45 protein-coding genes (2 of these 45 running past the window's edge) are annotated in these 57671 nt (G+C 63.5%); 20 read left to right on the forward strand and 25 right to left on the reverse strand.

The features are described 5' to 3' along the window. Together IVB40_RS33910 and IVB40_RS33915 are read right to left on the reverse strand one after the other, a co-directional pair. Window positions 1-580: the 5' portion of a multidrug efflux RND transporter permease subunit gene (locus IVB40_RS33910; protein WP_247817608.1), read on the reverse strand. 2588 nt of this gene lie to the left of the window's left edge; the window shows 580 of its 3168 coding nt (coding positions 1-580); it begins with the start codon at window positions 578-580; its stop codon lies beyond the left edge, outside the window. Further along, window positions 577-1794, reverse strand: a complete 1218-nt coding sequence (locus IVB40_RS33915; protein ID WP_247817609.1) for an efflux RND transporter periplasmic adaptor subunit — start codon at window positions 1792-1794, stop codon at window positions 577-579. The genes IVB40_RS33910 and IVB40_RS33915 overlap by 4 nt, the downstream gene beginning before the upstream one ends. A gap of 445 nt (window positions 1795-2239) precedes the next feature. Here IVB40_RS33915 and IVB40_RS33920 point away from each other — a divergent pair, with 445 nt between their 5' ends. From IVB40_RS33920 to IVB40_RS33950, 7 genes are all read left to right on the forward strand, one after another. Further along, window positions 2240-3394, forward strand: a complete 1155-nt coding sequence (locus IVB40_RS33920) for an iron-containing alcohol dehydrogenase (protein ID WP_247817610.1) — start codon at window positions 2240-2242, stop codon at window positions 3392-3394. 18 nt (window positions 3395-3412) lie between these two features. Further along, window positions 3413-4963 (forward strand): AMP-binding protein, encoded by a 1551-nt coding sequence (locus IVB40_RS33925; protein ID WP_247817611.1) that lies wholly within the window; start codon window positions 3413-3415, stop codon window positions 4961-4963. Window positions 4964-5344: 381 nt separating this feature from the next. Beyond that, on the forward strand, window positions 5345-6943 hold the full coding sequence (locus IVB40_RS33930; RefSeq protein ID WP_247817612.1) for an ABC transporter substrate-binding protein: 1599 nt from the start codon (window positions 5345-5347) through the stop codon (window positions 6941-6943). A 35-nt stretch (window positions 6944-6978) separates the two neighbouring features. Further along, entirely contained in the window at window positions 6979-7926 is a 948-nt protein-coding gene (locus IVB40_RS33935; RefSeq protein ID WP_027565975.1) for an ABC transporter permease, read from the forward strand. Window positions 7927-7935: 9 nt separating this feature from the next. Then, window positions 7936-8829, forward strand: coding sequence for an ABC transporter permease (locus tag IVB40_RS33940; RefSeq protein ID WP_018455966.1), 894 nt, complete (start codon window positions 7936-7938; stop codon window positions 8827-8829). Further along, entirely contained in the window at window positions 8829-9836 is a 1008-nt protein-coding gene (locus IVB40_RS33945) for an ABC transporter ATP-binding protein (RefSeq protein ID WP_247426688.1), read from the forward strand. Before IVB40_RS33940 ends, IVB40_RS33945 begins: the two co-directional genes overlap by 1 nt. Next, window positions 9833-10828 carry a dipeptide ABC transporter ATP-binding protein gene (locus IVB40_RS33950; protein ID WP_247817613.1) on the forward strand — a complete coding sequence of 332 codons (996 nt, stop codon included), beginning with the start codon at window positions 9833-9835 and terminating at the stop codon, window positions 10826-10828. The genes IVB40_RS33945 and IVB40_RS33950 overlap by 4 nt, the downstream gene beginning before the upstream one ends. 105 nt (window positions 10829-10933) lie before the next feature. Here the strand turns inward: IVB40_RS33950 and IVB40_RS33955 are convergent, their stop codons facing one another. From IVB40_RS33955 to IVB40_RS33985, 7 genes are all read right to left on the reverse strand, one after another. Further along, the gene (locus IVB40_RS33955; RefSeq protein ID WP_247817614.1) at window positions 10934-12910 is read right to left on the reverse strand and encodes an acetyl-CoA carboxylase biotin carboxylase subunit; all 1977 of its coding nucleotides are present in this window, start codon (window positions 12908-12910) and stop codon (window positions 10934-10936) included. Then, window positions 12907-14523, reverse strand: a complete 1617-nt coding sequence (locus IVB40_RS33960) for an acyl-CoA carboxylase subunit beta (RefSeq protein WP_247817615.1) — start codon at window positions 14521-14523, stop codon at window positions 12907-12909. Before IVB40_RS33960 ends, IVB40_RS33955 begins: the two co-directional genes overlap by 4 nt. 113 nt (window positions 14524-14636) lie before the next feature. After that, window positions 14637-15503 (reverse strand): 3-keto-5-aminohexanoate cleavage protein, encoded by an 867-nt coding sequence (locus tag IVB40_RS33965; RefSeq protein ID WP_027514515.1) that lies wholly within the window; start codon window positions 15501-15503, stop codon window positions 14637-14639. Between the two features lie 197 nt (window positions 15504-15700). After that, a complete protein-coding gene (locus IVB40_RS33970; RefSeq protein ID WP_027565981.1) occupies window positions 15701-16501 on the reverse strand; it encodes an AraC family transcriptional regulator in 801 nt (266 codons plus the stop codon). Window positions 16502-16682: 181 nt separating this feature from the next. Then, window positions 16683-17339 (reverse strand): glutathione S-transferase family protein, encoded by a 657-nt coding sequence (locus tag IVB40_RS33975; protein WP_247285245.1) that lies wholly within the window; start codon window positions 17337-17339, stop codon window positions 16683-16685. Further along, entirely contained in the window at window positions 17339-18502 is a 1164-nt protein-coding gene (locus IVB40_RS33980; RefSeq protein WP_027565983.1) for an acyl-CoA dehydrogenase family protein, read from the reverse strand. Before IVB40_RS33980 ends, IVB40_RS33975 begins: the two co-directional genes overlap by 1 nt. A gap of 15 nt (window positions 18503-18517) precedes the next feature. Continuing rightward, window positions 18518-19654, reverse strand: a complete 1137-nt coding sequence (locus tag IVB40_RS33985; protein WP_247817616.1) for an acyl-CoA dehydrogenase family protein — start codon at window positions 19652-19654, stop codon at window positions 18518-18520. A 264-nt stretch (window positions 19655-19918) separates the two neighbouring features. On the opposite strand from IVB40_RS33985, the gene IVB40_RS33990 reads away from it, so the two are divergent. Then, window positions 19919-21469: a long-chain fatty acid--CoA ligase gene (locus IVB40_RS33990; protein WP_247817617.1), complete on the forward strand. Its 1551-nt coding sequence runs from the start codon at window positions 19919-19921 to the stop codon at window positions 21467-21469. An 84-nt stretch (window positions 21470-21553) separates the two neighbouring features. Next, complete coding sequence (locus IVB40_RS33995; RefSeq protein ID WP_247817618.1) at window positions 21554-22774, forward strand: ABC transporter substrate-binding protein; 1221 nt, start codon at window positions 21554-21556, stop codon at window positions 22772-22774. A gap of 45 nt (window positions 22775-22819) precedes the next feature. On the opposite strand, the gene IVB40_RS34000 is transcribed toward IVB40_RS33995, so the two are convergent. Both IVB40_RS34000 and IVB40_RS34005 read right to left on the reverse strand, forming a co-directional pair. After that, window positions 22820-24325 carry a hypothetical protein gene (locus tag IVB40_RS34000; protein WP_247817619.1) on the reverse strand — a complete coding sequence of 502 codons (1506 nt, stop codon included), beginning with the start codon at window positions 24323-24325 and terminating at the stop codon, window positions 22820-22822. 48 nt (window positions 24326-24373) lie between these two features. Beyond that, window positions 24374-25144 carry a helix-turn-helix transcriptional regulator gene (locus IVB40_RS34005; protein ID WP_247404667.1) on the reverse strand — a complete coding sequence of 257 codons (771 nt, stop codon included), beginning with the start codon at window positions 25142-25144 and terminating at the stop codon, window positions 24374-24376. A 183-nt stretch (window positions 25145-25327) separates the two neighbouring features. Between IVB40_RS34005 and IVB40_RS34010 the strand changes: the two genes are divergently transcribed. From IVB40_RS34010 to IVB40_RS34030, 5 genes are all read left to right on the forward strand, one after another. After that, window positions 25328-27589, forward strand: coding sequence for a marine proteobacterial sortase target protein (locus tag IVB40_RS34010; protein ID WP_247817620.1), 2262 nt, complete (start codon window positions 25328-25330; stop codon window positions 27587-27589). A 198-nt stretch (window positions 27590-27787) separates the two neighbouring features. Further along, complete coding sequence (locus IVB40_RS34015; protein ID WP_247817621.1) at window positions 27788-28357, forward strand: class GN sortase; 570 nt, start codon at window positions 27788-27790, stop codon at window positions 28355-28357. Between the two features lie 124 nt (window positions 28358-28481). Then, complete coding sequence (locus IVB40_RS34020; protein WP_247817622.1) at window positions 28482-29462, forward strand: glycosyltransferase family 2 protein; 981 nt, start codon at window positions 28482-28484, stop codon at window positions 29460-29462. A 159-nt stretch (window positions 29463-29621) separates the two neighbouring features. Next, window positions 29622-31841 carry an acetate--CoA ligase family protein gene (locus IVB40_RS34025; RefSeq protein ID WP_247817623.1) on the forward strand — a complete coding sequence of 740 codons (2220 nt, stop codon included), beginning with the start codon at window positions 29622-29624 and terminating at the stop codon, window positions 31839-31841. A 151-nt stretch (window positions 31842-31992) separates the two neighbouring features. Further along, on the forward strand, window positions 31993-32823 hold the full coding sequence (locus IVB40_RS34030) for an MlaD family protein (protein WP_247357538.1): 831 nt from the start codon (window positions 31993-31995) through the stop codon (window positions 32821-32823). Between the two features lie 3 nt (window positions 32824-32826). On the opposite strand, the gene IVB40_RS34035 is transcribed toward IVB40_RS34030, so the two are convergent. The 9 genes from IVB40_RS34035 to urtA all read right to left on the reverse strand — a co-directional run bounded on the left by IVB40_RS34035 (window position 32827) and on the right by urtA (window position 44062). Further along, entirely contained in the window at window positions 32827-35958 is a 3132-nt protein-coding gene (locus IVB40_RS34035) for an autotransporter domain-containing protein (protein WP_247817624.1), read from the reverse strand. 301 nt (window positions 35959-36259) lie between these two features. Further along, window positions 36260-37300: an aliphatic amidase gene (locus tag IVB40_RS34040; protein ID WP_247817625.1), complete on the reverse strand. Its 1041-nt coding sequence runs from the start codon at window positions 37298-37300 to the stop codon at window positions 36260-36262. A gap of 39 nt (window positions 37301-37339) precedes the next feature. After that, window positions 37340-37702, reverse strand: coding sequence for a zinc ribbon domain-containing protein (locus IVB40_RS34045; RefSeq protein WP_247817626.1), 363 nt, complete (start codon window positions 37700-37702; stop codon window positions 37340-37342). A gap of 90 nt (window positions 37703-37792) precedes the next feature. Continuing rightward, window positions 37793-39022: a formamidase gene (gene fmdA / locus IVB40_RS34050; RefSeq protein ID WP_247817627.1), complete on the reverse strand. Its 1230-nt coding sequence runs from the start codon at window positions 39020-39022 to the stop codon at window positions 37793-37795. Between the two features lie 27 nt (window positions 39023-39049). Beyond that, window positions 39050-39739 carry an urea ABC transporter ATP-binding subunit UrtE gene (gene urtE, locus IVB40_RS34055; protein WP_247817628.1) on the reverse strand — a complete coding sequence of 230 codons (690 nt, stop codon included), beginning with the start codon at window positions 39737-39739 and terminating at the stop codon, window positions 39050-39052. A gap of 11 nt (window positions 39740-39750) precedes the next feature. Further along, the gene (gene urtD, locus IVB40_RS34060; RefSeq protein WP_027565998.1) at window positions 39751-40506 is read right to left on the reverse strand and encodes an urea ABC transporter ATP-binding protein UrtD; all 756 of its coding nucleotides are present in this window, start codon (window positions 40504-40506) and stop codon (window positions 39751-39753) included. 64 nt (window positions 40507-40570) lie between these two features. After that, window positions 40571-41710 (reverse strand): urea ABC transporter permease subunit UrtC, encoded by a 1140-nt coding sequence (gene urtC, locus IVB40_RS34065; RefSeq protein ID WP_027565999.1) that lies wholly within the window; start codon window positions 41708-41710, stop codon window positions 40571-40573. A gap of 17 nt (window positions 41711-41727) precedes the next feature. Beyond that, the gene (gene urtB / locus IVB40_RS34070; RefSeq protein ID WP_247817629.1) at window positions 41728-42654 is read right to left on the reverse strand and encodes an urea ABC transporter permease subunit UrtB; all 927 of its coding nucleotides are present in this window, start codon (window positions 42652-42654) and stop codon (window positions 41728-41730) included. Between the two features lie 148 nt (window positions 42655-42802). Beyond that, a complete protein-coding gene (gene urtA / locus IVB40_RS34075; RefSeq protein WP_018455941.1) occupies window positions 42803-44062 on the reverse strand; it encodes an urea ABC transporter substrate-binding protein in 1260 nt (419 codons plus the stop codon). Window positions 44063-44235: 173 nt separating this feature from the next. Between urtA and IVB40_RS34080 the strand changes: the two genes are divergently transcribed. Further along, window positions 44236-47607 carry an ATP-binding protein gene (locus tag IVB40_RS34080; RefSeq protein WP_247357533.1) on the forward strand — a complete coding sequence of 1124 codons (3372 nt, stop codon included), beginning with the start codon at window positions 44236-44238 and terminating at the stop codon, window positions 47605-47607. Continuing rightward, entirely contained in the window at window positions 47591-48520 is a 930-nt protein-coding gene (locus tag IVB40_RS34085) for a response regulator transcription factor (protein ID WP_247463879.1), read from the forward strand. Before IVB40_RS34080 ends, IVB40_RS34085 begins: the two co-directional genes overlap by 17 nt. A gap of 119 nt (window positions 48521-48639) precedes the next feature. Here IVB40_RS34085 and IVB40_RS34090 read toward each other — a convergent pair whose 3' ends face one another. Then, a complete protein-coding gene (locus IVB40_RS34090; RefSeq protein ID WP_247817630.1) occupies window positions 48640-50142 on the reverse strand; it encodes an NAD(P)/FAD-dependent oxidoreductase in 1503 nt (500 codons plus the stop codon). 124 nt (window positions 50143-50266) lie between these two features. Next, entirely contained in the window at window positions 50267-51025 is a 759-nt protein-coding gene (locus tag IVB40_RS34095; protein ID WP_247817631.1) for a trypsin-like serine protease, read from the reverse strand. A 105-nt stretch (window positions 51026-51130) separates the two neighbouring features. On the opposite strand from IVB40_RS34095, the gene IVB40_RS34100 reads away from it, so the two are divergent. After that, entirely contained in the window at window positions 51131-51766 is a 636-nt protein-coding gene (locus IVB40_RS34100; RefSeq protein ID WP_027514539.1) for an HAD-IA family hydrolase, read from the forward strand. 120 nt (window positions 51767-51886) lie between these two features. Here the strand turns inward: IVB40_RS34100 and mtnA are convergent, their stop codons facing one another. The 3 genes from mtnA to IVB40_RS34115 all read right to left on the reverse strand — a co-directional run bounded on the left by mtnA (window position 51887) and on the right by IVB40_RS34115 (window position 54287). Beyond that, complete coding sequence (mtnA, locus tag IVB40_RS34105; RefSeq protein WP_247817632.1) at window positions 51887-52996, reverse strand: S-methyl-5-thioribose-1-phosphate isomerase; 1110 nt, start codon at window positions 52994-52996, stop codon at window positions 51887-51889. Window positions 52997-53014: 18 nt separating this feature from the next. Further along, window positions 53015-53890: an S-methyl-5'-thioadenosine phosphorylase gene (locus tag IVB40_RS34110; protein WP_247357528.1), complete on the reverse strand. Its 876-nt coding sequence runs from the start codon at window positions 53888-53890 to the stop codon at window positions 53015-53017. Between the two features lie 124 nt (window positions 53891-54014). After that, entirely contained in the window at window positions 54015-54287 is a 273-nt protein-coding gene (locus IVB40_RS34115; protein WP_027566007.1) for a phosphopantetheine-binding protein, read from the reverse strand. A gap of 357 nt (window positions 54288-54644) precedes the next feature. Here IVB40_RS34115 and IVB40_RS34120 point away from each other — a divergent pair, with 357 nt between their 5' ends. The 3 genes from IVB40_RS34120 to IVB40_RS34130 all read left to right on the forward strand — a co-directional run. Beyond that, a complete protein-coding gene (locus IVB40_RS34120) occupies window positions 54645-55862 on the forward strand; it encodes an acyl-CoA dehydrogenase family protein (RefSeq protein ID WP_247357526.1) in 1218 nt (405 codons plus the stop codon). A gap of 74 nt (window positions 55863-55936) precedes the next feature. Then, the gene (locus tag IVB40_RS34125; RefSeq protein WP_027566009.1) at window positions 55937-56917 is read left to right on the forward strand and encodes an amino acid--[acyl-carrier-protein] ligase; all 981 of its coding nucleotides are present in this window, start codon (window positions 55937-55939) and stop codon (window positions 56915-56917) included. A gap of 37 nt (window positions 56918-56954) precedes the next feature. Beyond that, a protein-coding gene (locus tag IVB40_RS34130; RefSeq protein WP_247817633.1) for an acyl-CoA acyltransferase crosses the window boundary here: on the forward strand, window positions 56955-57671 show its 5' portion. 159 nt of this gene lie beyond the right edge of the window; 717 of the gene's 876 nt are visible here — the first part of the coding sequence; it begins with the start codon at window positions 56955-56957; its stop codon lies off the right edge, out of view.

A 57671-nucleotide genomic window follows, 5' to 3' on the forward strand; every position in this document is an offset into this window, starting at 1 on the left:
CCGGATCGAGCCATAGCCGCATCGAATAATCGCGTGCGCCGAAGATCTGGATGTCGCCGACGCCGTCGATCCGGAGCAGCTGGTCGCGGACCTGGAGCAGCGCGTAGTTGGAGATGTAGAGCTGGTCGAAAGTGTCGTCCGGCGACAGCATGAACACGACCATCAAAATGTCGGGCGAGTTCTTGCGTGTGGTGACGCCGTTGCGCTGAACCTCTTCAGGCAAACGCGGCTGCGCGATCGCGACGCGGTTCTGCACCAGCACCTGGGCCTTGTCGAGATCGGTGCCAAGCTTGAAAGTGACGGTGATGGTGAGCTGGCCGTTCGAGGTCGCCTGGCTGTAGAGATACAGCATGTCCTCGACGCCGTTGATCTCCTGCTCGATGGGAGCTGCAACCGTGTCGGACACGGTCTGCGCGGAGGCACCAGGATATTGCGTGGTGACGACGACGGTCGGCGGCACCACTTGCGGATATTCGGAGACAGGCAGCGTGGTGTACGCGAGCGCGCCGACGATCAGCAGCACGATCGACAGCACCATCGCGAGAATGGGCTGATTGATGGAGAGGCGGCCAAGATTCATGACTTGTCACCGGGCTTGCCACCGGCTGGTGCTGGCGCAGTCTGCGGGGTGACCTTGGCGCCGACACGGGCGCGCTGGATGCCGTTGACGATGACGCGGTCGTCAGCCTTCAGCCCTTCGCGGATCACGCGCAAGCCGTCATCGAGCGGCCCTAGCGTCACGGGACGCGCCTCGACAGTGTCGTCCGGCTTCACCACGAACACGATCTTGCGCGACTGGTCGGTCGCAACCGCGACGTCGGGAATCAGCAGCGCCTCATATGGCGCGCTGCCGATCAGGCGGACGCGACCGAACTGACCCGGCAGGATCGACAGATCGGTGTTCTTGATCACGGCGCGGCTGCGCAGCGTGCCGGTGGAGACATCGAGGCGGTTGTCGAGGAAATTGATGCTGCCTTCACGGGATGGTTTCGTCTCGCCGGCGAGCGTCACCTGCACCGGGTTCGCCGTATCGCGCGAGCTCGGGCGGCGGCCTTCGAACCACAGCTTGCTGTATTTGATGAAGGTCGCCTCATCCATGTCGAAATAGATATAGATCGGGTCGAGCGTCACGATCGAGGTGAGCAGCGTCGACGTTCCGGTATCGCTGCCCTGCACGAGATTGCCAGGGCTGACAAGATGGCGGCTGACGCGGCCGGTCAGCGGCGCCGTCACATGCGTGAATTCGATATTGAGCTTGGCGACTTTGAGTGCACCCTCGGCCTGTGTTTCGGCAGCGTGCGCGGCCTGCAAGGCCTGACGGCGCTGATCGACCACCTGCTCGGAGACGGCGCTGGTCTGCACCAGGCTCAAACCGCGATCGAGCTCCCGCTTTGCAAGCTCCACCTTGGCACGCGCATCGGAAAGCTGCCCCTCCGCCTGCGTGGCCACCGCCTCGAACGGACGTGGGTCGATGACATAGAGCAGATCGCCCTGACGCACGATGGCGCCATCCTGGAATTCGACAGAGTTGACAAACCCGCCGACGCGCGGGCGGACCTGCACCTCCTCCATGGCCTCGAAGCGGCCGGTGAACTCGTCCCAATCGGTGACGGTGCGCTTGACCGGCTGGGCGACGGTCACCGGCGCGGGCGGCGGGGCGGCCGCTTGCGGGGTCGGCTGTCCACAGCCCGCAAGACCGAATGCCGCGGCGAGAAGCCCCGCGATCACGCGAGGTCGAGGCGAAACGAAATCGTGCCTTTTGACAAACTGCTCGCTTCCGTCCGGTCCAGTCATCCCAGGTCCTCGCATAAAAACCGCGGAAATAGCAGGGTACGCCTGTACCCGCGGGCGCCACAAGATGGGTCGCAATGGTGAACTCTTCAAGACCAAAGCGCGCGCAAGGCTCGGCGAGATGCCCTAGCCGGATGATGGGTTGACAGGTTCTTCTTCGCCTCTCCCCGCCTGCGGCGAGAGCTATCGCATCTGACAGAAAAACTTGGGGCATTAACGCTTCCACAGCGTCATGGCCGGGCTTGACCCGGCCATCCACGTCTTGCCCCGTGGCGCAAAGAACGTGGACGCCCGGGCCTTCGCCTCGCAGAAGCGGCTTCGGCCGCGCAGGCGGTACAAGCCGGGCATGACGACCTCTCGGCCAGCGTCTTCGCGCATGACGAATGCCGCCAGCGCGGTTAGACTACCCCCCACAAGAACAAGACGAATTGTCCGGGGAGGGACAGGCGTGCACCAGGGACGTGTCGTTTACGGCGCGATCGAGGAAGTCGTGTTCGGCCACCCCGCGGCCGAAGCCGTGGTCGCGCAGATGGACCGGCTGGGGACGCGCCGCGCCTTCCTGATGGTCTCGGGGACGCTCAACCGCCAGACCGACGAAATCACGAAGATCAAACAGGCCCTGGGCACAAATTGCGCGGGCGTCTTCGATGCCATGCCGGCGCACACCCCGCGGGAGGCGGTGATCGCCGCCACCAATGCGGCGCGCGACGCGGGCGCCGACCTGATCGTCACCGTGGGCGGCGGCTCGATCACCGACGGGGCCAAGGCGGTGCAGCTCTGCCTCGCCAACGGCATCGACGATGTCGACGGCATCGAGCGTATCCGCGTGCACAAGGGCGTCGCGCCCGAGATGAATGCGCCGACCGTGCGTCAGATCAGCGTCCCGACCACGATCGCCGGCGGTGAGTTCAGCTCGATCGCAGGCGTCACCGACCGCACCGCCCATGTGAAACAGATGCTGCGGCATCCGCTCAGCGTTCCGCGGGCGACCATCCTCGATCCCGCCATCACCGTGCACACGCCGGAATGGCTGTTCCTCTCGACCGGCATCCGCGCCATCGATCATTGTGTCGAGGCGATCTGCTCGCGCGAGACGCATCCCTATGCCGACGCGCAGTCGGTGAAGGGCCTCGCCATGCTCGCCGACGCGCTGCCGCGGGTGAAGGCCGACCCTGGCGATCTCGACGCGCGCATGGATGCGCAGATCGGCACCTGGCTGTCGATGGGCGCGCTCGCCGCCGGCGTGCCGATGGGGGCAAGCCACGGCATCGGCTACGTGCTGGGTGCAGCCTTCGACGTGCCGCATGGCTACACCTCCTGCATCATGCTGCCGGCCGTGATGCGCTGGAATGCGCCCGACAATGCCGAGCGCCAGATGATCGTCGCGGCCGCAATGGGCTTTCCGGGTCACAAGGCGGCCGATGTGCTGGATGCCTTCATCCGCTCGCTCGGCATGCCGCGCAGCCTCGCCGATGTACGCGTCTCGCCGGAGCATTTCGACGCCATCGCGGACGCTGCGATGCGCACGAACTGGATTCCGCGCAACCCGCGCAAGATCGACGGCCCCTCGCAGGTGCGCGAAATCCTGGTTCTTGCCGCATGATCTAAAGCCGGAGGACCGATGTACCCAGGTCAGCATGCCCGCCTGCGTCCGCTCCAGCCCGCCTTCATCATGGCGGGAACTGGCGAGGCCGTCACCTATCGCGAGCTCGATGCGCGCAGCAATCGGCTGGCGCATTTGTTCCGCAAGCACGGCTTGAAGCGGCTCGACCATTATTCGATCTTCATGGAGAACAATTCGCGCTACCTCGAAGCCTGCGGCGCGGGCGAGCGCTGCGGCCTCTACTACACCTGCATCAACTCGTTCCTGACGCCGGGCGAGCTCGCTTATCTCCTGGTCAACAGCCAGTCGAAAATCCTGATCACGTCGGTTGCGAAGCTTGAGATCGCGCGCGAGGCGATCAAGGTCTGCCCCGACATCAAACTGTGCATCGTCGCCGACGGCCCGGGCGAGAGCGAGCGCATCGTCGGCCTCACCGAGGTGACCGCCAATCTGCCGAAGACGCCGATCCCGGACGAATGGCTCGGCACCGCCATGCTGTATTCATCGGGCACGACGGGACGGCCAAAAGGGATTCTGCGACCCCTTCCGGAGGAGCCGCCAAAGCACAATCTGCCGTTGTTCGATTTCCTGACCAAGCTTTGGCGATACCGCGAGGGCATGATCTACCTCTCGCCGGCGCCGCTTTATCATTCGGCGCCGCAAGCCGCCGTGAACCTCACGATCCGGATGGGCGGCACCGTCATCATCATGGAGAATTTCGATCCCGAGCGTTACCTCCAGCTCGTGCAGCAATGGGGCATTACTCATACCCAGTTGGTGCCGACGATGTTCTCGCGCATGCTCAAGCTGCCGGAGGGGGTGCGAAAACACTATGACCTGTCGTCGCTCGAGATCGCGATCCATGCCGCAGCGCCCTGCCCGGCCCTGGTGAAGGACGACATGATCAAATGGTGGGGACCGATCATCCACGAATATTACGGCGCGACCGAAGGCCTTGGCTTCACCGCCTGCGACAGCGCGGAATGGCTCGCCCATCGCGGCACCGTCGGCAAGGTGCTGCTCGGCGAGCTCCATATTCTCGACGAGACCATGAAACCATGCCCCACCGGCACGCCAGGACAGGTCTGGTTCAAGACGGCCTCGCCTTTTGAATATTTCAACGACCCGGAGAAGACCAAGGAGGCGCGCTCGGCCGACGGCAGCATGAGCACGGTCGGCGACGTCGGCTATGTCGACGAGGACCGCTTCCTTCATCTAACAGACCGCGCGACCTTCATGATCATCTCCGGCGGAGTGAACATCTATCCGCAGGAGTGCGAGAATTTATTGATCACCCATCCAAAGGTTGCGGACGCCGCGGTGTTCGGCGTGCCCAATCCCGACCTCGGCGAAGAGGTGAAGGCGGTGGTGCAGCCGATGCCCGGCATCGTGCCGGGCGAGGCGCTCGCCGAAGAGCTGATCGCGTTCTGCGGGGCGTCGCTGTCGCGGCAGAAGGTGCCGCGCTCGGTCGATTTCGAAAAGGAGTTGCCGCGGCTGCCGACGGGGAAGCTGTACAAGCGGCTGCTGCGGGACCGCTATTGGGGGAACAAGGCGTCCAGGATCGTGTGAGGGGCTTGGCCGACGCGCGCCACACACTTGGTGTCGTCCCGGCCTAGTGCGCAATGCGCACGGGGGCCGGGACCCATAACCACAGCGAGTGGTTTGGCGAAGATTCGTCGTTTGGTACTCCTGATGACTGTATCGATAGATCACGCGGTATGGGTCCCGGCCCCCGTGCGCAATTGCGCACTAGGCCGGGACGACGGTGGAGTTAGTGGCCAGAGATTGGGCTCCCTCACTTTGTGAGAGAAAACCCCTGCGGCCTTCCGTCATCCGAATTGCCGAGAGAGTAGCAGACCTTGCCGGTTGCCTCACCGCGCTCGCGTCGCTATCGTCCCCTCAAACAGGCCGCAAAAGGCCTAAAAGACAAGATGTCCAGGGAGGACGAGGATGCGGAGCGTACGAGCGCTCGCCGCGACGGCGGCGCTATCTTTGCTTGCGTTTTCGACCATTGCACCCGCCGGCGAGCCCAAGCAGGGCGGCATTTTGCGGATGTACCACCGCGACAGTCCCGGCAACGCCTCGATCCACGAAGGCGCGACCTACTCGCTCAACGTTCCCTTCATGCCGGTGTTCAACAACCTCGTCATCTACAAGCAGGACGTGGCGCAGAACAGCATGGACACCATCGTGCCCGAGCTCGCCGAGAGCTGGGCCTGGGTCAACGACAACAAGACGCTGACCTTCAAGCTGCGCTCGGGCGTGAAGTGGCACGACGGCAAGCCGTTCACCTCGGCGGACGTCAAATGCACCTTCGACATGCTGATGGGCAAGTCGCAGCAGAAGTTCCGGCAGAACCCGCGCAAGAGCTGGTACGAACAGGTCAACGATGTCTCCACCAACGGCGATCTCGAGGTCTCCTTCAACCTGAAGCGGCCGCAGCCTTCGCTAATTGCACTGCTCGCCTCGGGCTACACGCCGGTCTATCCCTGCCACGTCTCACCCGGCGACATGCGCACGCACCCGATCGGCACTGGCCCGTTCAAGTTCGTCGAGTTCAAGGCCAATGAATCGATCAAGCTGACTCGCAATCCCGATTATTGGCGCAAGGGGCGGCCCTATCTCGACGGCATCGAGTTCACCATCATCCCGAACCGCTCGACCGCCATTCTCGCCTTCGTCGCCGGCAAGTTCGACATGGCCTTCCCGACCGAAGTGAGCATCCCGCTTCTCAAGGACGTCAAATCGCAGGCGCCGAACTCGGTCTGCGTGGTCGAACCCAACAATGTCGCGACCAACATCATCGTCAATTCGTCTGCGCCGCCGTTCGACAATATCGACATCCGCCGCGCCATGGCGCTGTCGCTCGACCGCAAGGCCTTCATCTCGATCATGTTCGAGGGCCAGGGCGACGTCGGCGGGACCATGCTGCCGCCGCCGAATGGGCTGTGGGGCATGCCGAAGGAGATGCTTGAGACCATTCCGGGCTACGGCCCCGACATCAATGCCAACCGCGAAGAGGCCAAGAAGCTGATGCAGAAGGCAGGTTACGGACCGGACAAGCATCTCGCGGTCAAGGTCTCGACCCGCAACATCCCGGTCTATCGCGATCCCGCGGTGATCCTGATCGACCAGCTCAAGAGTATCTATATCGACGGGGAGCTCGACGTGGTCGAGACCGCAAACTGGTTCCCGAAGATCGCGCGCAAGGACTACATGCTCGGGCTCAATTTGACCGGCAATGCCGTCGACGATCCCGACCAGTCCTTCTACGAGAATTATTCCTGCGGCTCCGAGCGCAACTACACTAATTACTGCAACAAGGAGATCGAAAAGCTGTTCGATGTGCAGTCCCAAGAGACCGACATCAACAAGCGCAAGAAGCTGGTGTGGGACATCGACAAGAAGTTGCAGGAGGACGTCGCCCGCCCGATCATCTTCCACGCACGGACCGGCAGTTGCTGGCAACCTTACGTCAAGGGCGTGACGGTGATGTCCAACAGCTCCTACAATGGCTATCGTTACGAGGATGTCTGGATGGACAAGTAGCGCGGGCGACTGACGGGTTCGACGGGAGGCGATGCATGTTTGCCTATCTGGTGCGGCGCCTGTTGCTGATGCTCGTGACCCTGTTCGGGATCTCGATCGTCATCTTCTTCCTGCTGCGCATCGTCCCCGGCAACATCGTCGACATCCTGTTTGCCGCGGCCGGCTATGTCGATCCCGCCGACAAGGCCAATCTGGAAAAAGAGCTCGGCATCGACCAGCCGCTGGTGGTGCAATATTGGCACTGGATCAGCGGCTTCCTGCGCGGCGATTTCGGCTACTCCTACGTCTCGGAGAAGCCGGCGCTCCAGGAGATCCTGCCACGGATTCCGATCACCGCACGGCTCGCCGGGCTGGCGCTGTTGTTCTCGGCGTCCATCGGCATTCCTCTGGGCGTGATCAGCGCAGTGAAGCAGGGAACGAGGCTCGACTACGCGTTACGTGTGGTGAGCCTCAGCGGATTGTCGCTGCCATCGTTCTGGCTGGGCCTGCTTATCCTCACCGCCTCGGTCGCGATGTTCAACCAGATGCCGATCTTCAACCCGAATCCGGCGACCTGGCTGGAAGCCTTCGCGACCTATGCCGTGCCCGCCGCCGCCGTCGGCTTCCGCAGCGCGGCGCTGACCATGCGCATCACGCGGTCCTCGATGCTGGAGGTCCTGCGGCAGGACTATATCCGCACCGCGCGTGCCAAGGGCGCATCGGATGCCGCCGTGAACTATCAGCATGCGCTGAAGAATGCGATTCTGCCCGTCATCACCGTGATCGGCATCGAGGCGGCGTTCCTGATCGGCGGCCTCATCGTGACAGAGACGGTGTTCAACATCCCCGGCGTCGCGCGCTTCCTGGTCGAGGCGATTCGCTGGCGCGATTATCCGATCGTGCAGAACCTAGTGATGCTGATTGCCATCGTCGTGGTAAGCGCGAACTTCATCGTCGACATGCTGTACGCCGTGTTCGACCCGCGCATCAGGTACACGGATTAGGAGAACCTGTTGGCCGCAATCGACTATGACGTTGAACTGAGGCGCGCCGGGGCGCACGCGACCGTCGGCTGGCGGCGCGTGCTGTTTTTGGCGCAGCGGCATGTGCTGGGCGCGGCCGGGCTCGTCATCATGACCCTGTTCGTGTTCACCGCGATCTTCGCCGACTTCATCGCGCGTTACGATCCGCTGACGATCGATGCCGCCCGGGCACTGGCGCGTCCAAGCCTGGCACACTGGATGGGGACGGATTCCTTCGGCCGCGATGTCTTCAGCCGCATCATTCATGGCGCGCGGATCTCGCTCGCGGTCGGCATCGGCTCGACCGCACTCGGTGGCTCGATCGGCGTCATCGTCGGCCTCACCTCCGGCTATCTCTCCGGCTGGGTCGATCTCGTGTTTCAGCGTGTCTCCGATGTCCTGCAGGCGCTGCCGCTGCTGGTGCTGGCCCTGATCATGACCGCGGCGCTTGGGCCGTCCTTGCCGAACGTCATTATTGCGATCGCCATTCCGCTGATCCCGACCGTCTCGCGCGTCATCCGCGCCAACACGCTGGCGCTGCGCGAGCTGCCATTTATCGAGGCCGCCAAGTCGATCGGCATGAGCGAGGTACGCATCGCGCTCCGTCACGTGCTGCCGAACACGCTGGCGCCGCTGATCGTGCTTGCGACCGCCCAGCTCGGCTCGACCATCCTCACCGAAGCCTCGCTCTCCTTCCTCGGCCTCGGGATACCCGAGCCGTACCCGTCGTGGGGCCGCATGCTCTCTGAATCCGCCGCCGAATATGTCCGCACCGCGCCCTGGCTGGTGATCTTCCCGGGCATCGCCATCAGCCTCGCGGTGTTCGGCGCCAATCTGTTCGGCGACGCCTTGCGCGACATCCTCGATCCACGGCAGCGCGGCTGATGGCTGACAAATCCGATCTCGTGCTCGAGGTGAAGAACCTGAAGACGGTGTTCTTCACCAACTCCGGTCTGTTCAAGGCCGTCGATGATGTGTCCTTCACGGTGAAGCGCGGCGAGACGCTGGCGATCGTCGGCGAATCCGGCTGTGGCAAGAGCGTCACTGCACTATCCCTGATGCGGCTGGTGCCGGATCCGCCCGGCCGCATCGTCGGCGGCTCCGTCACGCTTGAAGGCACCGATCTTCTGACGCTGGACGAAGCAGAGATGCGCGCCGTCAGGGGCAACCGCATCTCGATGATCTTCCAGGAGCCGATGACCTCGCTCAATCCGGTGATGCGGATCGGCGACCAGATCGTCGAGGCCGTGCGGCTGCACCGGAACATGTCGAGCAAGGAGGCCCGGGACATCGCGATCGAGATGCTGCGCCTGGTGCGCATCCCTGAACCGGCTCGGCGCGCGCGGGAATATCCGCATCAACTGTCCGGCGGCATGCGCCAGCGCGCCATGATCGCGATGGCGCTGGCGTGCCGGCCGGCGCTGCTGATCGCGGACGAGCCCACGACCGCGCTCGACGTCACCATCCAGGCGCAGATCCTGGCGTTGATCCTGGACCTTCAGAAAGAGCTCGGCACTGGGCTCGTGCTGATCACCCATGATCTCGGCGTCGTCGCGCAGACCGCGCAGCGGGTCATCGTGATGTATGCGGGACGGAAGGTCGAGGAAGCGAGCGTCGAGGCACTGTTCGCCGCGCCGAAACATCCCTACACGCGCGGATTGATGGCCTCGATCCCGGCGGTGCCGGCGCCGGGCGTCGCCGCGCCAGCACGGCTGAACGAAATTCCCGGCACGGTGCCGTCGCTGGTGCGGCTGCCCAAGGGTTGCGCGTTTGCGCCTCGCTGCAAGCTCGCGATCAAGCGCTGTGAGGCCGAATATCCGCCGCTCACCGATTGGGGCGGTGGCCATCTCGCGGCATGCTGGCGGGCGGCCGAAGTGGCGGAGGTGGCATGACCGAGGCGCTGCTCGAAGTCACCGATCTCAAGAAGCACTATCCGGTGCGCGCCGGTGTGTTGCGCCGACAAATCGGCACAGTGCATGCAGTCGACGGCGTCTCATTTTCGGTTGGGGTGGGCGAGACGCTGGGCCTCGTCGGCGAATCCGGCTGCGGCAAGTCGACGGTGGCGCGCAGCGTGCTGCGGCTGGTCGAACCGACCTCGGGCCAGATCCGCCTCGAAGGCGAAGACATCACGCATCTGTCCAAGTCCGCGCTGCGGCCGCACCGCCGTTCGATGCAGATCGTGTTCCAGGATCCTTTCGCCTCTCTAAATCCGCGGATGACTGCCGGAGACATCGTGGGCGAGCCGCTGTTCGTGCACGGGCTCGCGGCCGGCAAAGCGCTGGAGGCGCGTACCGCAAACCTGTTCGAGCAGGTCGGCTTGCGGCCCGACCAGATGCACAATTTCCCGCATCAATTCTCTGGCGGCCAGCGCCAGCGCATCTGCATCGCCCGCGCGCTGGCGCTGGGGCCGCGGCTGATCGTCTGCGACGAGCCGGTCTCCGCGCTCGACGTCTCGATCCAGGCGCAGGTGATCAATCTCCTGATTGACCTGCAGCGCGAGCACGGTTTCTCCTACCTCTTCATCGCGCATGACCTCGCGGTGGTCGCTCATATCAGTCACCGCGTCGCCGTGATGTATCTCGGCCGCATCGTCGAGATTGCCGACAAGGACGAGCTGTTTGCAAATCCGCGCCATCCCTACACGCAGGCGCTGCTCGCCTCGGTGCCGGTCGCCAATCCGCTTGCCAAAAAGCTCGTGCCACTGGTCGACGGCGACGTGCCAAGCCCGGTCAATCCGCCGCCGGGATGCGCGTTTCACACCCGCTGCCGGTTTGCAATGGATCGATGCAGGACGGAGCGGCCGGCGCTGGTGGATGCGAACGACGGGCACCAGGTGGCGTGTTTGCTCAATGACGGGACGGGGCGACCAAATGAGATGCCGTAGGGTGGGCAAAGCGAAGCGTGCCCACCATTCAATCGCAATTGCCGCACGATGGTGGGCACGGCGCTGCGCGCCTTTGCCCATCCTACGATAGCTACGATTGCCGCTCTAACCCGCCCCGATCTCGGCCACGATCCGGCCCGTCGTCACCTGCTCGCCCTCGGCGACGTCGATCGCGGCGACCACGCCGTCGATGCCGGCCTTGTGGACGTGCTCCATCTTCATCGCTTCCAGCGTCATCACCGGCTGACCGGCACTGACGCGGTCGCCCGGCTTGACCAGGACGGCAACGACGCGGCCGTTCATGGCGGCACGAACCTTGCCGTCGCCGCCATTGCTTGCGGCGGCCTTCGGCGCGGCGAGCGTGAGATCGGACGCCGCGAGCGGGATGCCGCGGCGCTGGAGGTGGAGCCGGTCGCCATCGCGTAGGAATTTGGCCCTGTCCATCACGCCGTCATGACGGAAGCGGATCACGTCGAGATCGAGCTGATCGATCTCGAACTTGTCTTGCCGGCCGTCGCTGGCGACAATGTAGCTGCCATCGCGTTCGCGCCAGACTTCAAGCTCATACGCCTGGCCTGCGATCTCGATCTTCGCCGGTAGCGGGAACGTTGCCGCGAGGCTCCGTCCGCGGCGCCACGACGGTGCCTGCGGGTTCGTGACGTAGAGCAGCAGGCCGGCCAAAGCGACATCGAATGCGGCGTCCGTGCCCGGCGCCAGCAACTCGTCGCGATGCGCGCCAATGAAGGCCGTGGTCGCCTCGCCTTTGGCGAAGCCGGGATGACGCAGGCATGACAGCAGGAAGGCCTGATTGGTGGTCACGCCGAAAGCGGTGAGCTGTTCGAGGCCGACGATCAGGCGCCCCCTCGCCTCCTCGCGTGTCGCGCCATGGCCGATCACCTTGGCGATCATGGAATCGTAGAACGGCGGAATCTCGGAGCCGGATTGCAGCGCATGCTCGACGCGGATGCCATCCGGCACCTGCCAGCACGCCATGCGCCCGGACTGCGGCATGAAATCATGCGCGGCGTCCTCCGAGCACAGCCGCACCTCGATGGCATGGCCTGTGAAGCGAATGTCCTGCTGCTTCACCGGCAACGGCTCGCCGCGCGCAACGCGCATCTGCAATTCGACGAGATCGAGCCCGGCGATCGCCTCGGTCACGGGATGCTCGACCTGGAGGCGGGTGTTCATTTCCATGAAGTAGAATTCGCCGCTCGCATCGAGCAGAAATTCGAGCGTGCCGGCGCCCTCGTAGCGCAGCGCCTTCACCGCGGCGACCGCGACCTCGCCCATCTTCGCGCGCAGTTCCGGCGTCACAGCGGGCGACGGTGCCTCCTCGATCAGCTTCTGGTGGCGCCGCTGCACCGAGCAATCGCGCTCGCCGAGATGGATGGCGTTGCCATGGCTGTCGCCGAACACCTGAATTTCGATGTGGCGGGGATTCTGGATGGCGCGTTCGAGGATCACGGTCGGATCGCCAAACGCCGCCTTCGCCTCGGACCGCGCGCTACGCAGCGCATCAGGAAACGACGACGCGTCCGTCACGAGCCGCATGCCGCGTCCACCGCCGCCGGCGACCGCCTTGATCATCACGGGAAAGCCGATCTCTCTCGCCTCCGCGAGCATGACCTCATCGCCCTGATCGGCGCCCTGATAGCCGGGCACGACGGGCACGCCGGCCTTTTTCATGATCTCCTTGGCACCGGCCTTGTTGCCCATTGTTTCGATCGCCTGCGGCGACGGGCCGATGAAGACGAGGCCGGCATCCTTGCAGGCCTGCGCAAACTCCTCGTTTTCGGCGAGGAAGCCATAGCCGGGATGAACGGCATCCGCGCCACTGGCCTTTGCGGCCGCAACGATCGCGGGAATGTTGAGGTAGGATTGCGTCGGCAGCGGCTCGCCGATCCGCACGGCCTGGTCGGCCTGTTGCACATGGAGCGCGTCGCGATCCGCATCCGAATAGACCGCGACGACACCGAGCCCGAGCTCCCGCGCGCTGCGCATCACCCGTAACGCGATCTCGCCGCGATTGGCAATCAAGACCCTGAAGAACGGTCGGTGCTGCGTTGATCCGTTCCTCATGGCCGAGCCACCGAAAACTGCATGCGCTGGGGCGTGCGCGCATCGCCCTCGCGGCAAATCGCGAGCACTTCCGACAGCAGCGCGCGGGTGTCGCGCGGATCGATCACGCCGTCGTCGAGCACGCGCGCGCTGGTCGAGAACACGTCCATCTGGCCGTCGAACACGCCGACGATCTGCGCCTTCATAGCATCGAGCTTTGCCTTTTCGACCGGCTTGCCGCGGCGCGCGGCGGCGGCTTCGGTGACGATTGCCATGGTCTCGGCGGCCTGCTCACCGCCCATCACGGCGGTCTTGGCATTGGGCCAGGAGAAGCAGAAGCGCGGATGGAAGCCGCGCCCGCACATGCCGTAATTGCCGGCGCCGAACGAGGCGCCGCAATAGATGGTGATCTGCGGTACCGTCGCCGACGTCACCGCCTGGATCATCTTGGAGCCGTGCTTGATCATGCCGGCTTCTTCGTAAGCTTTGCCGACCATGTAGCCGGTGGTGTTGTTCAGATAGAGCAGCGGCGTACGGGTTTGACAGCAAGCCTGGATGAAATGCGTCGCCTTGTTGGCGCCCGCGGGATCGAGCGGACCGTTGTTGGTGATGATGCCGATGGCTTGGCCCTCGATGCGGGCATGGCCGCAGACGGTGGCCGGGCCGTAGTTCGGCGCCATCTCGGTGAAGTCGGAATCATCGACGATACGTGCGATCACCTGCTTCATGTCGACGGCGCGCTTGTGGTCCATCGGCATGATGCCGAGCAGCTCGTCCTGGTCGTAGCGCGGCGGCTTATATTCCGCGCTCGCCCTGCCCGGCCGCTCCCATTCCAGCGCCGCCATGATCTCGCGCGCGATGCGCAGGGCGTCACGGTCATTCTCGGCGAGGTAGTCGCCAAGTCCCGACACCTGCGTGTGCATCTCGGCCCCGCCAAGCTCCTCCTCGGTTGCGATCTCGCCGGTGGCGGCCTTCAGCAGCGGCGGGCCGGCGAGGAAGGCGCGGGTGCGGCCACGGACCATGACGATGTAGTCGGACAGGCCGGTCTGATAGGCGCCGCCGGCGGTCGAGGAGCCATGCGTCACGGTGACGACGGGCAGCCCCGCCGCCGAGAGCCGCGCGAGGTTGCGGAAGATGTTGCCGCCGCGAACAAAATCCTCGACGCGATAGCGCAACAGATTGGCACCGGCGCTTTCGACCAGCTGGACATAGGGCAGCTTGTTTTCGAACGCGAGCTCCTGCACCCGCAGCGTCTTGTCGAGGCCGTAGGGCTGGAGCGCGCCGGCATCGATGCCGGAATCGTTGGCGCTGACCATGCAACGGATGCCCGAGACGAAGCCGATGCCGGCGATGACGCCGCCGCCGGGCACGCTTTTGTCCGGATCCGATACGTCGAACATGAAGCCGGCGAGCGTGGACAGCTCGATGAAGGGCGCGCCGGGATCGAGCACCAGCGCGACGCGTTCACGCGGCAACAGCTGGCCGCGCTTGTGGAAGCGGTCTTTCGCCGCGGCTGATGCCGCACGCGTGCGCTCTTCCAGCGCGCGCATGCGGTCAATCAGGCCAAGCATGCCGTCGCGATTGGCGCGGTAGGCGGCGCTGCCGGGGGAGATGGCGTTTTCGAGAATGGACATAACTCAATCCTGCTCGTCATTGCGAGGAGCGAAGCGACGAAGCAATCCAGGCTGCATCCACCGAGAGATTCTGGATTGCTTCGCTTGCTCGCGATGACGGTTGAGGCGATAATTTACCTATTCGTCCCAAAAATCTTTCGCGCTTCCGCCGGGCTCGCTATCTCGCGGCCCGCACGGCGGGCGCAGGCGGCGATGGCCTCGATCAGCTGGCCGTTCGACGTCACCTTCTTGCCGTCGGCGAGATAGAAGGCATCTTCGAGACCGGTGCGCAGATGACCGCCGAGCTCCGCACAGCGCTGGTGCAGCGGCCAGATCTCTTCGCGGCCGATCGCGGTGACCTGAAATTGCGCCTCGGGACGCTTCAGCTTGATCAGGATCGGCAGCAGATCGGGATCCGACGGCATGCCGGAGGCGACGCCCATCACAAAGTTATACTCGAGCGGGCCCTTGTACATGCCGACCTGGCGGTACATGCCGACGCAGCGGACGATGCCGACGTCAAAACATTCGAATTCGGGGATGGTACCGACCGCGTTCATGACGTCGAGATAGTCCTTCACCTTCTCGACCGCATTGTCGAACATCATCGGCGGCCAGGCCCAGCTGTTGTCGGCCTTCACCTTCAGATAGTTCAGCGAGCCTGCATTGCAGGCGGCGATCTCCGGCCTGGTCTCACGGATGCAATCCAGCGCACCGCTGTAGTTCGGCCCGGAGACGCCGGAGGTGTGGTTGATGATCACGCCGGGGCAGGCTTCGCGGATCGCCTGCTGGATCTCCTTGCTGACGCTGACCTCCCAGGACGGCAGATGCCCCTTGTCCGGCGCCTGCTGACGCAGATGGATGTGCATGATGGACGCGCCGGCATCGAACGCAGCCTTGGCCTCGCGCGCCATCTGCTCGGGCGTCACAGGCACGTTGTGCTGCTTCGGGTCGGTGAGCACGCCGTTCAGCGCGCAGGTGATGACGGCCTTGTCGCTCATGCCTTGAATGTCTCGCACGTTGATAATTCAACGCTTGCGATCATGTGATGGGCGGCATGCGGCTTCTTGCGCGGAGAAGCTGGAATGGGCCAGATGTCGTAGGGTGGGCAAAGGCGCTCTTGCGCCGTGCCCACCATGTCTCAGCGTGGATCGAAGATGGTGGGCACGCTGCGCTTTGCCTACCCTACGAGAGCATCCTACGATGCCTCCGCGAGCCTCACCGTCTCGGTGCTGCGATAAATCGCAAGATCACGCGAGCCGACGAAGATCGCGCGCGGCTTCAGGCCGTAGAAGCGGCGGATCGAATGGCTGAAATGGGTGGAATCGGGATAGCCGATGTCCTGCGCGAGATGGGCGAGGTTGAGGTCCTGGTTGGCGAAGTGCAGCAGATGTCGCGCGCGCTTCCAGGCGCGGAAGGAGCGGAACGAGATGCCGGTCTCTTCCTTGAACAGATGCAGGAAACGCGAAGCGGAAAGTCCGGCGTCCGCCGCGCACGTGTCCGCCGTCACGGGCTCACCTGTGAAGCGGCCGATACGGGCGACCGCACGCGTCACGCGGGGGTCGAGCACCCGGCGCGGCAGCGCTTCGCCAAAACACATCTCGTCGAATTCGGCGGTGGTGATGTCGCCGTAGCGGCGCTGGCGCATCAGCGTGTAGGCGGCGAGGATCTTGCGGGCATAGACGGCCTTGTCGGGTCCGGTGAGCCGCTCGGCCAGGACCTCGATCACGCCATCAGGCATGCTCTCCGGCTCCAGCGTGACGCTGATCGCGGTGCGGTAGTCGCTGGCAATGGAATGCCGCTGGTTCGGCAGGGTGACGAACAGCTCGCCAGTGGCGAGGGCATCATCGATCGTCAGATGCAGGCTGCCCTTGACCGCGACATAGACGTGACAGCAGCCGGGGGTCCGCTTGCGGGGGCGGCCGAGCAGGCCGGCATAGAATACCCGCTCCGGCGTGATCAGCATCAAATGGTCGGATTCGCGACCGTTATCTTCCATTGGGATCCTCCTCGCGCGGCTCTTTGGCCGCTGCGGACGGAGGTCACCTTAGCGGAAATCTGGGCGCTGTCACGGCGGGATAGCGCTATCATGAAGCGCAAGAGGTCGGCAGCCCGCGAGGGTGGTGGACGAGACGGAACTCCTGGCAATATCGTCGTCCCGGCTTTCGCCAGGACGACAGTTAAGCCCTTACTCTTGGCGCCACGTTCTGCTCGACGCCGGCCTGTTGCTCCGCAGCAACCGCGCGCTTGAAACCATCGCGCTGCTGCAAGCGCGTCCAATAAGCTGCGACATTTGGCCCAAAATCCTTGGCAAGCCCGATAGTATCGGCGAGGCGGAGCGCGTATCCGATCACGATGTCGGCGGCGGTGAAGCGGCCAGCACACAAGGCCTCGGTATTTGCGGTGGCTGCCTCGACGGCGCGCAGCCGGCCCAAGAACCATTTGGCATAGTCGCCGGCGACCTGCGGATTGCGGCGCTCTTCCGGCTCGAGCTGGGTGTATCGGAGCACCAGCGTCTGCGGGAAGGTTAACGTGGCGTCGCTGAAATACATCCAGTTCAAGAACGCGCCATAGGCGGGATCCTCCGGCCCGACCATCAGTGGCGTCGGTCCATGTCTGACGCCGAGATAGTGGCAGATGCCGGACGATTCCGTCATTCTGGTCTCGCCATCAACCATGAAGGGAATCGTGCCCAACGGATTGAGCGCGAGGTATTCCTTGGCGAAGACCCGGGGCGGGAACGGCAGCATCTTGAGCTCGTAGGAAAGCCCCATTTCCTCCAGCATCCAGAGCGGACGGAACGAGCGCGCGCCGTCGCAGTGATAGAGCGTGATCATCAGGAACTTCCTTTGCTGCCGGGCAGCGTGCCCATCATCTTGCACAGGACCATCAGCATGACCTCGTCGGCGCCGCCGCCAATCGATGTCAGGCGGCTGTCGCGATAGGCTCGGCTGACCGGCGTCTCGTTGGTAAAGCCCATTCCGCCCCAATATTGCAAGCAGGCGTCGGTAAGCTCGCGGCCGAGCCGGCCGGCCTTCAGCTTGGCCATGGTCGCCAGTTTTGTGACATCCTCGCCCGCCACCAGCGCCTCGCCGGCACGGTAGATCAGCGCGCGCAACAGCTCGACCTCGGTCTGCATTTCGGCAAGCTTGAAATGGACGACCTGGTTGTCGAGGATCGACTTCCCGAAGGCCTTACGGTTGCGGGTGTATTCGATGGTCTCGTTGATGATGTATTCATGCGCCTTCAGGCAGGCGGCCGCGCCCCAGAGGCGCTCCTCCTGGAACTGGATCATCTGATAGGTAAAGCCCTTGCCCTCCTCGCCGATCCGGTTGCGCTTGGGCACGCGGACATTGTCGAAGAAGATTTGTGCGGTATCCGACGAGCGCATGCCCATCTTGTCGAGCTTGCGCGCGACAGTGACGCCCTTGATCTTCATGGGCACGCAGATCAGCGACTTGTTGCGGTGAACGGGCCCGTCGCCGGTATTGGCGAGCAGGCAGATCCAGTCGGCCTGAGTGCCGTTGGTGATCCACATCTTGCCGCCATCGATGACGTAATCGTCGCCGTCGGAGCGCGCATTGGTCTTGATCGAGGCGACGTCGGAGCCTGCGCCGGGCTCGGAGACGCCGATGCAGGCCACATAGTCGCCAGAGATCGAGGGCGCCAGGAATTCGCGTCGCACCTCGTCGGAGCCGAACCGCGCCAGCGCCGGCGTCGCCATGTCGGTCTGCACCCCGATCGCCATCGGCACCCCGCCGCAATTGATGGCGCCGAGCTCCTCCGCCATCATCAGCGCATAGGAATAGTCGAGGCCGGATCCGCCGAATTCGACCGGCTTGTTCAGTCCGAGAAAGCCGAGGCTGCCCATCTTCCTGAACAGCTCGTGCGCCGGGAAGATGTCGGCCTGCTCCCATTCATCGACGTGCGGATTGATCTCGTTGGCAATGAATTTCTGTAAGGAACGACGGATCTCGTCGTGGTCGGCGGTAAACAGCATTGCTTCCTCTCGTCGTCACAATCCCATCTGCCGCGACGCCAGATCCTTCATGATCTCCTCGGTGCCGCCGCCGATGGCGTTGACCTTGACCTCGCGGTAGATGCGCTCGGCCTTGATGCCGCGCATGAAGCCGGCGCCGCCAAAAATCTGCACGGCTTCAGAGGCGCAGAATGCCATGGTCTGGGTCGCCTGGTTCTTCATCATGCAGATTTCGGCGACCGGGCTTTCACCCTGCTCCAGCCGCCAGGCCAGCATCTCCAGCATCGCTTGCGACGCGGCGACCTTCTGCGCCATGTCGACGATCTTGTGGCGGATCACCTGGTGCTGCGCCAGCGGCTTGCCGAAGGTCTTGCGCTCCTTGGCGTAGGCAATGGCTTCGTCGAGGGAGACGCGCGCGAACGCGGTGCAGCCCGCCGCCATGCCCATGCGCTCGCTGTTAAAATTCCGCATGATGATCTTGAAGCCTTGGCCCTCCTCGCCGATCAGGTTTTCCGCCGGTACGCGGCACTCGTCGAAATGCAGGGTCGCGGTGTCAGAGGCCCACCAGCCCATCTTCTTCAGCTTTGTCCGGGACAGGCCCGGCGTATCCCCCTCGATCAGGAGCAGGCTGACGCCGCCGGCGCCCTCACCCCCGGTGCGCACCGCAACGGTCAGATAGTCGGCGCGCATACCCGAGGTGATGAAGGTCTTCTCGCCGCTCACGACGTAGTGATCGCCATCGCGCCGCGCCTTGGTCCGGAGGCTCGCAACATCAGAACCGCCGCCCGGCTCGGTGATCGCGAGCGCGGAGATTTTCTCACCCGCGAGCACCTGAGGCAGCACGCGCGCCTTAACCTCGGGGCGCGCGGCCCGCGCGACCGGCGGCGAACCGATCGTATGGCTCATCAAGCTGGCGCTGACGCCGCCGGCGCCGGCCCGCGCCAGCTCCTGGCTGGCGACGATCTTCATGAACTGGTCGGCGGCGATCCCGCCATATTCCTCGGGGAAACCGAGCCCCAAGAGCCCGATCTCGGCCGCCTTGCGATAGAGGGCGCGGGGGAATTCGCCGCCCTCGTCCCACTCGTGGGCGAAGGGCGCAATCTCTTTGTCGACAAAGCGGCGCATCACGTCACGAAAGGCGTCATGTTCGGCGGTATAGAACGGGCTCATCATCGCACTCTCGCCCTGCTGGCGGATTCGTCTCGTGCACCATGGCCGGAACTTTGACAGCTCACTTGCGCGGAGTGGCTGGCCAAGGCTCCCCTCCAAGCAGGCTCGCTCTAGCAACTCAACGCAAGACGATTTTCATCGCTCGCGCGCCAACTCCGGATCAAAAAAAGGCGTGGTGCACAAACTCCGGCTGGCCTCAGGGCCATGCCGGGCATGGTGCATGGCAATAGGGACGCGGGCGGCACCAGACCGCCGAGGGAGGAATTTTTGGCCGTTCGTTACTACGACTGGATCGCCCACCATGGCCGCCGCACGCCGAACAAGGTCGCGGTGATCGACCTCGCGAGCGAGCGCCGCTTCAGCTATGCGCAGCTCGATGCGCGCATCTCTCGTCTCGCCTCATTTCTGCGTCATACGCTGAAGGTCTCGCGCGGCGAGCGGGTCGCGGTGCTGGCGCTGAACACGACCGATACGCTGGAGGTGCAATTCGCCTGTGGGCGATTAGGTGCGATCTTCGTGCCGCTGAACACCCGGCTCACCGTTCCCGAACTCCAGTTCATCACCGGCGATTGCGCCCCGAAGGTGATGATCCACGACACCGATCTCGCCGAAACGGCGCTTGCCGTGGCGAAGCTCTGTGGGATTGAGACGAGCCTGCTGCTTGGTCCCGGCGGGCCTTATGAGGCCGGCATCGCCGCTGCAAAGCCACTCGAGAAAATCGAGGAGGTCACCCTCGATGATGTCTCGACCATCATGTACACCTCCGGCACGACGGGTCATCCCAAGGGCGCCACCATCACCCATGGCATGACCTTCTGGAATTGCGTCAATCTCGGCGGCCCCGCCTGCATCGGGCCATCCTCGGTGCTGCTCACCGTGCTGCCGCTGTTCCACACCGGCGGTTTGAATTGCTACACCAATCCGGTGCTGCATGCCGGCGGCACCGTGATGATCATGCGCGCCTTCGATCCCGGCACGGCGCTCGGCCTGATCAACGACCCCGCACAGGGCATCAACGTGTTCTTCGGCGTGCCCGCGATCTACCAGTTCATGGCCCAGCATCCGGCCTTCGCGACCACCGACCTCGGCCGGCTGATCGTCGGCGGTGTCGGCGGCGCACCAATGCCAGTGCCGCTGCTCAAGGTGTGGGAGGCGCGTGGCGTCGCGCTTCAGCAGGGCTACGGCATGACCGAGACCTCGCCAGCCGTGCTGGTGCTCGACCGCGAGGATGCTGCACGGAAAGCCGGCTCCGCCGGCAAGCCGGTGTTGCACACCGAAGTGCGCATCGTGCGTCCTGATGGCAGCGACGCCGATGTCGGCGAGCTCGGCGAGCTCTGGGTCAAGGGACCGAACATCACGCCCGGCTACTGGAACAGGCCGGAGGCGAACAAGACGTCGTTCACCAACGGATGGCTGCACACGGGCGACGCGACACGCGTCGATGAGGAAGGCTTTTACTACATCGTCGACCGCTGGAAGGACATGTACATCTCCGGCGGCGAGAACGTCTATCCGGCTGAGGTCGAGAACGTCCTGCACCAACTCAACGCCATCGCGGAAGCCGCCGTGATCGGCATTCCCGATCCGCAATGGGGCGAGGTTGGCCTCGCCATCGTCGCGGCGAAGCCGGGCCAGCGGTTGACCGAGGCAGATGTCTTCGCGCACTGCGCGGCGAATCTCGCGCGCTTCAAATGTCCGCGCCAGGTCCGCTTCGTCGATGCGTTACCACGCAACGCCACCGGCAAGATCCACAAGCCGACCTTGCGCAAGGAATTCTCGATCACTTCCGAAGTCGACAAGAAAGCCGCCAACGCCTGATCAAAGCGCCCCTCTCGCGGGCGCTTTTCTTTTTTTGAAGTGCCAAAGTCAGAAGAAACCCCAAAGAAGCCCCAAGGAATTTTCATGAACAAGAAACTCGCCCTGCTTGCCGCGGCAACAGCGATGACGCTGTTTGCGACCCGCTCCGCGTATGCCCAAAAAGCGTACGACACCGGCGTCACCGACACCGAGATCAAGATCGGCAATGTCGAGGCCTATTCCGGTCCGGCTTCCGCCTACGGCGTCATCGGCAAGACCGAGGAAGCCTATTTCAAGATGATCAACGACCAAGGCGGCATCAACGGCCGCAAGATCAACTGGATCTCCTACGATGACGGCTACTCGCCGCCGAAGACGGTTGAGCAGATCCGCAAGCTGATCGAGAGCGACGAGGTCTTCCTGGTGTTCAACGCGCTGGGCACGCCGACCCAGACCGCCGTGCAGAAGTATCACAATTCCAAGAAGGTGCCGCAGCTGTTCCTCGCCACAGGCGCCAGCAAGTGGAACGACCCGAAGAATTTTCCCTGGACCATGGGCTTCCAGCCCAGCTACCGCGTCGAGGCGCAGATCTTCGCCAAGTATATTTTGAAGGAGAAGCCGGACGGGAAGGTCGCGATCTTCTATGCCAACGATGATTTCGGCAAGGACTACCTCGCCGGCATCAAGGACGTGTTCGGCGACAGGGCATCGAAAATGATCGTGGCGGAAGAGAGCTACGAGACGTCCGAGCCGTCGATCGATGCTCATATCGTCAAGCTCAAAGGGACCGGCGCCGACGTCTTCGTCAACATCGCGACCCCGAAGTTTGCGGCGCAGGCGATCAAGAAGATTGCCGAGCTGGAGTGGAAGCCGATGCATCTCATGACCGATGTCTCGGTCTCGATCGGCGCGGTGATGAAGCCGGCCGGCCTCGAGGCATCCGAAGGCGTGCTATCGGCCGGTTATCTGAAGGACGCGTCGGATCCGCAGTGGAAGGATGATGAGGGCATGAAGAAGTTCATGGTCTTCGTCGACAAATACATACCCGGTGCAAATATTTCGGACGCCAATCTGGTTTACGCCTATGCCGCAGCCCAAACGATGGTGCAGGTGCTGAAGCAGGCGGGCGACAATCTGACCCGCGAGAATGTGATGAAGCAGGCAGCGAGCCTCAAGGACTTCGTCCCCGACACCCTGATCCCGGGCATCAAGATCAACACCTCGGCAACGGACTTCGCGCCGATCGAGCAGCTCAAGATGTGGCGATTCAAAAAGGGCCAGTGGGAGCTGTTCGGCGACATCATCAGCGCCGAAACCGGCGGCTAGTCGACTGAAAACTACCGAATAGCGGCCGAAGGGCCGCTATTCTTTTCAAGCGAGCGACGACGCTATTCCCGCGCTTTCGACCTCGAACATGTCGTGGCCGACGTCGATGCCTGCGACGGACAGACCGAGACGACGCGAATCGCCGACGCCCCTGAACGCGGGGCATGCCCAGGCGAGGGTGACGATGCCTGACGGCGGCAGATCGAGGCTCAGCGTGTAGCCATCATAACTGGTCACGACCGCCTCGGGCGCGACGGGCTTGCCGTCGAGATAGAATCGCGCGTCGATCGTATGCAGCGGCGCGCGAAGCGCCGGGCTTCGAACGCGGACGATGGTGCGGCCGGGCATCCCCTTGATCCGCACGGCAGCCTCCGGTTCGCTCCAGCGGAAAGTGTGACCGGCGGAGAACTCCTCGGCATGGAATCCGGTCTGCGCGATAATCTGCTCCCCAAGAAGCCCGCCGACAGACCGCGCATCTCGCCCGAGACGATGAATGCAATCGAGTCTCTGATGCCGGATCAGCGCGGCGATGTATCGCCGCATCCATCGCGCGATCGCCTCGCTCGATCCGGCGACCGTCAGAACGACCAGCACGGCCCGCGCGTGCCATGCCCCCAGCCGCGCGAAGCCGCGCGCGCCGAGATCGCCGAGCAGCGCCGGCACGGACCAACGCCACAACGCCGGCAATTTCTCACCAGGCCGTCTCCAGCCGCAGCCAGCGAGGCTGTAGCGCAGGAGCGCGTTCAATGCATTGCGGGCGAGCGACGTGCCGGCCTCGCTCCGCGAGCTCCACTCGATCGGAATGTCGAGCAGCTCGCTGCCGGGATCGTTGCGGGCCTCGCTCAGATAGCGAATCTCGCCTTGCACGAAGTCGAGCGTGAATTGCTTCAGCTCGTCGAGCTCGCCGACATAGTAGTGATGGAAGCGCGCCTCCTCGAGATAGCCGAGGGAATAGCCTCTCGCGTGATAGGCGGCGGCAAGCACCCATTCGGCGAAATGACCGAACTCCTCGCGCAGGCCGCCGCATTCCCGGTAGACGTCGCGCCGCGTCACGAAACACTGATCCAGGATCTTGCGCCAGGGATGCTGCTTCATACCGAACTCGATGTCGGCCTGGTACATGGCTGCCTCTGCCACGGATAGTCGGTTATGGCAGATCGGGATCGAACGGCAGGAAAAGCCGGCCCAGTCGGGATGAGCATCGATCGCGCGAATGCAGAGTTCGATCACGTCGGGTTCGGGCCGGCAGTGCGATTCCGTGAAGAACAGATAGCTGCCGCGCGCCTTCGTCGCGCCGAATGCGCAGAGCCCGATGTCGTGTTTGGAATCGGTGAATTCGAGGCGAGCCCTGTTGCCGGCCAACGCCTTCAACTGTTCGCGTGCCGTGAAATCCGGCGGCACGACCAAGATGATCTCGTAGAGCGATTTGTCGGCAGTCTGCGACGTCCAGCCGAGCCAGGACAGCTCCCACTGCCCGCGGTGAGATTCGAGCGGGATAATGATTGAGAACAGCGGAGATTCGCCGTCGTCGAGTGCGGGCGCGTCCTGCATGTCCCCTTATAGACGCATGCTGCGTCATTCCGGATAATTTCTTGCGGACTATACCGACAGAAACAGCGCGAACGATTCTTCCACCGTTCGGCGCAGATGCTTTTGGTACAGTTCGTGGTTGGCATCGCCGGGCGCGACCCGCCCCAGTGAGGGCTTCGCGAAGTTTCGAAGCGGCACATAGGCGATCGGCGCTGCGATCGGCGTCAGCTGCGAGCCAGGGCCGGCGCGGAGCGTCGAGATGATCCCGTACATTTCGCCAGCGACCGTCGGCCGCGACACCGTGATCACGCGATGCTGGCCGTGCTTGATGATGACGAGATAGATGAAGCCGGACTGATGCGGCACGGCGACCTCGCCGGTGTGTTCATAGGCGGCATCGGTCCGTTCCCCCTCGCGGAACACCAGTGCAGAGACTTTCGGCTCCCAGACGATCTCGGTACGGTAGGCGAAGATCGCGTCCTTGTCGCCAAACGACGGCCGCAACGTGATGTAGACGTCCTCGAGCCAGGTCACCGCGCGATGGGCATAGGAGCCGAGGCTGTCGGGCGCGACATCGTTTGCGGCCGGAGGCGTCACCGCAGCGGCGCTTCTGCGCAGGGAGACGCCGAGCGCCTGCTCCAGTCGCACCGTGGTCGCCAGCGTGAACGGCCGTCGGCCGCCGAGCACCTTCTCGAGAGTCGACAGGCTGAGCTTGGCCTGCTCGGCCAGCGCCTGCCGGGAGATCCGGCGTCTGGCGAGCTCCTCGCGAATGGTCTCCGCAATCTCGCGACTCTGCTCGTCCGAAAGCTGCTTGTCGGTGAATTTGTCCTGCGTCTGCATCGTGGCCCTGCTCCAGGATGACATCCTAGCAGGGCGGACAAACCAGCACAAAACCGCACTTCGCCCCCCGGCGTCGGCCCGCGCGGGCCGGCCGCGACGGATCATTGCCGATCATTCTGCTCGCGAACTCGGGCCGTCCCGGCGGATGCTCATAGCCAGCAGACATCCTCGGGAGCAGGCAAAATGGATACCTACGACACGATGGACAGCAACGAACACCCTTGGCTGGGCAGACTGATCGTGGTCGGACTTTTCCTTCTGGCGCAGGGCATCGCGGTGATGCTGGTCGCCTTCGTGGCGCTGCTGGTGAGCTTGGAGCCGGGCTGGTCGGCTACGACGGAGCAGGCCAGCCTGCTCCAGCCCGGCGATGCCAAATCCGGGTCTCTTCTCCTCAAGGAGGACGGCGCCTACACGGAAGCGATCCGCCTCGGCATCGACGTCGACATCACGGTATCAGGCCCGACGCTGCGCGCCCGCGTCACCCAGATCTTCCGCAATCCGACCAAGGATTGGGTCGAGGCGACCTATGTCTATCCGCTCCCCGCCGGCGGTGCCGTCGATTCGCTGAAGATGGTGGTCGGCAACCGCGTCATCGTGGGCGACATCAAGGAGCGGCAGCAGGCGCGCGTGATCTACGAAGAGGCGCGCCGGGCCGGCCAGAAGGTCGCGCTCACCGAACAGGAACGGCCGAACATCTTCACCAACTCGGTCGCCAATATCGGTCCCGGAGAAACCGTGCTGGTGCAGATCGAATATCAGGAACCGGTGCACCAATCCGGCAACGAATATTCGCTGCGCCTGCCGCTGGTAGTGGGGCCGCGCTACAATCCGGCGCCGATCGTCCAGAGCGTCGATTTCCGCAACGACGGTTCCGGCTGGGGCGCGACGAATTCGAACCCGGTGCCGGACCGCGACCGCATCTCGTCGCCCGTGCTGGATCCCGCCCGGAATGCGCCGGTCAATCCGACCAGCATCACGGTGCGTCTGAACGCCGGCTTTGCGCTCGGCGAGGTCAAGAGCCTCCACCATAATTTCAAGGTCGAGAGCCCGGACAATACGACGCGAATTGTCACGCTTGCCGACGGTGCCGTGCCTGCCGACCGCGATTTTGAACTGACCTGGAAGCCGGCTGCCGTGAAGGCGCCGTCGGTCGGCTTGTTCCGCGAGCGCGTCGGCGACGCCGATTATCTGCTCGCCTTCGTCACCCCGCCCGCCGCCGAGCAGGCGACGCAGAAGCCACGGCCGCGCGAGGTGGTGTTCGTGATCGACAATTCCGGCTCGATGGGCGGCACGTCGATCGTTCAGGCCAAGGCGAGCCTCGCCTACGCGCTCTCCCGTCTCCAGCCGTCCGACCGTTTCAACGTCGTCCGTTTCGACGACACCATGGACGTGCTGTTTCCGGCTCCCGTGGCGGCGGATGCCGAGCGTGTCGGTGAAGCCACCTCGTTCGTCAGCGCGTTGCAGGCGCGTGGCGGCACCGAGATGGTGCCGGCGATGCGGGCCGCGCTGACCGACAAGCTCGGCGACGCCAGCATGGTTCGCCAGGTCGTATTCCTGACCGATGGTGCGATCGGCAACGAGCAGCAATTGTTCGAAACGATCACGGCCATGCGCGGCCGCTCGCGCGTGTTCATGGTCGGCATCGGGTCGGCGCCCAACACCTATCTGATGACGCGCGCCGCTGAGCTCGGCCGCGGTGCCTTCACCCATATCGGCTCCGTCGAGCAGGTCGAGGAGCGCATGCGCGGCCTGTTTGCCAAGCTCGAGAACCCGGCCGTGACCGGGCTGAGCGCCAAGTTCTCCGAAGCCAAGGCCGACGTCACACCGACGATCATTCCCGACGTCTATCTCGACGAGCCGCTGGTGCTGGCGGCAAAGCTCGACACGCTTGCGGGCTCGGTCGAGATCAAGGGCCGCGTCGGCGACCGCCCATGGTCGGTGACGCTGCCGCTGCAAAATGCGGCCGAAGGCAAAGGCCTGTCGAAGCTTTGGGCCAAGCGCAAGATCGATGATGCCGAAGTGGCGCGCACCCTGCGCGAGATGACGCCCGAAGACTCCGACAAGGCGATCCTGGCACTGGCACTCGACCATCAGATCGTCACCCGGCTCACCAGCCTCGTCGCGGTCGACAAGACGCCAAGCCGTCCCGAAGGCGAGCCGCTCAAGCCCAGCGAGTTGCCGATCAACCTGCCGGCCGGTTGGGATTTCGCGAAGGTCTTTGGCGAGCGACAGCAGGTCCCGACGCAGCTCCGCGAGCGTCACGCCGATGCACGCAACCAGCCGGCCACGAGGCGGCCGACGCCCGCTGCACCGGATGCGATCCGCCTGCCCAAGACCGCGACCTCAGCAGAGCTGAAAATGACCGCAGGCCTGATCCTGATCGTGCTCGCCCTGATCCTGTTCGTGTTCAACCGGCGTCAGACCTTGCTCACTGGCGCCGCTTGAGAGAGGAGTCCCCCGAACTCCTCTGTTAGCGCGCGCGGCTGCCCGTCCCACACCAACGGCCGCGCGCGCCTTTTTTGAACACGCCGCCTCAACCGAATTCGTCATTGCGAGCGAAGCGAAGCAATCCAGAAATCCCTCCAGGGAGGCAGTCTGGATTGCTTCGTCGCTTCGCTCCTCGCAATGACGGGAAGATGTGCCATGCCCCGCTTCATCTCTCCCCCGGTTCTCGCTCTGATCGGCGTCATCCTGTTCGGCGACGGCGCCTACATCCATGCCAAAGCGTGGCTCGCGCAGGTGCTGCTGGAGCGCGCGTTCGACCGGAGCGTTGCAACCGGCGAAGTGGTCAGGCCATGGTCATGGGCCGATACCTGGCCGGTCGCGCGAATCGAGGTGAAGCGGATCGGCGCCAGCGCGATCGTGCTGGAAGGTACCAGCGGCCAGGCGCTTGCTTTTGGACCCGGCCATATCCTTCAAACGACTGATGCGGGCGAGCGCGGAATTGCCGCATATGCAGCGCATCGCGACACTCATTTCCGTTTCCTACGGAATGTTGCCATTGGTGATGTGATCGATGTCACACGCAGTGACGGTAAACACTTTCGCTATCACGCGGATTCCTCCGCTGTGGTTCGCTTCGATGCGTCGGGCATCGATGCTGCGGTACGGGATGTCGAACTCGTGCTCGCGACCTGCTGGCCGTTCGACGCCATCACGTCCGGCCCCGAGCGCTACATCCTGCATGCCACCTTGATCAGAGCCGATGAATAGCGGTTCGCAATCGGTTCTGTCCAAGAGCACACGCTTGATGGAACCGCTGAACTGGCGTCGTTGGCCAGAGACCTATAAGAATAGCGGATTGAATATTTTGCGCTGCATTGCGAGAAGACCGGGGATGGACGAGGAGTTCAGGCATCGTCTCGAACAGCTCGAAAATCGCGTCGCGCTCCTGGAGAGGAATCAGGATCTCATTGCCGCCGGGCAAAGACGTTCCTCGCTTCGGAGCCTCTGGCGCCGCCCGCCGATGTGGACCTTCGAGCAATATCCGCCGCGCCTGCTCAACCTGACGGCTTTCCTGCCAGCACCTGCGATCCATTCGGGCGCGCCACGGATCGCGATGGTCACGCCGAGCTACAACCATGCGCAATATCTCGGCGCCACGATCGACAGCATCGTCAGCCAGAATTATCCGGACCTGTATTATCACGTGCAGGACGGCGGCTCGATCGACGGCACGCGCGATCTGCTGAAGGGGCGAGGCGATAGCCTGAGCTGGAGCAGCGAACCGGACAAGGGGCAATCCAGCGCGATCAATCTCGGCTTCGCCGGCGTCGAGAGCGAGATCATGGCCTATCTTAACAGCGACGACGTGCTGCTGCCCGGGACACTTGCCTATGTCGCAAATTACTTCATCGCACATCCGCATGTCGACGTCGTCTACGGCCATCGCGTCTTCATCGATCGCGAGGGACTCGAGGTCGGCCGCGCCGTGTTGCCGCCCCATGACGGCAAGGCGTTGCGATATGCCGACTACATTCCGCAAGAGACAATGTTCTGGCGCAAGCGCGTGTGGGACAGGATCGGGCCGATCGACGAGAGCTTGCACTACGCGATGGACTGGGACTTCATCCTGCGAGCGCAGGCCGCAGGATTCAAATTCGCACGCTTGCCGCGATTTCTCGCCTGCTTCCGAATCCATGACGCACAAAAGACGGCATCCACCTATGCGGTCGGCGTCAGGGAGATGGGCATCCTGCGGCGACGCATTCTCGGCTTCGAACCGACACAGATGCAGATCCGGCGCGCCATCGCTCCTTATCTGGCGAAGCAGTTGGCCTATCACTACGCCTACAAGCTCGGCATGCTGAGATATTGAACGACCGCGCAAGCAGTGATCCGAGGATGTCGATCAACAGGGCTTGACGCGCGCTCATTCCACCGCACGGCATACCCGCCCACGCGGTTGCCAGTCCGAAGAACTCGCCATAGAACAGAGCGACGCACCGCCAACAAGAACAACAGGTGAGGTCACACCATGGAAGCTCGCGTATCTGCCGCATCCGCTTCATCGCGCCCATGGTCTCCGCCGCCCGATGCCAGCGACATCGTCAAGGGCATCCACGCCATGCTGCATCCGCGCAACATCGTGTTGGTAGGCGCGACCGACAAGCCCGGCAACTATGCCGAGCGCATCTGGAACAATCTGGTCAAATACGGCTACGAAGGCGGGCTCTATCCGGTCAATGCCAAACGCGACACCGTCTGGGGTGTCCCCTGCTACAAGGACTTTGCAAGCCTCCCGGAAAAGCCCGACCACGTGCTGGTGCTGGTCCCGGCGCGCTTTGCCGTGCAGGTGATCCGCGATGCCGCCGCGGCCGGCGCGCGCTCGGCCACCATCGTCACCTCGGGCTTCAGCGAGTTGCAGGACGAGGAAAGCCAGAAGCTCGCCGCCGAACTGCAAGCGGCCGTGCGCGAGACGGGATTGGCGGTCACCGGCCCGAACTGCCTCGGCAATTTGAGCGCCGGCGAAAAGCTCTTCACCAATATCGACGACCGTATCGTCACTATGGAACAGGGCGCGGTGGCGATTGCCGGACAATCCGGTGCCATCGTCATGGCGATCCGCCAGGCCCTGGAAGATCGCGGCGTCGGGGTCGGCTACATGGTGACGACCGGCAACGAGGCCGGGCTCGAGACGCCGGACCTGATGCGCTATTTCGCCGAGGATCCGAGCATCAAGGTGATCGTGGTGTACCTCGAAGGCGTGCGCAACACCAAGGCATTCCGGGACGCCTGCAAGGCGGCCCGCGCCGCGAGCAAACCGGTGATCGCGCTCAAGCTCGGGGCGTCCGAGGGTGGCCGCGCGGCGGCGATGGCACACACCGGCGCGCTCGCGGGCTCGATCGAGACATTCGATGCCATTGCAACGCGCGAAGGGGTCATCAGGGTCGGCGGGCTCGACGAACTGATCGAGACCACCGAATGCTTCGTCCACGCCGCTGTGCCCAGGGGCGACCGGCTCGCTGCAGTGACGCTATCCGGCGGCAAGCGCGGCATGCTGATCGACGCCTTCGATGCAGAAGGCCTGAATTTTGCACCGCTCAGCTCGCACGTCGGTTCGGAGCTGGCAAAGATGCTCGGGCCGGGCTCGATCGTCGGCAACCCGCTCGACGCTGGCTTTGCCGCGGTGGTCGATCCCTCCGTCTACATGAAAACGATCGGGCTGATGATCGACGACCCCGATATCGACATCGTCATCATCGATGCCGAGCTGCCGAAAGCGCCGCACGAGCTGCGCGAGCGCAATCTGCGCATCGTCGACGAGATGGCGAGCCGGGCCGGCAAGCCGGTGATCTATATCAGCGCGATGTCGATCGGCTTTACCGAGTTCACCAAGAGCTTGCGCAAATCGCTGCCGCATCTCGCGGTCATGCAGGGCATGGATCGCGCGGTGACTGCGATCAAGTCGCTGCTCGACTACGCCAAGCTGCGCAAGGAAGTGCCCGACATCGTCTCCAGCTCGAAGCCCGCCGCACGTGCCGTGCTGGAGAAGGCACTGAAATCGGCAACCGGCGCCGCGCTTGACGAGGTCGCCTCGAAGAAGCTCTTGAAGGCCTATGGCATCCCGATCTCGAAGGAGGCGATCGCACAGACGGCAGCCGAGGCCGTGAAGATAGCCAAGCAGATCGGCTTCCCAGTCGTGGCCAAAGTCGTCAGCGCCGAGATCCTGCACAAATCAGATATCGGGGGCGTGGTGCTGAATCTCACCAGCGCGGCCGAAGTGAAAAAGGCGTTCGCCGACATCACCGCGCGGGTGAACAAGCTGAAGGGCAAGCCGAAGCTCGACGGCATCCTGATCGCGCAACAGGTCAAGGCCGATCTGGAACTCGTGGTCGGCGCCTCCCTCGATGCCGAGATGGGCCCGGTCGTGCTGTTCGGCACCGGCGGCATCGACATCGAGCTGATGAAGGATGTCGCGCTCGCCGGTGCGCCGCTGGACGAGGACGAGGCGCGGCTTCTGATCGGCCGCACCAAGGCCGGCATCAAGATGCGCGGCTATCGCGGCAAGCCGGCCTTGCACGAGGCCTCCGCGGTGAAGGCGCTGGTCGGCCTCTCCAACCTGATCGCGGATGCTGGTGACCGGATCGCCTCGATCGACGTCAATCCCTTCCTGATCAATGCCAAAACAGGCCTCGCCGTCGATGCCCTGATCGTGCTGAACAATGCTGCGGCCAAGCGCGCCGCTGGACATTGATGTCGCTGAGGGCGGATCGTCGTTGCGCTTCCGCCTTCGCTCTTCGAGCAACACCGGATAAGGCGTTAACCCGCCAAGCCTAACATTGCCGCCGACAGCCTCTTCCGGGCTGCTTCCAACTTCCCCGTTTTGGCCGTAAAATCACCCCGGCATGGCACGCGCGAGCAATCTGGTGATCGGAACGGCGACGCTGGCGGTGATCGCCGTGGCGTTCGGCGGCGTGCTCGGCGTGCAGAAATGGCGCACCCTCCAAAGCCGCAGCCAGTTGCGCGTGGTATTCGAGGGCGGCTCCGCCAGCGGATTGCGCCGCGGCGGGCCGGTCAATTTCGACGGTGTTCCCGCAGGCCAGATCGTGTCGATCAAGCTGGACAATCCGCGCAAGGTCGTGGCGCTGGTGATGCTCGACAATACCGCGCCGATCCGCAAGGACACGGTCGCGGGCATCGAGTTTCAGGGTCTCACCGGCGTCGCCGCGGTCTCGCTGATCGGCGGCGCGCCCTCGGCGCCGCCAGTGCCGCTGGACTCGGACGGCGTCCCCGTGCTGACCGCCGATCTCAGCGACGCCGAATCCATCGTCGACACCCTTCATAGTGTCGACCTCACCATCGTCAGCAACGCCCCGGCGATCAAGGAGGGCCTGCGCACGTTCGAGAACTACACCGCCGATCTCCGGAGCAAGGGCGGCGAAATCGATTCCGTCATGGCCAAGGTCGACAGCGCCTTCGCGGGCTTCGACAAGGCGGTCACAAAGATCGAAGGCGTAGTGCCCGGCTTTGCCGACGGCAAGGCGGATGAACTGTTCGAAAAGATCCAGGGATTGCACGAGCTCGCCGATACCATGAGGAAGAAATCGGCGAACTTCCTCGAAGACATCCGTCGCTCGCTGCTCGACGTCAGCGAGGCCGCCAACAAGATGAGCGGGACACCCACACCGGCCGCCGCTCCGCGCCCGCCGCGCAAGCCGGCGCAGCAGAAACGGTAGCGCCTACCACGCGTAGCGGACGACGCCCTTGCCGGCGTAGGAGCGGGTGACATTCGAGAACTCCCCCTCGAAAGTCGCCGACGCAGACCAGCCGTTCATCCAGCTCATCTGCACTGCCGCTGTGGTCAGCGCGGAATCGTGCGCCTGGGCGGCGCCGTTCACCACGAACGCGGATCCCGGCAACGTCTGGAAGACCGCACCGACGGTGCGATCCGGATTGTAGTCATGCGCCCAGGCGACGCGGCCGCGCAGGGTCATCAGGCCGCCGGCTGCGGCGAATGACCTGTCCGCGCGCAGGCCGAGCTCGGTGCGGGTGCTGGTCGCGTCCTTGGCGGCATAATTCAGCGCGAAGACGTTGCTGCCGACCACAGCGAACTCCGAATAGCTCGGAAGACTGAACACGGTGGCCTGGAGCGCCGCATAGGGCGTGAGGCCGATCCACTGCGAGGCATAGCGATAGCCGCCCTCGATACGGCCCGAGAGCGCGTTGGCGCTGAACTGCGCACGCAACTGGTCGACGCCGGCGGCGGTGACGATGCGGTTGGTCGTGACGTCCTGCCAGCCATAGGCCAGCGCGGCCGTTATGTAGGCCGGTCCTGCGTTGTGACGCACGAAGGCGCCGGCCTGGAACAGGTCGGAGCGACCCCAGCCGAGTCCGTTGACGTTGAAGCCGGTCGCCCCGCCCGCAAGCGCGAAGCCGGCGATCGTGGACGGCGAGAAGCGGTAGTCGAGGCCGACGGCGGTGCCGTAGACGCTGCTGCTGGTGTTGTTTGAGCCGAGGCCGGCATTGCCGTCGGTGGTCTGCGAGCCACCATAGCCGGCCGCCCACACGTCCCAGCGTTGTTCGAAACTCGTCGGCGGCGTCTTGCTATGGATCGAGGCAAGAGCGTCGCGCGCGTTCCTGTCGCGTGTGCCCTTGCCGGTCGCCGCATACGCATTCGCGCTCGTCTCGTCGGCGAAGGGCGTCGCACCCGGCGTCCCGTTGCGCCCCGCGCCAAACACGTCGGTGAGCAGGCCGAGGAACAGGTTCATCGCGTTGAAGGTCGTCTGCTGCGTGCCCGTCGCCGGTTCGCCGGAGGCCTGTGTCAGCCCCGTCGGCGAGAGATTCGCGAGAGCCACGGGGAGGCTGCCGGTCCGATTGAAGACGCTCGTCAGGGCGTTGGCGACATTCTGCTGATTGACGTTGAGACCTGTACCGTAGTTTAGCGAGAGATCCAGAAAGACGTTGTTGGGATCGTAGCTGAGGCTGGCCTTCAGGTTCGAAGACAGACCCGCGACGACCGGATTGAATTTGTCGGGAAGCGTCGTCGAAGTCAGGATCGTGTAGTGCTTCGCGATCGAGCCGGTCGGGACGACTGTGACCGTGGCCCCATTGAGCGTGGAGGTCCCCGTGGCGACCGCGATGCCGTTGCTCGTACCTGAGACCTGCACCATGTACGTAGACGCCGTCGTGAAGGTGAGATCGCCGTTCACGTTGAGCGTTCCGGTCGGGTTGCCCGGCGACAGCGTGCCCCCATTGACGTTGATGGTGTTGACGCTGCCGACTCCGCCGAATGTACCACCGGTCGCGACGCTTATATTGCCATTGATGGTGCCGACCAGCGTGAGCGTGCCGCCCAGCACATTCCAGTCCTGATTGCCCGTGCCGGTCACGGTCCAGTTCGAATTGTCGACCTTGTTGAAGGTCGAGAAGCCGTCATACTGGAGAAGGGGGCCGATCAGGTCGAGGTTGAACGTATCCTTGCCGATGCCGCCGAGCTGGAAGGTGTCGGCGCCAGTGCCGAGCACCAGGCCATTGATGATGCTGCCGGGTCCGAGCGTCAGTGTGTTGGGGCCGCAGACACAAAACTCGATTGCAGCAATTCCGGCCCCAGCGTTGATGGTCCCCGAGTTGAAGACGTTGGCCCCGCCGTTCGCGCTGATGCCGACACCGCCAGCACCGACGGTAATGGTGCCGGTATTGACGATCTGGTTTGTCGTTGTGAACGAGCTCACGTCGATGCCTAAGCCGGAATCGCCGACGGTGATCGTACCGCTGTTGATGATGGTGTTGGAATCACCGAGAGCTACGATGCCCTCGGCGAAATCGGCCCCTGTGATCCGTCCATTGTTGCTGATCGTGGAGGACAGGCCCGTAAACGCGATGCCCGCAGCGCCCAGACCCACGCCGATCGTCCCGTTTTGGTTGATCGCGGCCCGATTGCCCTGCACCGCAATGCCGGCGGACGTGCCGTCGCCCGATTTGATCGAACCACTATTGGTCACCTTTGCGTCATCACCGAACAAGGCGATGCCGACGCCAAAGTCGCTCGCCGTGATGGCGCCGAAATTGCTGACGGTTTGAAAATTACCTTGCATAAAGATGCCAGCGGCACTCTGCCCGACCGAGATCCTGCCGCTGGCCGCGTTGGTGACCGTGTTGTTATCCATGATCGCAACGATGCCGCCGGAGAAGCCGGAGGAATCGCCGACCTTGATCGCGCCTGCATTGGTCACAGTCGTGCCACCGAACGAAGCGTAAATCCCGATTGAATCGTCAAGGCCGGTGATGGTGCCCGTCGCGGCGTTGGTGATTGTGTTGCTCTGGACCGCGAAGATGCCCGCGCCCGACGCGCCGATGGACAGCGCACCGCTGTTGCTAACGCTATTGTTGTTTCCTACCGAGATCGCGCTGCCATGGTCGCCGGTGGTGACGGTCCCGGCATTGACAATGATGTTGTGATCGAGCGCGGAGATACCGAGGCCGTTATCAAGCACCGTGATGGCGCCGTTGTTGGTCACGGTGTTCGAATTGCCGCCATTGATGCCGGTGAGGCCCGAGCCCGCCGACACCGTGCCGTTGTTGGTGATGACGTTGGTGTCATTGACGTTGATCGCCGCCGTGCCGTTATCGTTGACGCTAGCACCAGTCAGCACATTTACGGTCAGATTGGTGACGCCGCCACCTGCCGCAAAGCCGTCGGCATCGGTGCCGCTACAGGTGACGGTCTGCCCGCTTGCCGCCGGGTCGGGCGCGCAGTCCGCCTGCGCAGGTATCGCCGATAGGCCGAGGCTGAGAACGACCACCACGACAGACGAAGCGACGGCGGCAAGGCGCAGCCCAATCCGACCAGCCGTCGGCGGCCTAAATTCCACTTTGATGCCCTCAGTCCAGCGCTCCCCAGCGGCGCCGCCGGCAAACTAGGCCGCCGGGCCCCTCCGTGGAACTACGGAATCGGTGGAATCGCTGGGGGGCAGCAAAACCGGACTGATTCAGCTGACCATGTTGCACCAGAGGCACGCTTTTCCGGCGCAGCTTGGTCGATCCACGACGTGTGCGTGTGCGGTTCGGTCGCAGTATTGACCGTCGTTCACATCAATGACTGATCATCTGGGGCGGCGTCGCGTCCCAATGGAAGCGAGCGGCACGCCTTCACACACTGGTTTGGGCAACGGCTCAGTAATTGGTGGGCGCCGCTTCATTCGGGATGCCGTCGATCGGGCATTCGGCGGTCCCGGGCGTCGCGCGCGTCATCGCCTCGACCATGTCCCTTGTGCCCTCGGGATCGGCAATCCAGTTCTTGTAGAAATCATAGGGGCAGGCCGCGACGCCCCGCGGGCTTTCGCCGGAATTGATCATGCCGGTGTAACCGCGATGGACCAGCTTGTAGAGATGGTTCTGCGACTGGCCGTTGCGGCGCGCATCGCGGATCAGATGCTTCGACAACTGGGCATATTGGATGCCGTAGTCCTCCTCGCCGCACTCGCCGAGGGTGCGGCCGTCGAAGCCGATGATCGCGGAGTGACCGAAGTAGGAATAAACCCCGTCGAAGCCGGCAGCGTTGGCGACCGCGACATAGACGTTGTTGGCCCACGCCATCGCCTTTGAAATCAGGATCTGCTGCTCCTTGGCCGGATACATGTAGCCCTGGCAGCGTACGATCAACTCGGCCCCTTTCATGGCGCAGTCGCGCCAGATCTCCGGGAAATTGCCGTCGTCGCAGATGATCAGGCTGACCTTCATCCCCTTCGGGCCGTCGGAGACATAGGTGCAATTGCCGGGATACCAGCCCTCGATCGGCACCCACGGCATGATCTTGCGGTACTTCTGTACGATCTCACCCTTGTCGTTCATCAGGATCAAGGTGTTGTAGGGCGCCTTGTGCGGATGCTCTTCGTGGCGTTCGCCCGTGAGCGAGAACACGCCCCACACCTTGGCCTTGCGGCAGGCCTCCGCAAAAATCGCGGTCTCTTCACCGGGCACCGCGCAAGCGGTCTCGTACATCTCCTTGGAGTCGTACATGATGCCCTGGGTGGAGTATTCCGGGAAGATTACCAGATCCATGCCGGGAAGGCCGACCTTCATGCCCACCACCATGTCGGCGATCTTGCGGGCGTTGTCGAGCACCTCGGCCTTGGTGTGCAGGCGGGGCATCTTGTAGTTGACCACCGCGACGCCGACAGTGTCGTTGCTGCTGGAGATGTCACCGTGAAGCATTGAATTGCTCCTCTACTGTGTTTGATATTGTTGCGTGAATCAGTGACTGATCATCCAGGGCCGCGCGGTCGGAAAGCCCTTGGCACCGCTCCTGGTCATGGTCACCAGCCGCGCCGGCTTTTTCTTGTCCGACGAGTTTTTTCCCGTGGAGCAGCAGCCGCACCCTGGGCCATGCGACGCCTTGTATTGCGCGAGCGTCTGCGGCGCGTGCGTGCTGCGCTCGTTGACTGCGTGAGCCGTGCGCGTCTCCGACGGCATGCAGAAGAAGTTCGGGGCGGTCAGAATGACGCGCGGCGCCATGATTTCACATTGCGGACAGACCTGCGGATCGTCGCATTCGGCCATCGGCCGCATATCCTTGAACGAACCGCAATCGTCACAGAGATATTCATAGACCGGCATCGCATCATCCCTACGCTGTTGTCTGTGAGAGAACTGTCGCGGCGGATGCGGGACGGCAGATACGCCGTCCCGCATCCCGTCGCGCAGGGATTACTTGTCCGGCGAGATCGGCATCTGGATATCGCCCTTGATGTGCTTGATAGGTCCTGCCGAGGACGGCATCACATCGAAATCGAAGATTTCCGTCGGCAGCCATAATGTGGCGCAGGCGTTGGGCACGTCGACCACACCGGAGATGTGGCCCTGAACCGGTGCGGTGCCGAGGATCGAATAAGCCTGGGCGCCGGAGTAGCCGAACTTCTTCAGATATTCGATCGCATTCAGGCAGGCCTGGCGATAGGCAATGGTAACATCGAGATAGTGCTGCTTGCCGGCCTCGTCGACCGAGATGCCTTCGAAGATCAGATAGTCCTTGTAGTTCGGGGTGATCGGCGACGGCTTGAAAATCGGATTCTTGACGCCGTACTTCGCCATGCCGTCCTTGATCACCTCGACCTTCAGATGCAGCCAACCAGCCATCTCGATCGCGCCGCAGAAGGTGATCTCGCCGTCCCCCTGGCTGAAGTGCAGATCGCCCATCGAGAGACCGGCACCCTGCATGTAGACCGGGAAGTAGATCTTCGAGCCGCGCGAGAGGTCCTTGATGTCGCAATTTCCGCCATGCTCACGCGGCGGCACGGTACGTGCGCCTTCAGCGCCGATCTTGTCCTTGACGTCACCCTTGGCGCGACCGCCATGAGCGGTCGGCGCGAATGGCGGGTTCGCCAGTCCAGGCACGCGGGTCGGGTTGGTCGCGATCAGCTCGGCCTCGCGCTTGTTCCAGGTGTCCAGCATCTTCGGATCGGGCAGACAGCCGATCAAGCCGGGATGGATCAGGCCGGCGAAGTTGACGCCCGGAATATGCCGCGACGAGGTGTAGAGGCCCTTGATGTCCCAGATCGACTTCTGCGCCAGCGGGAAATGGTCGGTGAGGAAGCCGCCGCCGTTCTGCTTGGAGAAGAAGCCGTTGAAACCCCACATGCTCTCCTTCATCGGGCCGACGTCGAGCAGGTCGACGACGAGCAGATCGCCGGGCTCCGCGCCCTTGACGCCGATCGGTCCGGACAGGAAGTGCACGATCGACAGATCGATGTCGCGCACATCGTCGGCGGAATCGTTGTTCTTGATGAAGCCGCCGGTCCAGTCGTAAGTCTCGATGATGAAATCGTCGCCGGGATTGACCCAGGCTACGATCGGAATGTCGGGGTGCCAGCGGTTATGCACCATGTCATTTTCATAGGCCGACTTGGTGAGATCGACCTTGATCAGTGTCTCTGGCATCGAGATGCTCCCCTTTTACACGGTTGGTTAGACGGACAGATATTTCGAGACCTGCGCGGCATCGACGGCGTCGCGCGGATCGTCACGGACGATCTCGCCGTTCTCGATCACCAGCACACGGTCGGCGATATCGAGCGCGAAGCTCAGGACCTGCTCGGACACGACGATCGAAAGCCCCTTCTCGTCGCGGATGCGCTTGAGCGTGCGCGCCATCTCCTTGATGATCGACGGCTGGATACCTTCGGTCGGCTCGTCCAGCAGCAGCACTTTTGGCTTGGTCGCCAGCGCGCGAGCGATCGCGAGCTGCTGCTGCTGGCCGCCGGAGAGATTGCCGCCACGGCGGTCCTTCATCTCCAGCAGCACCGGAAACAGTTCGTAGATGTCGCCGGGCACCTCGGTTCCGCCGGAGACCACGAGGCCGGTCTCGATGTTCTCCTTCACCGTCATGGTGGAGAAGATCATGCGGCCCTGCGGTACATAGGCGAGGCCCTTGGCGACGCGCGCGTAGCTCGGCAAGGCACCGAGCTCGGCGCCCTCCATGGTCACCGAGCCGCTCTTCGCCGGCAGGATGCCCATCAGCGATTTCATCAGCGTGGTCTTGCCCATGCCGTTGCGGCCCATGATCGCCACGATCTCGTTGGGCGCGACCTTGACGTTGAGCCCGTGCAGCACCTCGCTCTGACCGTAGGCGACGTGAAGATCAGAAATAGCCAGCATCGTCGCGCTCCTTAGTGACCGAGGTAAACTTCGACGACCTTGGGATCGTTCTTCACCTTCTCCATGGTCCCTTCCGAGAGGATCTGGCCCTGGTGAAGCACGGTGACCTTGTGCGCGATGTCCTCGACGAACTTCATGTCGTGCTCGATGACGAGCACCGAGCGGTTTTTGATGATGCGGTTGAGCAGCTCGGCGGTCTTGGCGCGTTCGGACACGCTCATCCCGGCGACGGGCTCGTCGAGCATCAGCAGGTCCGGATCCTGGATCAGCAGCATGCCGATTTCGAGCCATTGCTTCTGGCCATGACTGAGCTCGGAGGCATAGGTGTTGAGCTTGTCCTTGAGGAAAATCATCTCGGCGACCTCTCCGACGCGTGACCTCACCGGCTGGTCACGCTGGAAAGTGAGTGAGCCGAATACGGTGCGGCCGCGCGGAAACGAGATCTCGAGATTTTCGAACACGGTGAGGTCTTCGAACACCGACGGCGTCTGGAACTTGCGGCCGACGCCGGCCTTGACGATCTCGTTCTCCTTCAGCTTGGTCAGCTCGGTACCGCGAAACTGGATCGAGCCTTCGGTCGCCTTGGTCTTGCCGCAGATCAGGTCGAGCACCGTGGTCTTGCCGGCCCCATTGGGGCCGATGATGACGCGGATCTCGTTCTCCTCAATATAAAACGAGAGATCGTTGACCGCCTTGAAGCCGTCGAAGGAAACCGTCAGTCCGGAGACCGCGAGCAGGAATTCCTTCGGCTGATGACCGACGAGCATGATCTATCTCCTCACTGCCAGCTTGGCATCGGCATCGTGATGACCGACGAGCATGATGGTCTCCTCACTCTGCGGGTGCGCCGTCGGCAACCGAATTGTCGGTCCAGCCCGGCTTCTTGCGCGAGGCGAACAGGCGGTCGATGCGCGGCTGCACATAGTCGGCCCAGAGCCCCGACAGACCGTTCGGGAAAGCGAGCACGACCGCGATGAACAGCGCGCCGAGACCAAACAGCCAGAGTTGCGGAAAGGATTCCGACAGGCTGGTCTTGGCGAAGTTCACCAGAATGGCCCCCCATATCGCGCCAAAGATCGACATCCGTCCGCCGACCGCGGTGTAGATCACCATCTCGATCGACGGCACGATGCCGACAAAGGACGGCGACATGAAACCGACATTGAGCGCGAACATGGCCCCGCCGATCGCGGCGAAAACCGCGGCCATACAGAACGCAAAGATCTTGAAGTTGGCGACGCTGTAGCCGGAGAAGCGGACGCGGTCTTCCTGTTCGCGCATAGCCACCAGGATGCGGCCGAGCTTGGTCAGGCGGATGAACTGCGCGATGCCGATGCAGGCGAACAGCAGCACCACTTCGACGAAGTACAGGATGACCTTGGCGTGGTCGGGCCGGATGTCCCATCCCTTGAGGGTGCGCAGGTCGGTCATGCCGTTGATCCCGCCGGTGTAACCCTGCTGGCCCACGATCAGGATGGTGAGGATGGCCGCCACCGCCTGGGTGATGATGGCAAAGTAGGTGCCGCCGACGCGGCGCTTGAACATCGCAGTGCCGATGATCAGCGCGAAGATGCCGGGGACCAGGATGATGGCGAGGATGGTGAAGGCGAGACTGTGAAACGGCTGCCAGAACAGCGGCAGTGACGTGATCTGATTCCAGTCCATAAAGTCCGGGATGCCTGGCGTCGACTGGATCTTGGTATTCTCGACGCTGGAGGCCTCCAGCTTGAGGAACATCGCCATGCAATAGCCGCCGAGGCCGAAGAACACGCCCTGCCCCAGACTGAGAATGCCGCCGTAACCCCAGCACAGCACCAGACCGAGCGCGACGAAGGCGTAGGTCAGATATTTCGCGACAAGGTTGAGACGGAACACATCCAGCGAGAGCGGCAGGATCACGAACAGCACAGCGGCGAGCACGAGGAAGCCCATGAGCTCGGATCGATTGAAGAAGCGTGAGTTGATGACCATGACTTGCCTGCTTCTTGTTATTTGCGGACCTTGAGGGCGAAGAGACCCTGCGGCCGCAGCATCAGGATTCCGACAACGGCAAGCAGCGTCAGCACCTTGGCCATCGAGCCCGACAGGAAGAACTCGAGGGTCGATTGGGTCTGCGAGATCGAGAAGGCCGATGCGATGGTGCCGAGCAGGCTTGCCGCGCCCCCGAACACGACCACGAGGAACGTATCGACGATGTAGAGCTGTCCGGAGGTCGGCCCAGTCGAGCCGATCATCGTGAAGGCGCTCCCGGCGACACCGGCAATGCCGCAGCCGAGGCCGAAAGTGTAGCGATCCACCTTTTCGGTGTTGATGCCGACGGCTCCGGCCATGATGCGGTTCTGCACGACGGCGCGCACCTGCCGGCCCCAGCGCGATTTGTACATTACGTAGGCGACGCCCACGGTGATCAGGACGGTGAGGCACATCACGAAGACGCCGTTGATCGGCACTTCGATGCTGTCGGTCACGTGCAGCGAGCCAAGCATCCATTGCGGCAGCTCGACGCCGACCTCGCGCGCGCCGAACACGGAGCGATAGGCCTGTTGCAGGATCAGGCTGAGGCCCCAGGTCGCAAGCAGCGTGTCGAGCGGGCGCTTGTAGAGGTGCCGTATCAGCACCCATTCCACCACCATCCCCAACGCACCGGATGCGACAAAGGCCAGGATCATCGCGAGGAAGAAGTAGCCGCTGAACAGACTCGGCAAATAGGATTGGAAGAAGCTCGAGGTCATCCAGGTGACGTAGGCCCCGAGGATCATGAACTCGCCATGGGCCATGTTGATGACGCCCATCTGGCCGAAGATGATCGCAAGTCCCAGCGCCATCAGGACGTAGACGGAGAACAGGATCAGTCCTGCAAAGCCCTGCATGACGAAGATGGAGCCAAGGTCACCAAGCGAGTAGTCGCCGAACATCGATGTCCTCCGTCGGGAAAGGGTCCCGCGTCGCGAACCTGCTCGCGACGCGGGGGTCTTGGGCGTGGATTTGCGGTCCACGCCAGGGAGAGGTTTTGTCTGAAAGGGAAACGGCGACGAACGCCGTGACTGACTGATAGCTCTCGTCTTACTGGTAGCCCTTGGGGAACGGATCCGGCTCGACCAGATCAGCGGTCTCGTAGATCAGTTCGAACTGGCCATCGAGCTTGGCGCGTCCCACCCGGGTCTTCGACCAGAGGTGATGATTTTCGTGGATGCGCACATAGCCTTCCGGAGCGCCCTTGAACTCGATGCCTGGCGATGCCGCCGCGATCTTGTCGATGTCGAAGGAGCCCGCCTTCTCCACCGTCAACTTCCACAGCCACGGGCCGAGATAGGCAGCCTGGGTGACGTCTCCGATCACGGTCTTCTCGCCCCACATTTTCTTGAACGCCGGGACGAAGGTCTTGTTGTTCGGATTGTCGAGCGACTGGAAGTACTTCATGCAGGCATAGGCACCCGCGATGTTCTCGCCGCCGATGCCATCGATCTCGTCTTCCGTCACCGAGATCGTCAGCAGCGCCTGCTTGGAGAGATCAATACCGGCCGCCTTGAGCTGCTTGTAGAACGCGACGTTCGAACCGCCGACCACGTCGGTGAAGATCACGTCTGGCTTGGTCAGCTTGATCTTGTTGATGACCGAATTGAACTGGGTGTTGCCGAGCGGATAATACTCTTCGCCGACGACCTTGCCCTTCAGCACGTTCTCGACATGCTTGCGCGCGATCTTGTTCGAGGTGCGCGGCCAGATGTAGTCAGAGCCGATGAAGAAGAACGACTTCGCACCCTTCTCCTTGGCGATCCAGTTCAGGCCGGCGAGGATCTGCTGAGTGGCTTCCTGGCCGGTATAGATCACGTTCTTGGACTGCTCGAGACCTTCGTAGAAGGTCGGGTAGTAGAGCATGCCGTTGTACTGCTCCATGACGGGCAGCACGGCCTTTCGGGACGCCGAGGTCCAGCAGCCCATGATCGCCGCGACCTTGTCGTTGACCAGCAATTTCTTGGCCTTTTCGGCAAAGGTCGGCCAGTCGCTGGCGCCGTCTTCCTGGATGAACTTGATTTTGCGCCCGAGCACGCCGCCCATGGCATTGATCTGCTCGATGGCGAGCTTTTCGGCCTCGATCGAGCCGGTCTCGGAGATCGCCATGGTGCCGGTCGCCGAATGCAGGATGCCGACCGTCACCTCGGTGTCGGTGACCGCGAGGCCCGTGGTATTGACCGCCGAGGTCGCCGGGGCCTGCGCAAAAGATGCTCGCGGCAGCATGGTGATGGCCGGCACGGCCGCCATTCCCATCAATAATTTGCGCCGGAGCGGCGATAACAGGCCCTTGTTCGCTTCGTCTGACATGAGCACCCCACTGTTGTTCGAGGACACGCGATTGGTGCCGTGAGGATGGCTCGAATTTGTGCACTGCAAGCATACGCAAGATCGCGTATACTGCACCGCAAAATGACGACGTAGGCTTTTGGTACGGGTTTTGCGAGGGGTCCGGCGCGTTCGGGAGTAGGAGTGGGGCTGAAGTGGCAGGGCGGCAGCGAATAGATCGCGTCAGGCGCCAGTACAACCAATGGGTCGCCAACCAGACGCTGGAAGACTACGCGCTGCGCTTCACCGCCAAGAGCGCGCGCCGGTGGTCCGCCGCCCGCGTCGCCAACACTGCACTGGGCGCCATCTCCTTTCTCGCGCTGGAGGCGATCGGCGGCACCATCACCCTGAACTACGGCGTTACCAACGCCACCGCCGCGATCCTCGTCGTCTCCACCATCATCTTCTGCTGCGGCGTCCCGATTGCCTATTATGCCGCCAAATGCGGCATCGACATTGACCTGCTTACCCGCGGCGCCGGCTTTGGCTATATCGGCTCGACCGTCACCTCGCTGATCTACGCCTCCTTCACCTTCATCTTCTTCGCCATCGAAGCGGTAATCCTGGCGACCGCGCTCGAGATGTGCTTCGGCATTCCGCGCCCGATCGGGTACCTCATCAGCGCGGTCGCGATCATCCCGCTTGTCACCTACGGCATCACGCTGATCAGCCGCTTCCAGCTCTGGACGCAGCCGATCTGGATCATCCTGCACATCCTGCCCTTCGCGGCGATCGCCTGGGCCAACCCTTACTCGTTCACGGAGTGGCGCAAATTCGCCGGCGAGCACGGCGACCCCAGCGGACATTTCGATCTGCTGCTGTTTGGTGTCGCATCCTCCGTGGTGTTTTCGCTGGTGGCCCAGATCGGCGAGCAGGTCGATTTCCTCAGGTTTCTGCCACGCGACCGCCGCACGTCGCGAACGTCGTGGTGGGCCGCCCTTCTGATCGCCGGCCCCGGCTGGATCATCTTCGGCGCGCTGAAACTGCTGCTGGGCTCGTTTCTCGCCTTCTTCGCGCTGAGCCACGGCCTCTCCAGCGAGCTGGCGGCCGAGCCTGCGCACATGTATCTCGAAGCGTTTCGCTACGTGCTGTCGCAGCCGGACATGGCCTTGGCACTCACCGGCGCGTTCGTGATCCTGTCGCAGCTCAAGATCAACGTCACCAACGCCTATGCAGGCTCGATCGCCTGGTCGAACTTCTTCTCGCGTCTGACGCATAGCCATCCGGGCCGGGTCGTCTGGCTGGTGTTCAACGTGATGGTGGCGTTGCTGCTGATGGAGATCGGCGTCTACAAGGCGCTGGAGCAGACGCTCGCGCTCTACTCCAATGTCGCGATCGCCTGGGTTGGCGCGCTGGTGTCCGATCTCGTGGTCAACAAGCCGCTCGGCCTGCGCCCACCGCAGATGGAGTTCAAGCGCGCCCATCTCTACGATATCAACCCGGTCGGCGTCGGCGCGATGACGATCGCGACCATCGTCTCGATCGCGGCATTCTACGGCCTGTTCGGCTCGACCATGAAAGCGCTCGCGGCCTTCGTCGCACTGACGGTCGCCTTCGTCACCGCGCCCGTCATTGCCTGGCTCACCGACGGAAAATACTACATCGCGCGCAAGCCGAAGAGGAGCTGGGCCAATATCGAATCGATCCAGTGCTGTATCTGCGAGCACCATTTCGAGCCGGAGGACATGACCTCCTGTCCTGCCTATGCCGGCCCGATCTGCTCGCTATGCTGCTCGCTCGACGCGCGCTGCCACGATTTGTGCAAACCGCATGCGCGCGCGCAGGTGCAGTTCGCCGACGCGCTCGCCAGGATCTTGCCGCAGGCGATCTATCAGCGGATCAACTCGCAGTTCGGCCATTACATCGGTGTGTTCGTGGTCTCCGCGGGCCTCGTCGCGCTGGTACTAGGGCTGATCTACCTCCAGACCTCGGTCAGCGTGCCCGGCGAGAACATGCTCGTCTCCAACGTGCTCTGGAAGGTGTTCTTCTCGCTCAGCATCATCATCGGCGTGGTCGCCTGGCTGTTCGTGCTGGCGCAGCAGAGCCGACGGGCCGCCGAGGCCGAGACCCGGCGCCAGACCACGCTGCTGATCCAGGAGATCGACGCGCACAAGCGCACCGACGCCGAGCTCCAGCGCGCCAAGGAAATCGCCGAATCCGCCAACCTCGCCAAGAGCCGCTACGTGGTGGGCCTGAGCCACGAGCTGCGCTCGCCGCTGAATGCTATCAGCGGCTATGCCCAACTCCTGGAGCAGGACACCACGCTCAACACCAAGCCGCGCGACCAGGTCCGCGTCGTCCGCCGCAGCGCCGATCACCTCTCCGGCCTGATCGACGGCATTCTGGACATCTCCAAGATCGAGGCGGGGCGGCTGTACCTGTCGCGCGACGAGGTGCGCCTGACCGAGTTCCTCGACCAGCTCGTCGGCATGTTCCGCCTTCAAGCCGCTGCCAAGAGCATCGACTTCGTGTTCAGGCGGCCGGCGCATTTGCCGGTCGTGGTCTATGCCGACGAGAAGCGGCTGCGCCAGGTGCTGATCAATCTGCTGTCCAACGCGATCAAATTCACCCAGGCCGGCAGCGTGCAGTTCGTGGTGCACTATCGCAGCCCGGTCGCGGAATTCGAGGTGATCGACACCGGCCCCGGCATCCAGGGCGACGATCTCGAACGCATCTTCGCACCCTTTGAACGCGGTGCGCTCGGTGTCTCGCAGCCGCAGACCGGCACCGGGCTGGGCCTGACCATCAGCCGGCTGCTCGCCGGCGTCATGGGCGGCGACATCAAGGTCTCGAGCACGGTCGGCAGCGGCAGCACGTTCAAGGTCAAGATGCTGCTCTCGGAAGTCACCAATCCGCAGCGTATTGCGCCGGTGGAGGCCCCAATCTCAGGCTATCACGGCGCGCGCAAGACCATCCTCATCACCGACGACGATCCCGTGCATCGCGACCTCCTGCGCGAGGTGTTGACACCACTCGGCTTCATCCTGCTCAGCGCGCCCGACGGCCCCGGCTGCCTGGCGCTGGCCCAACACTGCCGGCCCGATCTGTTCCTGCTCGACATCTCCATGCCGGGCATGGACGGCTGGACGGTCGCGGAGACGCTACGCGCCAACGGCCACCATCAGGCGCGCATCCTGATGGTGTCTGCCAGCGCGCTCGAGGCCCACGGCACACCGCTGGCACAGCCTTTCCACGATGGCTATCTGATGAAGCCGATCGACATTCCCAGGCTTTTGGAAAGCATCCGCCAGCTTCTCAAGGTCGAATGGCAATACGGCTCGGAGGAGATCGCCGTGCCGCTGTGGCGGCCGGAGAGCGGCTCGCGACCGCCGGTACAACACATCGAGGCGCTGATCGGGCTCGGTCAGATCGGCTACGTCAAGGCTATCCAGTTGAAGCTGGACGAGATCGGCAGCGAGCACCCTGAACATGCCGACTTCGTCGCGGAAATGCGGTCGCTGATCGACCGCTTCGATCTCGACCAGTACATGGCCACATTGAAGACGTTGCATGCGTATGAGCACTGAGTCGAAAAAGCGCGACGTCGCGCTCGTTGTCGACGACTCCCCGGAGACGCTGCGGCTGCTTACCGACGCGCTCGACAGCGCAGGGATGACGGTGATGGTGGCGCTCGACGGCGCAGCCGCGATGCGCATCGTCGACCAGATCACGCCTGACATCGTGCTGCTCGACGCGGTGATGCCGGGCATGGACGGGTTCGAGACCTGCCGCCGCCTCAAGCGTGATGCGGGCCTTGCCAATGTCCCGGTGATCTTCATGACGGGGCTCGCCGAGACCGAGCACATCGTGCGCGGGCTGGAGGCCGGCGGCGTCGACTACGTGACCAAGCCGATCGTGATCGAGGAGATGCTGGCGCGCATCCGCGTTCATCTCGGCAACGCGCGGATGACGCAGAGCGCGCGCGCCGCGCTCGACGTCTCCGGCCGATTCTTGTTCGCGGTCAACCGCCAGGGCAAATTGTTGTGGGCGACCCCGCAGGCGCAGAAGCTGCTGGCAGACCACCACGGCGCGCAGGCCGAGGACGACTTCGTCCTGCCGGTACCATTGCTGCAATGGCTGGAGCAGGCGAAGGGCAAGGGCAGCTCGAAGTCTCAGGCGGCTTCCTTGCCCGACAGTCCTCAGCTCCGCCTGTACTACATGGGCGAGACCGCGCCGAACGAGTTCCTGCTGCGACTCTCCCGGGAGTCCGGCACCGCGCCGCCACCCGAATTCACCAGCGAGCTTGGCCTCACCACCCGCGAAGGCGAGGTGCTGGCCTGGCTCAGCAAGGGCAAGACCAACCGCGACATCGCGCAGATTTTGGGCTTGAGCCCGCGCACGGTCGACAAGCATCTCGAGCAGATCTACTCCAAGCTCGGCGTCGAGAACCGGACGGCGGCTGCGGCGATTGCGACGAATGCGACAAGAAGGAATTCGTAGTTTTGCTGCGAACGAATTGGGACACTCCTCGCCCAACAAAAGATGTCGTCCCGGCCTAGTGCGCAATTGCGCACTAGGCCGGGACGACATTGCAATGCTTGGTTAGCGCCTAGCGGCCCTCACCCGTACACAAACTCCCCGCCATCCAGATCCGTCTTCGGGATCTCGTCCTTTTCGGTCCAGTAGTCCTGGCTGTGCTGCCATTCCGACTTGTCGCCGCGCTTGGGCAGCAGGTCCATGTTGCGCATCATGTAGCCAGGATTGAAGTTTTCCGGATCGATCCAGGGCAGGATCGGCATGTTGTGGTCTTCGGCGCGCAAGCTCACCTCGACCTTCTTCTTCCCTTTGGCCTTCATGTGACCGAGCAGACGGCAGACGAAGTCGGCGACGAGGTCGACGCGCAGCGTCCAGCTGGCGCGGAAATAGCCGAACACCCAGACCATGTTCGGCACGCCCGTGAACATCATGCCGCGATAGGTGACGGTGTCGCCGAAGGCGAGCGGCTTGCCGTCGACCTCGAAGGCGATGTCGCCGAGCGCCGCGAGATTGAAGCCGGTTGCGGTGACGATGATGTCGGCTTCGAGCAGCTTGCCGGATTTGAGCTGGATACCGTTCTCGACGAAACATTCGATCTCGTCGGTGACGACGGACGCCTTGCCGCTGGCGATGCCCTTGAACAGATCGGCATCGGGCACGAAGGCGATGCGCTGCCGCCATGGCCGGTAGCTCGGCGTGAAATGGGTGTCGACATCGTACTCCGGACCGAGCACCGCGCTGATCTGGCCGATCAGCTCCTTTTTCACCTGCTCGGGTTTTGACAAGCAAAGCTTGGTGAACGCATCCTGCTCGAACAGGATCTTTCGCCGGACAATCTCGTGGATCCAGGCCTCGTCGACCTGCAGCCGGCGCAGCTCCTCCGCGATCTCGATGGCGTTGCGGCCGAGACGGAAATAGGTCGGCGAACGCTGCAGCATCGTGACATGCGCGCATTTGTCGGCAATGTTCGGCACCAGCGTCGCCGCCGTCGCGCCGGAGCCGATCACGACGACCTTCTTGTTCGCGAGGTCGATATCATCAGGCCAGGTCTGCGGATGAACGATGCGGCCCTTGAAGCGATCGGTACCTTTCCATTCCGGCGTATAGCCTTCCGAATGGCGGTAATAGCCCTGGCACATCCAGAGGAAGTTCGCCGTGAAAGTTTTTGGCTCGCCGGTGTCGGTCGTCACCGCCTCGATGGTCCAGAGGTTCTGCTCGCTCGACCAGCTCGCCGAATTGATCCTGTGCTTGTAGCGGATATGCCGCGCGATATCGTTTTCGTCGATCACCTCGTTCATGTAGGCGAGGATTTCGTCGGCGGTGGCGATCGGCGGCCCGACCCAGGGCTTGAACCTATAACCGAAGGTGTGGAGATCGCTGTCGGAGCGGATGCCGGGATAGCGATGTGTGGTCCACGTGCCGCCGAACGTCGCCTGCGTTTCCAGGATGACGAAGCTCGCACCGGGAAGCTGCTTGGTCATGTGATAGGCGCTGCCGATGCCCGAGATACCGGCGCCGACGATCAGCACGTCGAAATGTTCAGAAGCCTGTTTGGCCGTGGCGTGACTGCGAACAGCGACATTCATTGTTGCTTCTATGCCTTGCTTGTTTTGTGGCCGCCCTTGATTGGGCGACGCGTTTCCTCTGCAACGGACGTGGTCGCCCAGCGCGCTTCCGCTTCAAGATGACATAGATCAGGACGCGGTCAAATCACAGCGTCGCACCCCAGCTCCGCGCAGTCTGCAATATCCAGTCGCGATAGAGCGTGAGCGGCGTGACTCCGGTCAGCCCGCCGCAGCCGGCCGCTCCGTTCGGCCCCGTGGACCAGCTGATCACGCCGACGAGCACGGCTCCGGCCGGTTTGTCCTCGAACACGGGACCGCCGGAATCACCGGTGCAGGCGCCAATTCCGTCGCGAACACCGTTGGTTACGGGGTCGACCAACCGGATCTGGAGCGTGCCGGGCTGCCCCGTCGCAACGAGGCCGGCAACACGCGTCGCGCCGCCACTCTTGCCGTCGCCACGCACGGTGACGCCGATACCGGCGATGACGAAGCGGCTGCCGACCTGGATCGGAATATTCGGCGCCCCGACCGGCACGGTCGATTTTCCCTTGAGTGGAATTTCCAGTTGCAGCAGCGCCAGGTCGGCGGTAGCGCGATGCGCTTGCATCGCCTGTATGCTGAAACTCGGATGGATCGCGACGGTGCGGACATTCAGCAGTTGCGGCTGCCCGTCAGTGCCGCGATCGACGATCTTGTAGTCCGCGCCGGGCTGCACGCAGTGGGCAACGGTGAGCACCAGCCTTGACGCAACCAGGGTGCCGGTACAGAAATTGCCGCGCGAGCCGACGATGGTGACGACGGCGCGCGCGACGCCATCGGCCTGCGGCGTGCCGCCACCAACGATGGCATAAGCGGGCGTGGCGAGCAGCAGCGCCGCTGTAATGATCGTTGCAAGCTTTTTCATGGGAACACGCTTCGGCATCGGTGACGGCGGCGGGATGGCTTCGGACTGGCCCTTGCCGATAGCGCATGCTAGCGCTCTTGGAAAGGAATTGACGAGGGCGGGATCTTGACGATCGAGGCTGTGATCTTTGATTTTGGCGGCGTGCTGACGAGTTCGCCGTTCGAGGCGTTCACGCGGTTCGAGACAGAGCGTGGCCTGCCCATCGACATCATCCGGCGCACCAATGCCGCCAATCATCTGGAAAATGCCTGGGCCAAGTTCGAGCGCGCCGAGGTCGATATCGACACGTTCGATCATTTGTTCGCAACGGAGTCGCTGGCGCTCGGCGCGGAGGTGCGCGGCCGCGATGTGCTCCCGCTGCTTCAGGGGGACCTGCGCCCTGAGATGGTCGAAGCGCTGAAGCGTATCAAGGCGCAATTCAAGACCGGCTGCATTACCAACAATCTGCCGGCCAATGCGATCGGCAGCATGACCGGCCGCTCACTCTATGTCGCCGAGGTGATGGTGCTGTTCGACCATGTCATCGAGTCCGCCAAGATCGGCCTGCGCAAGCCCGACCCGCGCATTTATCAGCTGATGGTCGAGACACTGAAGGTTGATCCGAAGAATTGCGTCTATCTCGACGATCTCGGCGTCAATCTGAAGCCGGCCCGCGAGATGGGCATGACGACGATCAAGGTCACCAGCGGCGCCCAGGCGATCGCCGAGCTCGAGGCCGCGACGGGATTGAAGCTGGGCTAGAGCGTCATTCTCCGTCATTGCGAGCGCAGCGAAGCAGTCCAGACTGCCGCCGCTGAAAGACTCTGGATTGCTTCGCTGCGCTCGCAATGACGATTGTGGCGAGCTATCGCCGAACCAGACCTACTCCGTCGCGCCTGCAATCCGCTCCGGAAACGCAGCGGCAAGTGACGCGCGATCGGCTTTCAACACGCCTCGCTCGGTGATGAGGCCGGTGACGAGCCGCGCCGGGGTCACGTCGAAGGCATAATTCGCGACCGGCGAGCCCTCCGGCACGATGCGTACCGTCTCAAGCCTTCCATCTGCGGTGCGGCCGGTCATGTCGGTGACCTCCTTGCCGCTGCGCTGCTCGATCGGGATGTCGCGGACGCCGTCATCAACGGCAAAATCGATCGTCGGCGACGGCAGCGCGACATAGAACGGCACGTTATTGTCGTGAGCGGCGAGCGCCTTCAAATATGTGCCGATCTTGTTGCAGACGTCGCCATTGGCGGCAACGCGATCGGTGCCGACGATGGCGAGATCGACCATGCCGTGCTGCATCAGATGCCCGCCGGTGTTGTCCGGTATGACCGTATGCGCCACGCCGTGATGGCCGAGCTCCCAGGCCGTGAGTGAGGCGCCCTGGTTGCGCGGACGCGTCTCGTCGACCCAGACATGGACCTTGATGCCGCGCTCGTACGCGAGATAGATCGGCGCCGTCGCCGTGCCCCAATCGACGGTCGCAAGCCAGCCGGCATTGCAATGGGTCAGCAAATTGACCGTCTCGCCCGGCTTCTTCCTTGCGACGATCGCCTCGATGAGTTTCAGGCCGTTGCCGGCGATGCCGCGGTTGATCTCGACGTCCTGCTCGACGATCTCGTCGGCGCGCGCATAGGCAGCTTCGGCCCGCTCCAGCGGATCGATCGGCGCGAGGCTCGCGCGCATCTCGTCCAGGGCCCATTTCAGATTGATCGCCGTCGGCCGCGCCACCACGAGCGTGTCGTAGGCACGCTTCAGGCCGGCGTCGGAGGCGTCCTCGCGCATCGCCAGCGCCATGCCGTAGGCTGCGGTCGCGCCGATCAGCGGCGCACCGCGCACCAGCATCTCGCGGATGGCGAGGGCCGCGTCCTCGCATGAGGTCAGCTTCGCAACGATGAACTCGTGCGGCAGCCGGCGCTGGTCGATCGCTCCGACCGACCAGCCGTCGCGCTCGCGCCAGATGCTACGGAAATGCTTGCCGTCGACCTTCATGGCATTCTGCCTTTCGTATCACGTCCGCAAAATGCGCCCGGCCACCGCATCGAGCTTCTTCAGGAGCTCGGGATCGCGCGCCTCGGGCGCAGTGATCAGCGCGGTATCGAGCGCGCGGTCCGAGCCGATCGGGCACGGCTCATGCTCGCGCGGGAAGTCTTTCGCCAGCCGCGCCACCAGCGCTTTTGCCTTGTCGGCGTTCGAGCTCAGAACGCGGATGATGTCCTGCACGGTGACGGCGTCGTGATCGGGATGCCAGCAATCGAAATCCGTCACCATCGCGACGGTGGCGTAGCAAAGCTCGGCCTCACGCGCGAGTTTCGCCTCGGGCATGTTGGTCATGCCGATCACGGAATAACCAAGCGTCTTGTAGGTCGTGCTTTCCGCATAGGTCGAGAATTGCGGTCCCTCCATGCAGACATAGGTGCCGCCGCGCGCAAACGCGATGCCCTCGGCTTCGGCCGCCGTGGCAAGATGGATGCGCAGCCGCGGCGAGACCGGGTGCGCCATCGACACATGCGCGACGCATCCCCTCCCGAAGAACGAGCTCTCGCGTTTGTGGGTACGATCGACGAACTGGTCGACGAGAACGAAGGTTCCCGGCGGCAGTTCCTCCCTGAACGAGCCGCAGGCCGACAGCGAGATCAGGTCGGTGACGCCGGCGCGCTTGAGGACGTCGATGTTGGCGCGATAGTTGATGTCGGAGGGCGACAGCCGGTGGCCCTTGTCGTGGCGCGGCAGGAACACGATCGGCAAGCCGGCGATGGAGCCGCGCCGCAGCGGCGCCGACGGCTCACCCCAGGGGCTTTTGATCACCTCTTCGCGAGCGTCCTCCAGCCCCGGCAGATCGTAGATGCCGGAGCCGCCGATGATGCCCAATACCGCCTGCGTCATACCTGCTCCACCCCGTTCGCGCCTTCGCAATCCCGTGGGGAAGCTATGCCAGTTTTACGTCGGTTTTGGAACGGGTGATGGGGTCAGGAAGTGCCGTCAGGAGGATGCGCGCCAGCGCGCCTGATTATGCCGCGGCCGCCGACTGCAGCTGGGTCGCGACCATACGCTCCAGCGTCTCGACCGACTGGAAGTTCTCCGGTGTGATCTCGGACTGGGGAATCGTGAAGTCGAACTCGGCTTCGACGCCGAGCATCAGATTGACCATGTCCATCGAGGTCAGGCCGACGTCGACGAGCTTGGCCTGCGGCGTGACCTCGGCGGAGAGCGAGTTCTGGGCGAGGATGCCCTTCACCAGCTTGATGATGCGATTGCGCAACTCGGTATCGAAAGCCTGCATCGGTAAATTCCCATCTGTCGACAAAGGTCGGACTGGTTGCCGGCTACGATGGGCACGGCGGGCCGATCCCGCAATGGACACCACCATTACTTCGCGTTTCTTAGTAAACGATGACTCAGATTGTCTGGATTTCCGGCTTCTTACAGATCCCTAACGCGATCGCGGGAATCCGGACGATGCAAACAACCCGAACTTAACTGTTCGTTCGGAATTGGGCTTTGTTTACCCTCTATTTCATCGACGAATTTGAATTAAATCCGTAGCCTCATCTCATAAGCAAAGATGGTCGAAGGATCGCTCAAGCGGCATCGCGAATGATGCCGGCGATCCTGAACGGCAAACCGGAGGCGGACGAGTATGAACGTGCGTGAAGCAGTCCTCACTGTCGACGAGACGCAGACGAGCTTTCTCGAGCATGGTCCCTCCCTCGTCGAACGCGCCGCCCGGACCGCCACCGTGGCGGCAGCCGACGCCGACGGGGTCGATCGCGATGCCCGCTTCCCTCACAAGGCTTTCGAGGTTGCGCGTGAGCAGAAGCTGCTCGGCGTCATGATCCCGGCCGAGTTCGGCGGCTTCGGTGCCTCGATCCACGACGTCACCGATGTCTGCTACACGCTCGGACGCGCCTGCGCCTCCACGGCGATGATCTACGCCATGCACACGACAAAGGTCGCCTGCGTCGTCAGGCACGGCCACGGCATCCCCTGGATGGAAACCATGATGCGCCGGGTCGCGCGCGACCAGTGGCTGCTCGCCTCCTCCACCACCGAAGGCCAGAACGGCGGAAACATCCGCGCTAGCGCCGCCGCCGTCGACGTCGTCGGCGACACCGTCTCGCTGCTGCGCGACGCCACCGTGATCTCCTACGGCGCCGAGGCCGACGGCCTCGTGACTATTGCCCGCCGCGCCACCGACGCTTCTGCGTCCGATCAGGTTCTTCTGGCGCTCGCCAGGGACGATTATTCGCTGAAGCGGACGCTGGGCTGGGAAACGCTCGGCATGCGCGGCACCTGCTCGACCGGTTTCGAGCTGAAGGTCGACTGCCCGACCGACCGCGTCTTCCCGGAATCCTACGACAAGATCCACGCCCAGACCATGACGCCGTTCGCGCATCTGTGCTGGTCCTCGGCCTGGGCTGGTATCGCTGCAGCTGCCGTCACCCGTGCGCAGGCCTTCGTTCGCAAGGCGGCCCGCACCTCAGGCGGCCAGATGCCGCCGGCGGCCGCGCATTTCACCGCCGCCAAGATGTCGCTGGCCAAGCTGCGGGCGCTGATATCAGCCAATATCGACGCCTTTGCTCGCGCCGAGCACGACGAACGCGCGCTCGGCTCGCTCGACTTCCAGTCTTCGATCACGCTTCTGAAGGTGCAGGCCTCGGAGCTCGCGGTCGAGACCGTGATGCATGCGATGCGCACCGCAGGCCTTTCCGGCTACCGCAACGACGGTGAGTTCACCATGGGCCGCCACCTGCGCGACGTGCTGTCGTCGCCGATCATGATCAACAACGACCGCATTCTGGCCAATGCCGCAACATCGACCCTGATGAGCGGCGTGCCATTGAGCCTTCACGACTGACGTCCTTTTCCTAACTGACGCGCCTTGGCGACCAAACCAACAAGAACAATTTTGAGATAGCAGGACATCGAACCATGAACATTGCCGTCCTCCCCAATTCGCCCGAGACCGCCCCGCAAATCGCGGATCCGCTCGATCATCTCGCCGACAAGCTGTTCCATCCCATGGGCTCGGACGGCGTCTACGCCCGCACCGCGCTTTATGAAGGCATCGTCGAAAAGCTCGCCGCGCTGATCACGAGCCATCGTGAGGCCGGCACCGAGGTGATGCGCTTCCCGCCGGTGATGAGCCGTTCACAGCTCGAGAAGTCCGGGTATCTCAAGAGCTTTCCGAACCTGCTCGGTTGCGTCTGCGGCCTGCACGGCACCGAGCGCGAGATCAACGCCGCGGTCAGCCGCTTCGATGCCGGCGGTGACTGGACCAGCTCGCTCTCGCCGGCAGACCTCGTGCTGTCGCCGGCGGCCTGCTATCCCGTCTATCCGATCGCGGCGAGCCGCGGCCAGTTGCCGAAAGGCGGCCTGCGCTTCGACGTCGCCGCCGACTGCTTCCGCCGCGAGCCGTCAAAACATCTCGACCGGCTGCAATCGTTCCGGATGCGGGAATATGTCTGCATCGGCAGCCCCGACGACGTCGCCGATTTCCGCGAGCGCTGGATGGTGCGCGCGCAGGCGATTGCGACCGATCTCGGTCTCACCTTCCGCGTCGATTATGCCAGCGATCCGTTCTTCGGCCGCGTCGGTCAGATGAAGGCGGTGAGCCAAAAGCAGCAGCAGCTCAAGTTCGAACTGCTGATCCCGCTGCGCTCGGAAGAGCAGCCGACGGCCTGCATGAGCTTCAATTATCACCGCGAGCATTTCGGCACGACCTGGGATATCAAGGACGCCAATGGCGAGCCGGCCCACACCGGCTGCGTCGCCTTCGGCATGGACCGCCTGGCTGTCGCCATGTTCCACACCCACGGCACCGATCCTTCCGCTTGGCCCGCCAAGGTGCGGGAGATCATGGGCCTGCAGCCGCAGATCGCGGCCGATGCCCACGGCGAAGGCTGGCGCTAACGGAACGAGGCCGGCCATTTCCACGGGAAAGACGAGCGTGATCCATACCAAGGTCCGATGCCGCGAGATCACCGAGTCCGACCTCGATGCGGTCGCGGACTTGCTGACGCGCGGCTTCGTCGGCCGCTCGCGCGGCTACTGGATCCAGGGCCTGCGCCGGCAGGCCTTCCGACCGGTACCGGAAGGCTATCCGCGCTTCGGCTATATGCTCGACAATGACGGCACGCCGGTCGGCGTGCTGCTGCTGATCTACACGGCGCGGAGGGACGGCGATGAGACCGCCATCCAGTGCAATTTGTCGAGCTGGTATGTCGACCCGGCCTACCGCAACTACGCCCCGCTCCTGACCAAGATCGCGCAGCGCCACAAGGACGTCACCTATCTCAACATCAGCCCGGCGCCGTGGACCTGGCCGATCATCGAGACGCAGGGCTTTCGCGCCTATTGCCGTGGCATCTTCTTCTCGGTGCCAGCGCTGGCGCGCGTCCCACGCTGGAGCAAGATCGAGGTCATCTCGCAGCACGCCAAGACGATCGACGGGCTTTCCGATGCCGAGACCGATCTCTTGACGCGGCATGCGCGCTACAATTGCCTCAGCCTCGTCTGCCGCACGCCGAAGGGAACGTTCCCCTTCATCCTGCAACCGGTGCGCATCCGCCGTGGCATCATTGCGCCGCCCGCGATGAAGCTGATCTACTGCCGCAACGCGGCCGAATACACCGAATGCGCAGGCCGCATCGGCCGGCTGCTGCTG

It is taken from the genome of Bradyrhizobium sp. 40, assembly GCF_023100925.1.
In the GTDB taxonomy this organism is placed as follows: Bacteria; Pseudomonadota; Alphaproteobacteria; order Rhizobiales; family Xanthobacteraceae; genus Bradyrhizobium.

Coding starts and splice junctions, on each gene's coding strand:
- IVB40_RS33945 (WP_247426688.1), top strand. CDS start 8,829: ATGGCTGACAAATCCGATCTCGTGCTCGAGGTGAAGAACCTGAAGACG.
- IVB40_RS33960 (WP_247817615.1), bottom strand. CDS start 14,523: ATGTCCATTCTCGAAAACGCCATCTCCCCCGGCAGCGCCGCCTACCGC.
- urtC (WP_027565999.1), bottom strand. CDS start 41,710: ATGGTCATCAACTCACGCTTCTTCAATCGATCCGAGCTCATGGGCTTC.
- IVB40_RS34125 (WP_027566009.1), top strand. CDS start 55,937: ATGAACATTGCCGTCCTCCCCAATTCGCCCGAGACCGCCCCGCAAATC.
- IVB40_RS34015 (WP_247817621.1), top strand. CDS start 27,788: ATGCCCCGCTTCATCTCTCCCCCGGTTCTCGCTCTGATCGGCGTCATC.
- urtE (WP_247817628.1), bottom strand. CDS start 39,739: ATGCTGGCTATTTCTGATCTTCACGTCGCCTACGGTCAGAGCGAGGTG.
- IVB40_RS34085 (WP_247463879.1), top strand. CDS start 47,591: ATGCGTATGAGCACTGAGTCGAAAAAGCGCGACGTCGCGCTCGTTGTC.
- IVB40_RS34040 (WP_247817625.1), bottom strand. CDS start 37,300: ATGCTTCACGGTGACATCTCCAGCAGCAACGACACTGTCGGCGTCGCG.
- IVB40_RS33995 (WP_247817618.1), top strand. CDS start 21,554: ATGAACAAGAAACTCGCCCTGCTTGCCGCGGCAACAGCGATGACGCTG.
- IVB40_RS34010 (WP_247817620.1), top strand. CDS start 25,328: ATGGATACCTACGACACGATGGACAGCAACGAACACCCTTGGCTGGGC.
- IVB40_RS34020 (WP_247817622.1), top strand. CDS start 28,482: ATGGACGAGGAGTTCAGGCATCGTCTCGAACAGCTCGAAAATCGCGTC.
- IVB40_RS33950 (WP_247817613.1), top strand. CDS start 9,833: ATGACCGAGGCGCTGCTCGAAGTCACCGATCTCAAGAAGCACTATCCG.
- IVB40_RS34090 (WP_247817630.1), bottom strand. CDS start 50,142: ATGAATGTCGCTGTTCGCAGTCACGCCACGGCCAAACAGGCTTCTGAA.
- IVB40_RS34120 (WP_247357526.1), top strand. CDS start 54,645: ATGAACGTGCGTGAAGCAGTCCTCACTGTCGACGAGACGCAGACGAGC.
- IVB40_RS33980 (WP_027565983.1), bottom strand. CDS start 18,502: ATGCTGTTTACCGCCGACCACGACGAGATCCGTCGTTCCTTACAGAAA.
- IVB40_RS33915 (WP_247817609.1), bottom strand. CDS start 1,794: ATGACTGGACCGGACGGAAGCGAGCAGTTTGTCAAAAGGCACGATTTC.
- IVB40_RS33965 (WP_027514515.1), bottom strand. CDS start 15,503: ATGAGCGACAAGGCCGTCATCACCTGCGCGCTGAACGGCGTGCTCACC.
- IVB40_RS33930 (WP_247817612.1), top strand. CDS start 5,345: ATGCGGAGCGTACGAGCGCTCGCCGCGACGGCGGCGCTATCTTTGCTT.
- IVB40_RS33970 (WP_027565981.1), bottom strand. CDS start 16,501: ATGGAAGATAACGGTCGCGAATCCGACCATTTGATGCTGATCACGCCG.
- IVB40_RS34045 (WP_247817626.1), bottom strand. CDS start 37,702: ATGCCGGTCTATGAATATCTCTGTGACGATTGCGGTTCGTTCAAGGAT.
- IVB40_RS34110 (WP_247357528.1), bottom strand. CDS start 53,890: ATGACGCAGGCGGTATTGGGCATCATCGGCGGCTCCGGCATCTACGAT.
- urtB (WP_247817629.1), bottom strand. CDS start 42,654: ATGTTCGGCGACTACTCGCTTGGTGACCTTGGCTCCATCTTCGTCATG.
- IVB40_RS33955 (WP_247817614.1), bottom strand. CDS start 12,910: ATGAGGAACGGATCAACGCAGCACCGACCGTTCTTCAGGGTCTTGATT.
- mtnA (WP_247817632.1), bottom strand. CDS start 52,996: ATGAAGGTCGACGGCAAGCATTTCCGTAGCATCTGGCGCGAGCGCGAC.
- urtD (WP_027565998.1), bottom strand. CDS start 40,506: ATGCTCGTCGGTCATCAGCCGAAGGAATTCCTGCTCGCGGTCTCCGGA.
- IVB40_RS34030 (WP_247357538.1), top strand. CDS start 31,993: ATGGCACGCGCGAGCAATCTGGTGATCGGAACGGCGACGCTGGCGGTG.
- IVB40_RS34095 (WP_247817631.1), bottom strand. CDS start 51,025: ATGAAAAAGCTTGCAACGATCATTACAGCGGCGCTGCTGCTCGCCACG.
- IVB40_RS34000 (WP_247817619.1), bottom strand. CDS start 24,325: ATGCAGGACGCGCCCGCACTCGACGACGGCGAATCTCCGCTGTTCTCA.
- IVB40_RS34115 (WP_027566007.1), bottom strand. CDS start 54,287: ATGCAGGCTTTCGATACCGAGTTGCGCAATCGCATCATCAAGCTGGTG.
- urtA (WP_018455941.1), bottom strand. CDS start 44,062: ATGTCAGACGAAGCGAACAAGGGCCTGTTATCGCCGCTCCGGCGCAAA.
- fmdA (WP_247817627.1), bottom strand. CDS start 39,022: ATGCCAGAGACACTGATCAAGGTCGATCTCACCAAGTCGGCCTATGAA.
- IVB40_RS33925 (WP_247817611.1), top strand. CDS start 3,413: ATGTACCCAGGTCAGCATGCCCGCCTGCGTCCGCTCCAGCCCGCCTTC.
- IVB40_RS33975 (WP_247285245.1), bottom strand. CDS start 17,339: ATGATCACGCTCTATCACTGCGACGGCGCGCGCTCGTTCCGTCCGCTC.
- IVB40_RS33935 (WP_027565975.1), top strand. CDS start 6,979: ATGTTTGCCTATCTGGTGCGGCGCCTGTTGCTGATGCTCGTGACCCTG.
- IVB40_RS34025 (WP_247817623.1), top strand. CDS start 29,622: ATGGAAGCTCGCGTATCTGCCGCATCCGCTTCATCGCGCCCATGGTCT.
- IVB40_RS34005 (WP_247404667.1), bottom strand. CDS start 25,144: ATGCAGACGCAGGACAAATTCACCGACAAGCAGCTTTCGGACGAGCAG.
- IVB40_RS33985 (WP_247817616.1), bottom strand. CDS start 19,654: ATGATGAGCCCGTTCTATACCGCCGAACATGACGCCTTTCGTGACGTG.